Annotated in this window: 51 protein-coding genes and 1 rRNA gene (1 of these 52 running past the window's edge); 16 read left to right on the top strand and 36 right to left on the bottom strand. The window is 44.2% G+C overall.

Features of this window, described 5'->3' with window-relative positions; all coding sequences use genetic code 11:
- From VX730_00260 to VX730_00250, 3 genes are all read right to left on the bottom strand, one after another.
- Nucleotides 1–695, bottom strand: the 5' portion of a protein-coding gene (locus VX730_00260) for a TolC family protein (GenBank protein MEC9290816.1). 574 nt of this gene lie to the left of the window's left edge; only the first 695 of its 1,269 coding nucleotides appear in the window; its start codon is at nt 693–695; its stop codon lies off the left edge, out of view.
- 87 nt (nt 696–782) lie between these two features.
- Nucleotides 783–1,043 (bottom strand): hypothetical protein, encoded by a 261-nt coding sequence (locus VX730_00255; GenBank protein MEC9290815.1) that lies wholly within the window; start codon nt 1,041–1,043, stop codon nt 783–785.
- 233 nt (nt 1,044–1,276) lie between these two features.
- Nucleotides 1,277–1,810, bottom strand: a complete 534-nt coding sequence (locus VX730_00250) for a DUF924 family protein (GenBank protein MEC9290814.1) — start codon at nt 1,808–1,810, stop codon at nt 1,277–1,279.
- Between the two features lie 130 nt (nt 1,811–1,940).
- Between VX730_00250 and VX730_00245 the strand changes: the two genes are divergently transcribed.
- Entirely contained in the window at nt 1,941–2,603 is a 663-nt protein-coding gene (locus tag VX730_00245) for a hypothetical protein (GenBank protein ID MEC9290813.1), read from the top strand.
- A gap of 43 nt (nt 2,604–2,646) precedes the next feature.
- Here the strand turns inward: VX730_00245 and VX730_00240 are convergent, their stop codons facing one another.
- A complete protein-coding gene (locus VX730_00240; protein ID MEC9290812.1) occupies nt 2,647–3,663 on the bottom strand; it encodes a dipeptide epimerase in 1,017 nt (338 codons plus the stop codon).
- A gap of 98 nt (nt 3,664–3,761) precedes the next feature.
- Nucleotides 3,762–5,245: ribosomal RNA gene (locus tag VX730_00235) — 16S ribosomal RNA — on the bottom strand.
- A 441-nt stretch (nt 5,246–5,686) separates the two neighbouring features.
- Between VX730_00235 and VX730_00230 the strand changes: the two genes are divergently transcribed.
- Entirely contained in the window at nt 5,687–6,883 is a 1,197-nt protein-coding gene (locus tag VX730_00230; GenBank protein MEC9290811.1) for a peptidoglycan DD-metalloendopeptidase family protein, read from the top strand.
- Here the strand turns inward: VX730_00230 and VX730_00225 are convergent.
- The 3 genes from VX730_00225 to clpB form a co-directional block, all read right to left on the bottom strand.
- Nucleotides 6,861–7,676: an alpha/beta fold hydrolase gene (locus VX730_00225; GenBank protein ID MEC9290810.1), complete on the bottom strand. Its 816-nt coding sequence runs from the start codon at nt 7,674–7,676 to the stop codon at nt 6,861–6,863. The two genes, VX730_00230 and VX730_00225, sit on opposite strands and share 23 nt — an antisense overlap.
- A gap of 16 nt (nt 7,677–7,692) precedes the next feature.
- Nucleotides 7,693–8,508 (bottom strand): AAA family ATPase, encoded by an 816-nt coding sequence (locus VX730_00220; GenBank protein ID MEC9290809.1) that lies wholly within the window; start codon nt 8,506–8,508, stop codon nt 7,693–7,695.
- 98 nt (nt 8,509–8,606) lie between these two features.
- Entirely contained in the window at nt 8,607–11,207 is a 2,601-nt protein-coding gene (gene clpB, locus VX730_00215; protein ID MEC9290808.1) for an ATP-dependent chaperone ClpB, read from the bottom strand.
- A 151-nt stretch (nt 11,208–11,358) separates the two neighbouring features.
- Here clpB and VX730_00210 point away from each other — a divergent pair, with 151 nt between their 5' ends.
- A complete protein-coding gene (locus VX730_00210) occupies nt 11,359–12,138 on the top strand; it encodes an enoyl-ACP reductase (GenBank protein MEC9290807.1) in 780 nt (259 codons plus the stop codon).
- Here VX730_00210 and VX730_00205 read toward each other — a convergent pair.
- Genes VX730_00205 through VX730_00160 form a run of 10 tightly spaced genes read right to left on the bottom strand, consistent with a single transcriptional unit; the run spans nt 12,135 to nt 22,096 of the window.
- Entirely contained in the window at nt 12,135–13,391 is a 1,257-nt protein-coding gene (locus VX730_00205) for a hypothetical protein (protein ID MEC9290806.1), read from the bottom strand. The genes VX730_00210 and VX730_00205 overlap by 4 nt on opposite strands.
- Before the next feature lie 46 nt (nt 13,392–13,437).
- A complete protein-coding gene (locus tag VX730_00200; protein MEC9290805.1) occupies nt 13,438–14,409 on the bottom strand; it encodes a mitochondrial fission ELM1 family protein in 972 nt (323 codons plus the stop codon).
- Nucleotides 14,409–15,128, bottom strand: a complete 720-nt coding sequence (locus VX730_00195) for a TlyA family RNA methyltransferase (GenBank protein MEC9290804.1) — start codon at nt 15,126–15,128, stop codon at nt 14,409–14,411. Before VX730_00195 ends, VX730_00200 begins: the two co-directional genes overlap by 1 nt.
- Before the next feature lie 23 nt (nt 15,129–15,151).
- Nucleotides 15,152–16,081, bottom strand: a complete 930-nt coding sequence (locus VX730_00190) for a farnesyl diphosphate synthase (protein MEC9290803.1) — start codon at nt 16,079–16,081, stop codon at nt 15,152–15,154.
- On the bottom strand, nt 16,081–16,317 hold the full coding sequence (gene xseB, locus VX730_00185; GenBank protein MEC9290802.1) for an exodeoxyribonuclease VII small subunit: 237 nt from the start codon (nt 16,315–16,317) through the stop codon (nt 16,081–16,083). Before xseB ends, VX730_00190 begins: the two co-directional genes overlap by 1 nt.
- Before the next feature lie 3 nt (nt 16,318–16,320).
- A complete protein-coding gene (gene asnB / locus VX730_00180) occupies nt 16,321–18,093 on the bottom strand; it encodes an asparagine synthase (glutamine-hydrolyzing) (GenBank protein MEC9290801.1) in 1,773 nt (590 codons plus the stop codon).
- Complete coding sequence (locus VX730_00175) at nt 18,081–19,112, bottom strand: glycosyltransferase (GenBank protein MEC9290800.1); 1,032 nt, start codon at nt 19,110–19,112, stop codon at nt 18,081–18,083. The genes asnB and VX730_00175 overlap by 13 nt, the downstream gene beginning before the upstream one ends.
- Nucleotides 19,113–19,122: 10 nt before the next feature.
- Entirely contained in the window at nt 19,123–19,899 is a 777-nt protein-coding gene (locus tag VX730_00170) for a glycosyltransferase family 2 protein (protein MEC9290799.1), read from the bottom strand.
- Entirely contained in the window at nt 19,900–21,141 is a 1,242-nt protein-coding gene (locus VX730_00165) for an O-antigen ligase family protein (GenBank protein ID MEC9290798.1), read from the bottom strand.
- Nucleotides 21,134–22,096: a glycosyltransferase family 9 protein gene (locus VX730_00160; protein MEC9290797.1), complete on the bottom strand. Its 963-nt coding sequence runs from the start codon at nt 22,094–22,096 to the stop codon at nt 21,134–21,136. Before VX730_00160 ends, VX730_00165 begins: the two co-directional genes overlap by 8 nt.
- A gap of 66 nt (nt 22,097–22,162) precedes the next feature.
- On the opposite strand from VX730_00160, the gene VX730_00155 reads away from it, so the two are divergent.
- Both VX730_00155 and VX730_00150 read left to right on the top strand, forming a co-directional pair.
- Nucleotides 22,163–22,999 (top strand): hypothetical protein, encoded by an 837-nt coding sequence (locus VX730_00155; protein ID MEC9290796.1) that lies wholly within the window; start codon nt 22,163–22,165, stop codon nt 22,997–22,999.
- Between the two features lie 81 nt (nt 23,000–23,080).
- The gene (locus tag VX730_00150; GenBank protein MEC9290795.1) at nt 23,081–23,329 is read left to right on the top strand and encodes a hypothetical protein; all 249 of its coding nucleotides are present in this window, start codon (nt 23,081–23,083) and stop codon (nt 23,327–23,329) included.
- A 162-nt stretch (nt 23,330–23,491) separates the two neighbouring features.
- On the opposite strand, the gene glyS is transcribed toward VX730_00150, so the two are convergent.
- The 10 genes from glyS to rpmH form a co-directional block, all read right to left on the bottom strand.
- Nucleotides 23,492–25,582 (bottom strand): glycine--tRNA ligase subunit beta, encoded by a 2,091-nt coding sequence (glyS, locus tag VX730_00145; GenBank protein ID MEC9290794.1) that lies wholly within the window; start codon nt 25,580–25,582, stop codon nt 23,492–23,494.
- 2 nt (nt 25,583–25,584) lie between these two features.
- Nucleotides 25,585–26,493, bottom strand: coding sequence for a glycine--tRNA ligase subunit alpha (locus VX730_00140; protein ID MEC9290793.1), 909 nt, complete (start codon nt 26,491–26,493; stop codon nt 25,585–25,587).
- Nucleotides 26,490–26,795 carry a hypothetical protein gene (locus VX730_00135; protein ID MEC9290792.1) on the bottom strand — a complete coding sequence of 102 codons (306 nt, stop codon included), beginning with the start codon at nt 26,793–26,795 and terminating at the stop codon, nt 26,490–26,492. Before VX730_00135 ends, VX730_00140 begins: the two co-directional genes overlap by 4 nt.
- The gene (locus tag VX730_00130) at nt 26,792–27,325 is read right to left on the bottom strand and encodes a TlpA disulfide reductase family protein (protein MEC9290791.1); all 534 of its coding nucleotides are present in this window, start codon (nt 27,323–27,325) and stop codon (nt 26,792–26,794) included. The genes VX730_00135 and VX730_00130 overlap by 4 nt, the downstream gene beginning before the upstream one ends.
- Nucleotides 27,326–27,916 (bottom strand): TetR family transcriptional regulator, encoded by a 591-nt coding sequence (locus VX730_00125; protein ID MEC9290790.1) that lies wholly within the window; start codon nt 27,914–27,916, stop codon nt 27,326–27,328.
- A gap of 217 nt (nt 27,917–28,133) precedes the next feature.
- Nucleotides 28,134–28,796 (bottom strand): HAD family hydrolase, encoded by a 663-nt coding sequence (locus VX730_00120; GenBank protein MEC9290789.1) that lies wholly within the window; start codon nt 28,794–28,796, stop codon nt 28,134–28,136.
- Between the two features lie 137 nt (nt 28,797–28,933).
- On the bottom strand, nt 28,934–30,637 hold the full coding sequence (gene yidC / locus VX730_00115) for a membrane protein insertase YidC (GenBank protein MEC9290788.1): 1,704 nt from the start codon (nt 30,635–30,637) through the stop codon (nt 28,934–28,936).
- A gap of 8 nt (nt 30,638–30,645) precedes the next feature.
- Nucleotides 30,646–30,879 (bottom strand): membrane protein insertion efficiency factor YidD, encoded by a 234-nt coding sequence (gene yidD / locus VX730_00110; protein MEC9290787.1) that lies wholly within the window; start codon nt 30,877–30,879, stop codon nt 30,646–30,648.
- 40 nt (nt 30,880–30,919) lie between these two features.
- The gene (rnpA, locus tag VX730_00105) at nt 30,920–31,279 is read right to left on the bottom strand and encodes a ribonuclease P protein component (GenBank protein ID MEC9290786.1); all 360 of its coding nucleotides are present in this window, start codon (nt 31,277–31,279) and stop codon (nt 30,920–30,922) included.
- A gap of 65 nt (nt 31,280–31,344) precedes the next feature.
- Nucleotides 31,345–31,479, bottom strand: coding sequence for a 50S ribosomal protein L34 (gene rpmH / locus VX730_00100; protein MEC9290785.1), 135 nt, complete (start codon nt 31,477–31,479; stop codon nt 31,345–31,347).
- A gap of 195 nt (nt 31,480–31,674) precedes the next feature.
- On the opposite strand from rpmH, the gene VX730_00095 reads away from it, so the two are divergent.
- Genes VX730_00095 through VX730_00080 form a run of 4 tightly spaced genes read left to right on the top strand, consistent with a single transcriptional unit; the run spans nt 31,675 to nt 35,523 of the window.
- Nucleotides 31,675–32,352: a VTT domain-containing protein gene (locus tag VX730_00095; GenBank protein MEC9290784.1), complete on the top strand. Its 678-nt coding sequence runs from the start codon at nt 31,675–31,677 to the stop codon at nt 32,350–32,352.
- Nucleotides 32,345–33,706 (top strand): FAD-dependent oxidoreductase, encoded by a 1,362-nt coding sequence (locus VX730_00090; protein MEC9290783.1) that lies wholly within the window; start codon nt 32,345–32,347, stop codon nt 33,704–33,706. Before VX730_00095 ends, VX730_00090 begins: the two co-directional genes overlap by 8 nt.
- Nucleotides 33,707–33,739: 33 nt before the next feature.
- Nucleotides 33,740–34,480 (top strand): DUF547 domain-containing protein, encoded by a 741-nt coding sequence (locus VX730_00085; protein ID MEC9290782.1) that lies wholly within the window; start codon nt 33,740–33,742, stop codon nt 34,478–34,480.
- Between the two features lie 5 nt (nt 34,481–34,485).
- Nucleotides 34,486–35,523 (top strand): queuosine salvage family protein, encoded by a 1,038-nt coding sequence (locus tag VX730_00080; protein ID MEC9290781.1) that lies wholly within the window; start codon nt 34,486–34,488, stop codon nt 35,521–35,523.
- A gap of 39 nt (nt 35,524–35,562) precedes the next feature.
- Here the strand turns inward: VX730_00080 and VX730_00075 are convergent, their stop codons facing one another.
- The 6 genes from VX730_00075 to VX730_00050 form a co-directional block, all read right to left on the bottom strand.
- Complete coding sequence (locus VX730_00075; protein ID MEC9290780.1) at nt 35,563–39,276, bottom strand: FecR domain-containing protein; 3,714 nt, start codon at nt 39,274–39,276, stop codon at nt 35,563–35,565.
- A 193-nt stretch (nt 39,277–39,469) separates the two neighbouring features.
- On the bottom strand, nt 39,470–41,893 hold the full coding sequence (locus tag VX730_00070; protein MEC9290779.1) for an acyl-CoA dehydrogenase: 2,424 nt from the start codon (nt 41,891–41,893) through the stop codon (nt 39,470–39,472).
- Nucleotides 41,894–41,953: 60 nt separating this feature from the next.
- Entirely contained in the window at nt 41,954–44,287 is a 2,334-nt protein-coding gene (locus VX730_00065) for a 3-hydroxyacyl-CoA dehydrogenase NAD-binding domain-containing protein (GenBank protein MEC9290778.1), read from the bottom strand.
- Nucleotides 44,288–44,289: 2 nt separating this feature from the next.
- Entirely contained in the window at nt 44,290–45,432 is a 1,143-nt protein-coding gene (locus VX730_00060; protein ID MEC9290777.1) for a thiolase family protein, read from the bottom strand.
- Nucleotides 45,429–47,153: a long-chain fatty acid--CoA ligase gene (locus tag VX730_00055; GenBank protein ID MEC9290776.1), complete on the bottom strand. Its 1,725-nt coding sequence runs from the start codon at nt 47,151–47,153 to the stop codon at nt 45,429–45,431. The genes VX730_00060 and VX730_00055 overlap by 4 nt, the downstream gene beginning before the upstream one ends.
- A 1-nt stretch (nt 47,154) precedes the next feature.
- Complete coding sequence (locus VX730_00050; protein MEC9290775.1) at nt 47,155–49,485, bottom strand: alpha/beta fold hydrolase; 2,331 nt, start codon at nt 49,483–49,485, stop codon at nt 47,155–47,157.
- A gap of 189 nt (nt 49,486–49,674) precedes the next feature.
- Here VX730_00050 and VX730_00045 point away from each other — a divergent pair, with 189 nt between their 5' ends.
- The 6 genes from VX730_00045 (at nt 49,675) to VX730_00020 (ending at nt 55,542) form a co-directional block, all read left to right on the top strand.
- Nucleotides 49,675–50,787: a glycosyltransferase family 4 protein gene (locus VX730_00045; GenBank protein ID MEC9290774.1), complete on the top strand. Its 1,113-nt coding sequence runs from the start codon at nt 49,675–49,677 to the stop codon at nt 50,785–50,787.
- 4 nt (nt 50,788–50,791) lie between these two features.
- Nucleotides 50,792–52,060 (top strand): oligosaccharide flippase family protein, encoded by a 1,269-nt coding sequence (locus tag VX730_00040; protein ID MEC9290773.1) that lies wholly within the window; start codon nt 50,792–50,794, stop codon nt 52,058–52,060.
- 73 nt (nt 52,061–52,133) lie between these two features.
- Nucleotides 52,134–52,523, top strand: coding sequence for a hypothetical protein (locus VX730_00035; protein MEC9290772.1), 390 nt, complete (start codon nt 52,134–52,136; stop codon nt 52,521–52,523).
- Between the two features lie 55 nt (nt 52,524–52,578).
- On the top strand, nt 52,579–53,175 hold the full coding sequence (gene leuD / locus VX730_00030) for a 3-isopropylmalate dehydratase small subunit (GenBank protein ID MEC9290771.1): 597 nt from the start codon (nt 52,579–52,581) through the stop codon (nt 53,173–53,175).
- A gap of 54 nt (nt 53,176–53,229) precedes the next feature.
- Entirely contained in the window at nt 53,230–54,357 is a 1,128-nt protein-coding gene (gene leuB / locus VX730_00025) for a 3-isopropylmalate dehydrogenase (protein ID MEC9290770.1), read from the top strand.
- Between the two features lie 39 nt (nt 54,358–54,396).
- A complete protein-coding gene (locus VX730_00020; protein MEC9290769.1) occupies nt 54,397–55,542 on the top strand; it encodes a 2-isopropylmalate synthase in 1,146 nt (381 codons plus the stop codon).
- Here the strand turns inward: VX730_00020 and VX730_00015 are convergent.
- Entirely contained in the window at nt 55,534–55,926 is a 393-nt protein-coding gene (locus tag VX730_00015; protein ID MEC9290768.1) for a MazG nucleotide pyrophosphohydrolase domain-containing protein, read from the bottom strand. The genes VX730_00020 and VX730_00015 overlap by 9 nt on opposite strands.
- Nucleotides 55,927–55,931: 5 nt before the next feature.
- Entirely contained in the window at nt 55,932–56,441 is a 510-nt protein-coding gene (locus VX730_00010) for a hypothetical protein (GenBank protein ID MEC9290767.1), read from the bottom strand.
- Nucleotides 56,442–56,749: 308 nt separating this feature from the next.
- On the opposite strand from VX730_00010, the gene VX730_00005 reads away from it, so the two are divergent.
- A partial coding sequence (locus VX730_00005; GenBank protein ID MEC9290766.1) for a VOC family protein occupies nt 56,750–57,671 on the top strand: 922 nt, incomplete at its 3' end.

Here is a 57,671-nt window from a genome sequence, read left to right as displayed (position 1 = left end):
TGACCCTCATAAAGTGGAAAAGCCTCAGGTGAAGGAACATCATAAAACGCATCTTTATCCAAAGAACCTTCTAAAAACTTTGACTGCCAATAACGAGAAAGCTCTCCACGTTTAATACTTGCTTCACGCTCAGCTTCCTGACGCTTCAGCTGCGCTGTAGCAAAGGCAACTTCTGCTTTCTTTTTTTGAATTTCAGGTACACGTGCTGCTTTTACACGCTTAGTTACATCTTTCAAAACCGCCTCTGCAAGGCTTTCTTGCTCCTTTGATAAAGCAAGCTCTCTCTCAGAAGAAACCGCCTGCATATAAGCGACAGTCACCCTCTGTTCTAGAGCAAGCTTTGAAGCCTCATACTCTTCCTGAGCAGCTTTAAAGTTGGCATGAGCAGAGCGTTTTTTGGCTCCTCTTTTACCACCAATCTCAATACCTTGAGAAATAGCAAAGGTGTACTCCGCACCACTTGTGCCGCTTAGGGCACCTGTGCCCCCAAAGTTTTCAATTTCAAAATCAAACTCAGGGTTTTGAAATGCTGAGACCTCTTCCGCCTCACCCATTATAATTTGAAGTTTAGCTTTTGCAGAAAGGAGCTCTGGCGCATTTTGTTCTGCAAGCTTAAACGCCTGTGACAGAGTAATAGATTTTATATCCTCTGCCTGTGCTGTAGCTATACCTAACGATAGGCATAAGCCCAGCATATATAAATTTTTAAACATAATTTTCCCTTAAATAACTTAACAATGCATAGGTAGAAGCCTTCAAAAAACGACCTCTAATATGTGGTGTTAAGCAATTTTAGGAGGAGGAGTATCTAAAAGACGTGCAACACCGCCTGCACGATCTGCATATATGAGCTTATCTAGAGATTTATCAATTTTAGGATCAAACTTGAACTGACCAAGAGCAGAAACAAGGTGTACATGACAATGATGGCAACCATGTGCAACCGCCTCACAGTCACCGCCATCTTCATGCTGGTGCGCATCACTCACGGTCTTTTCAACATGTGAGTGTTCACCTGCAAACTCAGCAACCTCTTCCGCCATAGCAAAAGCTCCTTGTAAAACAAAGAGTGTCGCGATAAGTATGGCAAAACATTTATTCATATGTATTCAGGTACAACCTTACTTCAATTTATATATTTAGTGTGACCTTTTCCTATATTGAAGTCAACTGAGAACTTATGAGCAATTTCACAAGCGACAAAAATAACAATACATCTCACGATATGAGGGTTATGTTTACAGCTTTATCACAGAATTTAAAAAATAGATGACACTTAAAAGGATGACCCAGGCTGTTTTAAAAACTCAACTTCTTCAGGTGTACTTTGGCGGCCTAGAATGTCATTTCTATGTGGGAAGCGGCCAAACTTTTCAACAATATCCTTATGAGCTATAGCAAATTTTAAATTTAACTCAAGGCCAGCCTCTCTAAAGAGCTGAATGCCTTGATTTTGCATATCCAAGTCTTCACTATGCATAAATGGCATGTAGAGATACGTCTTATGCTCATTCAGCATAGTTTTATCCCAGCCTTTCTGAATCACCTCTAAAGCAATATTCAAAGCATGTGTATCTGTATCAAAAGCTTTTGGTGTATCCCTAAACATATTACGTGGGAATTGATCAAACAGAATCACCAGAGCAAGCGCTCCCTCCGCCGACTCTTTCCAACTCTCTAGCTCGCCTGCTACACCTTGTTCATACACAGAAAGGAACTTCTCTGTAATTTCATCATCAAACGCTTTATTTTTTACAAAATGGAGCGGCTTCACTCGCTCTGAATACCAAAACTCTAAAATATCTTTCACAACATAACCCCTCCACATTCATGGATATTCTGACACACTTCATTCCTCTTAAACTATTCTTTTTTCATATTATTCAGGAAAAACATTAATGTCTGTTATCATAAGGTATTGGTAAAAAAAGGGGAATGCTATGAATAGTTGGCTTAAAATTTTAGGGTGTGCAGCACTTTCAGCAGCACTTATGCTTAATCATGCTGCTAATACACAAACAGCAAGAACAGGCGAAGGCCTGTCTAGGCAAATGACATCCATTAAAAATCAAATGGAATCTTTTAGAAATCATGTAGACGGTGAAATATCAACCATTACGGGACAGTTAAACAGTGTAACAAGCACTGTAAATAGCCTACAAAGTACCGTAAATGAAATGTCTACAGATGTTAACCGTGTTAAGAGATGTGCAAACCTCAATAAAATTTATGCCCCCAACCACGATAACGCTGATAATAATGGATGTCGTCCAGACAATAGAATTCAGTGTAAAAATGTAGGATGGAGCAATAAAAATGGTAAAAAAGGTCTAGAACTACCTAGCCAAGGTGGAGAACGATACATGATACACGCAGACTCTGCATCTGTAACCCAAAGATGCAGAGAAAGAGGCTATGATTATGGGTTCACAAAAAAAGTATTTACTCACAAAGAGTGGTGTCGTTACTCTAATGCGAATGTAAAAGCTTATACAGGATCATCAAACCGCACGGGCGCACATACAGATGTATCAGCGTGGCGCGATGTGAGCTGTGGTAACCCTGTGTCAGAAGCCAAGTGCTGTAAACAAATTAATGATTAAATAAAGTCTCTAAAGAAGCCCTCACTAAAGAGGGCTTCTTTATTTAAAGAGGTTCGCCCCAAAGGCTTCCTGAATTCATATATCCATTAGCATACGATACGCCCCCTGCTCTATCTTCTTTAAGCCACCAAGGGCCATCTAAATCAATATACTCGACAAATTGAGACAGTAAGAATGCAGGCTGAATAGAAAGCGAGCTACTTACCATGCAGCCAACCATGGTTTGAAGCGGTTGTTTTCTGGTCTTATTAATATCCTGAATAGTTTGAAGCATGTCCATACCATGCGTTAGGCCACCAGATTTATCTAGTTTAATATTCATGACGTCATAGATATCCTGTTTCGCAATAATATCCTCAGCTGTATGAATACTTTCATCCCCACAGAGAAGCACACCTTTTGTATCCAGACCCTTAAGGTCAGAGTCTTGTTTAGACGGTAAAGGCTGCTCAATCATATGAACACTACCTTCAGGAAGCTTCGAAAGAAAATCTTTAAAGGTTTCAATATTAAACCCTTCATTTGCATCCACAACAAGCTTTGCATCTGGGCGAACTGTATGAATGGCCTGAATGCGCTCACTATCAATACTGTCACCGCCCAGTTTAATCTTAATCACTTGTCCTTTAGGGATTTTAAGGCTCTCTTTAGCCATTGTTTTAGGTGTATCGAGCCCAACTGTTTGCATAGTTGGTAAAGCAGGTGCAGTGCCACCCTCATTTAAAAAAATATCCCAAACAGATGTTTTCTTCTGTTTGGCTTCTAAATCCCAGAGAGCACTATCAACAGCAAAGCGTGCCGCGCCTGCAGGAAGAAGATTCATAAGCTCTCGACGGCTCACTCCTGCCTCAATGCTGCCAGAAACGTTCTCTATTTGCTTTGTAACAGATTCAGGGGTTTCATCATATCTTGCATAAGGTCGACACTCTCCCCAGCCTTTCAGGCCTGATTCATCTTCAATTTCAACAACAATCACCTCTACCGCACTCACACGAGAGCGAGAAATTCCAAATGGAGTATGGAGTGGGAGGCTTTCTTTTCTGATATTTAGCTTATTCATGACAACAAGCATACAGAGATACAAATGAAAAAGCCACCCAAAGGGTGGCTTTTGAATAGACAAGAACAAATTTGTGAGACCCAGTCAGTAATCCTTAGAAAGGAGGTGATCCAGGCGCACCTTCCGGTACGCCTACCTTGTTATGACTTCGTCCCAGTCGCGAGTTCTTCCGTGGATGGCTGCCCCCCGAAGGTTAGCTCACCAGCTTCAGGAAAACCCCACTCCCATGACGTGACAGGCGGTGTGTACAAGACCCGGGAACGTATTCACCGTGGCATGCTGATCCACGATTACTAGTGATTCCAACTTCATGGAGTCGAGTTGCAGACTCCAATCCGAACTGAGAATTGTTTTAGGGATTTGCTCCACGTCGCCGTATTGCGTCCCTCTGTACAATCCATTGTAGCACGTCTGTAGCCCTAGCCGTAAGGGCCATGATGACTTGACGTCATCCTCACCTTCCTCCTGGTTATCCCAGGCAGTTCCCTTAGAGTGCCCAACTTAATGATGGCAACTAAGGGTGAGGGTTGCGCTCGTTGCCGGACTTAACCGAACATCTCACGACACGAGCTGACGACAGCCATGCAACACCTGTGTTGTATCCAGCCGAACTGACCGCTATACTTCTATAGCGTACGATACACATGTCAAGGCTAGGTAAGGTTCTTCGCGTTGCTTCGAATTAAACAACATGCTCCACCACTTGTGCGGGTCCCCGTCAATTCCTTTGAGTTTTAACCTTGCGGCCGTACTCCCCAGGCGGAGTGCTTAACGCGTTAGCTTACACCACCGAGATCTGAGATCCCGACAGTTAGCACTCATCGTTTACGGCGTGGACTACCAGGGTATCTAATCCTGTTTGCTCCCCACGCTTTCGACTCTCAGCGTCAGTATATGGCCAGTAAGTCGCCTTCGCCTCTGGTGTTCCTTCCAATATCTACGAATTTCACCTCTACACTGGAAATTCCACTTACCTCTCCATAACTCTAGTGATGCAGTTCCAAATGCAATTCCCAGGTTAAGCCCGGGGATTTCACATCTGGCTTGCAAGACCGCCTACAGTCGCTTTACGCCCAGTAAATCCGAATAACGTTCGCCCCCTCCGTATTACCGCGGCTGCTGGCACGGAGTTAGCCGGGACTTTTTCTTTAGGTACCGTCATTATCTTCCCTAATAAAAGAGCTTTACAGTCCGAAAACCGTCATCACTCACGCGGCATCGCTGCGTCAGGCTTTCGCCCATTGCGCAAGATTCCCTACTGCTGCCTCCCGTAGGAGTCTGGGCCGTGTCTCAGTCCCAGTGTGGCTGATCATCCTCTCAAACCAGCTACTGATCGTCGCCTTGGTAAGCTTTTACCTTACCAACTAGCTAATCAGACATGGGCTCATCGAAAAGCGCAAAAGCTTTCCCAATGTGGATTATGCGGTATTAGCTACTGTTTCCAATAGTTGTTCCCCACTTCTCGGTAGATTCCCATGTATTACTCACCCGTCCGCCACTCGATCCGAAGATCGCGTTCGACTTGCATGTATTAGGCGTGCCGCCAACGTTCATTCTGAGCCAGGATCAAACTCTCATATTGATGTCTAGCGCTTGCTAGATATATGAGCCGACCGACTGAACGATCTTCGCATATAGTAATGCGTGATCTGGCACCGTCAATGATTTACTCAAAAGTTAGATTTTTACATCTAACGGGTATATCAATTTGCTGTGCCCAGTCGATCCATAACGTAATTGTTAAGAGATACCGTCCAGGCCTCACAAATTGTTCTTGTCATATTCAATTTTCAATTAGCTTTGCTGTTGTTGGCTTTCGTTTCCGTTTGCCCCGTCAGCGATGTGGAATATAGCCATACCCCCCTCACATGTCAACACCCAATTTTCAAAAAAATGCACTTTTTTCGTTTTTTTTTGTTTTTTAAAAAACTGTGTCCTTTTGAATACAGAGATAACCTAGCAAAACCAATAGGTTCTGTAGTTTGGTTTGACAGACAAAAAAATGAAGCGCAATGATAAAAAAATGAGAACTTTGTACAAAACATCTATTTTTGGTCTTTTCCTTCTGCAAAATGCGGCATGGGCGAGTGCCGATTTACCCGAAATTATCATCGAACAGAACTTTCATTTAGGATCTGGTGACACCCTTGCGGAAGCTTTGCAGGAAAAAACACCTCTTAAAGGAAGTACTCTTTATGGTGCGATGCATGCCCTTAATAAAGAGTACCGTCTCAGCAAGCTAAAAAGCGGCCAAGAGTTTAAAGTCTCTTACACCCTTCCAGAAGACACCCCTATAATAAGGAATATATCTTTTGAGACACCAGACCATCATAGTGTCTCTGTAAACATGACAGATGACGGTGTAAAGATTGCCAAAGAGAAGATTGAGCTCTTCGAAAGTAAGTCTATTGCCATTGGTAAGATTGAGAGCTCTCTCTATCAGAGTGCTGTAGATGCAGGATTGCCTGATGCGCTCATCCCTGCTTTTGTAAACCTGTTCTCTTGGGATGTAGACTTCACACGTGAGATTCGTAAAGGCGATACCTTTAAGATTACTTATATGCAGAAGATAGACGCGGACGGTAAAATTCGTGACAACGGACCAATCCTCGCAGCGGCGATGACAGCCCGCGGTAAACCACTTGATGCCTTTCGCTTCCATACAGGTAAGAAGTACGACTACTTTAATAGTAAAGGTGAAGGACTTCGTAAATCCCTCCTTAGAACACCTTTAGATGTCGTACGCGTAACATCGCACTATAACCTTAAGCGTAAGCACCCTGTGCTTGGCTATACGCGCGCGCACAGAGGTACAGACTTTGGTGGCCCTGTAGGTACACCTATTAAGGCCAGTGGTGATGGTGTGGTAGAACGCGCGAACTGGTATGGTAGCTTTGGTAACTATGTTCGCATTAACCATGGCAATGGCTATAAGACAGCTTACGCTCACCTGAAAGGCTTTGCCCGAGGCATTAGAGCCGGCAAACGCGTAAAACAAGGACAGACGATTGCTTACCTTGGGAACACTGGTCGCTCAACAGGCCCTCACCTTCACTATGAAGTGCATAAGAATGGCAAACAAGTAAACCCGCTAAAAGTTGTCCTACCTAAGAGCAAGCTTCCAAGGAAGAAAATGGCAAGCTTTAAAGGCACCGTTTCTGAAATGGTTGCCCTATGGGATAAAGAAGAGAAGAAGACTATTCAACTCGCTTCTCAGTAAAGTGCCTTATAGAGGACTCTAAATACCCCTTAAATCCTTCTTGAAGAAAGACGTCACTGTGCCCACCGGGCACAGTGACTGTTAGGGGTTCAACCACAAGCGCTTTCATCAACCTATCAGAATGCGCCTTGGGCACCACAATATCCTGCTCTGCAATAAGAATAGAAACAGGCTCTGTCACCTTCTTTATAAAGTCGATAGATTTAAAACTATGCTTTACAAGTAAATGTACTGGTAACCATGGATATTTGGCCTGCCCGAGTGCAGCCATACTATCAAACGGCGTAATCAACATCGCGCCAGCAGCCTCTCTATGAGCGACAACATAAGACGCCACGCTACTCCCTAGGCTTTGGCCATAAATGACAATCTCTTTATGAGGGAATGCTTCCTTCACTTGATCAAAGGTCACAAGAGCATCAGCGAGAACCGCCTTCTCACTTGGAAGGCCTTCACTATTGGCATATCCCCTATAGTTTACACCCACCACATCATGACTTGGTAGCAAGCGGTGAACATTACCCGCAACAACGAGCGCATCTTGAGAGTTTCCTGAAAATACGAGAATGAGAGCACTTTGAGAGTTACTCCCTTTTATATAGGCACCATCTAAAGTAATAGAATCTTCAACTTTCACCTTAAAAGGCTCAGCACCCGGCATATCTGAAACCTCACGTACAGGCGTATCATACCCACGCGCAAAGATAATCCAATCTTGGTTAAAGTATGTGTAGCTTGCTGCAAGCAGGTAGGCCCCTGCCAGAATCAACAAGCCACTATATAAAACAGACATTGTTATAGCCCTTTACTTAAGCACGGGCACGATCATCAAGCTCAGGTGTTTCCACCAGCTCCATACCTAGCTCTTGTTCAGCTTTAGCCAGAGCCTGTGCATAAACATCTTGCGGACGACCACGGCCATCAATCGTGACCCAAGCACGCTCATTATCACAAGGGAGTACAAGGTCTTCCTTTTCAGGATACCCCTTTTCACGTGCAATACGGTTCTTATCCTCAAGGATATCATCATTTCTGTTTTCAATCTGATCAAAAACATGCGGCGTCATATCACTCGCATCAGGGCCACCTTGCATGCGTTCATGCACACGATCAGCTGCCACATCACGAGGTACATCTAAGAACACACCAACAAATTTTGCACCACAGCTTTCTGCGAGCTCTTCAAACTCTTTACGGATCATATAACTTGTTGAGGTTGCGTCAACAACCACGCTCTTACCTGCATAAAGAACCTGAGACACTTCATCTTCCATATTTTCTCTATGCTCTACTGTATAATCAATCGCCCCTTCTGGGATATTGCCGTCTTCATCCCTTTTAGGAGGTAAATAGTATTTAGGATCTAAGCGTTCATGAACATCACACTCAAATAGAGCCTTACGGCGGGCATCACTGGACAGGTTGACAGCCCCCATGTCACTGGCCATTTTTTTGGCAACGGTACTTTTACCACTGCCAGAGCGACCACCAATCACAATAAGAACAGGCTGCTCTTCTTCTGGGTACACCTTAAGTTCATCCATAATTTCACGGATTGATGCGCCCTCATAAGCCATCTCATTAATATCATCAATTGATGCCGGTATATGTGTTGAATCTAGCATGTATGTCCTCCCGTACATTTCCCTACCTAAAATTATGAAGAGAAGCACAAATAAAAACAGGCCCTGTAGCAGACAGGGCCCATAACATTTTGATTTATTTATACAGCTTGTTGTACCGGCTGCTGCACAGAGAGTTTAAGAGTATTCTTATCAGCTGAAACCAGCACAGCTTGCCCCTCCATGATTTCACCTTTTAGAATCAATTCAGCCAGCTTATTCTGCAACTCTTTCTGAATGACACGCTTTAGCGGCCTTGCCCCATAAGCAGGGTCATACCCCTCTTCTGCAAGAAAAGCCTTTGCCTTATCATCAAGCTCAAGCGTTATTTCACGTTCAGCAAGCATACCTTTAAGGTGTTTCAGTTGCACCTCAACAATCCCAGACATCACGCCTTTATCGAGTCTATTAAAGAGAATCATGTCATCCAAACGGTTGAGGAACTCTGGCTTAAAGGCGCTGCGAACAACATTCATCACATCATCTCTTGCCTCTTCAGCATTTTGACCATCCTTAAGAGCCACCAAATGCTCAGCCCCAAGGTTAGACGTCAGAATAATCACCGTATTCCTAAAATCAACTGTACGGCCTTGACCATCTGTTAAACGGCCATCGTCCAGTACCTGTAGCAGAACATTGAAGACATCAGGATGCGCCTTTTCAACCTCATCAAACAGGATAACGCTATATGGCCTGCGGCGCACAGCTTCTGTAAGCGCACCACCCTGATCATAGCCCACATACCCTGGAGGCGCTCCAATCAGGCGGCTCACAGCATGTTTCTCCATGTATTCGCTCATATCAATACGCACCATAGCACTGTCATCATCAAATAAGTATTCAGCAAGCGCCTTGCAAAGCTCTGTCTTACCCACACCTGTCGGGCCTAAGAATAAAAATGATCCAACAGGACGGTTCGGATCTTGTAGCCCTGCTCTCGCACGGCGTACCGCTTCACTTACAGCGCTTACAGCTGCAGTTTGCCCAATCACTCGCCCACCAAGCAACTCTTCCATTTGTAGAAGGCGCTCTTTTTGACCTTCAAGAAGCTTATCAACGGGAACTCCTGTCCATGCGCTCACTACTTTGGCAATATCATCAGAGGTCACTTCCTCACGAATCAAACCACTTTGACGGCCTTCAGCCTCAGCCTCTGTCACTTGAGTGAGTTGCTTTTCAAGCTCTGGAATACGCCCGTACTGAAGTTCAGCAACTTTCTCCAAGTTATTCTCACGCATCGCAACTTCAAAGGCACTACGGGCTTCATCCAACTCTTCCTTAATACGCTTAGACCCTTCAATAAGGCGTTTCGCCTCTTGCCACTGCTTTGAGAGTACATCAGATTCAGCCTGTAGCTCATCCATTTCCTCTTTCAGAGCTTTCAAACGCTTCTTAGAAGCCTCATCCTTCTCTTTCTCAAGCGCAGTTTGCTCAACCTTAAGCATTGTAAGTCTACGGTCTACTTCATCCAAAGCCTTAGGCTTAGAGTCAATCTCCATACGAATCTGTGCTGCCGCCTCATCCATAAGGTCGATTGCTTTATCTGGCAGAAAGCGCCCTGAAATATAACGGTCAGAAAGCTTTGCCGCACTCACGAGCGCACCATCAGCAATACGTACACCGTGGTGAACTTCATACTTTTCTTTAATCCCACGCAAAATAGAAATGGTCTCATCAGCTGTTGGCTCTTCAACCAACACGCTCTGAAAACGACGCGCTAGCGCAGGATCTTTCTCAATGTATTTACGGTATTCATCTAAAGTTGTTGCACCAACACAGTGGAGCTCACCACGAGCAAGAGCAGGCTTTAAGAGGTTGGAGGCATCCATTGCCCCTTCTCCACCAGCACCAGCGCCAACAAGCGTATGTAGCTCATCAATAAAGAGAACAATGTCACCACCTGCGTCTTCTACATCTTTCAGAAGCGCTTTTAAGCGTTCTTCAAATTCACCACGGAATTTTGCACCAGCCACAAGAGCGCCAAGATCAAGCGAGAGTACGCGCTTACCTTTTAAGTTCTCTGGCACATCTGAGTGCACAATGCGTTGAGCTAAGCCTTCTGCAATGGCAGTTTTACCGACACCAGCCTCACCAATCAGCACTGGGTTGTTTTTGGTACGACGAGATAGCACCTGAATCACACGGCGAACCTCGTCCTCACGGCCAATAATTGGGTCCTGCTTCCCTTCACGAACACGCTCAGTCAAATCACGGGTATACTTAGACAAGGCATTTTGTGCATCTTCCGCATGCTTACTTTCTGCTGCCTTCCCTCCACGTTCATGCTTAATTGCTTCTTCAAGGTTAGAAACCTTCAGACCTGCCTTTTTCATCACAGCCTGCGCATCACATTTTTCTTTTACCATTGTAAGAAGAAGAATATCCGCAGCAACAAAGGCATCTTGCCATTTTTCACTTTCTAGTTCAGCCTTTGCCATCACTTTAGCAAGGTCACTATCCATCATCAGTTGAGCCCCCTCAACCTCCGCATAGCCACCAAGGGCTTTACTTGCTGCTACAACCAGCTCATCAGCAGAAACACCTGCCTTTTCAATTAAGCGCTTCGCATAGCCTTCTTCATCTGCTAAAAAGGCCATTAAGGCATGCACAGTGGTAATACGCTGGTGATTCTTTTGCAGCGCAAGTGTTTGCGCATCCCCAACAAGGCGCACAACTTTTTCTGTTAAGCGATCAATATTCATCATTTTCCCTCTTATCATTTTATATAGGTATATCTGCCCTACATGTAGATTATGGGAATTTAGCACTCTAATGTCAAGAGTGCTAAAATGAGTTTTATGGATTTATCATATATATTATGGTAAAAAGCCTGCACAACATAAGGAGAAAACTATGCTACTTAAAGGAAAACGCGGCCTCATTATGGGCGTAGCCAACGAAAGATCACTTGCTTGGGGTATTGCTAAGCAAGCTCACGAACAAGGCGCAGAACTTGCTTTCACATTTGCAGGTGAAGCTCTTGAGCGTCGTGTAAAGCCACTGGCAGACTCAGTTGGTAGCAGCGTTGTTCTTCCTTGTGATGTTACTTCAGACGCTGATATTGCACGTACATTTGCAGACCTTGAAAAAGAATGGGGCAAACTAGACTTTGTGGTTCATGCCATTGCCTTTAGTGATAAGAACGAACTTCAAGGCCGTTACACAGATACATCTCGTGAGAACTTCAAAAACACAATGGATATTTCATGCTACAGCCTCGTTGCTGTAACAAAGGCTGCTGAACCACTTCTTAAAGATGGCGGCAGCGTGCTTACACTCTCTTACTACGGTGCTGAAAAGGTTATTGCCAACTACAACGTTATGGGTGTGGCTAAAGCTGCTCTTGAAGCAAGCGTACGTTACCTAGCAGCAGACCTTGGCCAAAACGGTATTCGTGTTAACGCACTGAGCGCTGGCCCAATCAAAACACTGGCATCAAGCGGTGTTGGCGGCCTCAAAGGCATTATGGGTGCTTATGAAGAGATGGCTCCACTCCGCCGTAACGTAGACCAAGAAGATGTTGGTAAAAACGGCGTTTACTTGATTAGTGACCTATCAAGCGGTGTAACAGGGGAAACTCTATACGTAGATAGCGGCGTGAACATTATGGGTTACCAACCTAAAGCCAGCTAATCTCTCTCATATTCAGAGCACGCGTCAGGACAATGTTCCGCAAACATGGCGCGTGCTTCTCTATGCATACGAAGTGATCGATATGCGATATCCTTTTCTACATGGTTTTCAGCTTGGCTGAGGTAATAGTTATAGGTCTTCCTATAAGCAGAAGCTTTATATTCCCCATCTAAATCTGGACGATATTTTTCATCAAATGGAGGCATTTTCGTTTCCATAAACTCTCGCCATGCTTCTTTTTGCTGATGTGCACATGTATGCCCTTTTGCAATATGGCGGGCATACTCAGCAACTTCAGTTGTGCCACACATTTCAAGCTGAGGCTGAATTTCTAGTAATACGTCATCAACCATTTCAGAAAATTCAGTCTCTTGGCCTTTCCACCTCAGAGGCTTCTCATACCCGTTTTTACCGAGCTGTTGAATAGAACGAGCAACATCCCCTTGCCACATACGAGGCGTCTCTTCCATATCGCCTTGCTGTGCCTTCATCACCAATGCCTGATAAATTGCAGCCGTTGCTGCCACTGCACGTGGGTCAGATGTGCTATCACAGATCATCAGCTCTAAGGTTTCAGGTCGAGGAACCTCTAACCCATAAGAATTTTTAACGGTATTTGTTCTAAAAGCAGGCGTTTCTTCTAGGCCGTGCTTATCTTTTGTCCACTTAGAACGTTCAACCATACGCATAGAATAATCTTGTGCCTGCGCATCTCCAAATGGGCTAGACATTGTTAAACCTGCAAGCATAGGCACATAAGGCAATAATTTGCGCGCGATATCTTTTCTGGCAGCTTCTTCCATTTCAGCATGCAAATGCAAACCAGAACTATAACTTTCAGCATCTGATTCCAATTGTCCATCAGGCGGGAGCCCAGAGAACATCATCCTTTGGTTCACATCATTTAACTTAATTTTTCCATCGACAGGGTTATCTTGCATACGGCTGGCATATTGAGCCCTATAAAAGGTTGTTGTCATATGCTGCAAATCTTCAACGCGCTCACTCAAGCTCATCACAGTATCAATGACATCCGCAGAAGGTTCTGACTTAACCTCAAAACGGTTATATGTACCAGCCTCCGGATCATACAGTTCAAAATCAAACTCATCTTGACGATCTTTTTGGCTGATATAGTTAACCAGCCCAGCAGAGATATGTTGTCGTGTTTGAAATTCACCGCAATGGGTTACGCAGCCTTCTAGCTCAAGGCCAATTTTAGGAATATTTGTCGTCGCATGTATATCTGACATGCGGAAGATATAAGAACGACATATGGGGATATCAAGCTTTTAAAGCTTAAATATGACGTTGAATCAGCTTACTTTTAATAAATGATGCGACAGAGATAGCATCACTATGCGGCATAAAGCTGGTTTCTTTATGCTTTTCAGCCAAATCAACCACACGACCAGACGTCAAAAATCCATCATAAAAGCGCTTTAACTTAGGAATACTTTGCGCCTGCTCCAAGTCAAACGCATAAACAGGAGCTGACGTCGCGCAAGATTCACTCAACATACTCACACTCTCGGCTGTCACTACAATGTTATCTGCAAGAGCCAGCATACCGAAATAAGGGTTTTCGCCTTCTCCATCATAAAAGTAACTATCGAGTTTCTCAAAGTGCGCCTTTAGCAGCTCATTTTCAGTGTAACCTGTACGACGAGATGTTGTTACCAAGTAGCGCACGTCTTCACCAAAACGCTCTGAAAGTTGAGCTTTCAGCTTTTCAACACTACTCTTGTTAAAGGTAAATTTCTTGCTATTTCCACCAATAATGACTGAAATAAGCATTTTCCCTTCAGGGTTCAGCGTTTTCTGCCATTTTTCCTTTTCAGAAGTTAGCTTTTCTGTAGAAATACGATGCGGTGCGCCCATTGTTGAAACCACATTACGCGCAGCTTTTGGACGGTCATGCTCAGGAATTGCCAGCACCATAAAGCCACCCTGCCCGCCTTTAGGCTTCATCATATGCACAAGCATTGTATCTTGACGCTTCATTTTGACCCATTTTGCAGCTGTAGAAACATGATAGCCAGTACTTACAATCATATCTGGGTATGGGCCAACTGGGAGCTTTTTAAAATACCAAGACGGATAAAGCCACTGTAGAAGTTTGCCAAAAGGACGCTTTTCAAGACGAATCACTTGCGGGGTAATACCCAAAGCCTCACATACACCTAAACTTTGATTTTCATGACCAGGCTTGCCATCAGACAGAACCCAAACATTGATACCCTTCAAATAAGCATCAACATCAAATTCCATTAAGCTTTCTCCGCATGGAGCAGAAACTCTTTATTGCCATCACCGCCGCGTACTGGGCTGTCCATGAGATCTTTAACTGTGTAGCCTTCATCTTCAAACATGCTTTTCACACTCTGGATGGCTTCTTCATAAAGAGATTCATCCTTAACAAGGCCACTTTTATTAATCGCTTGTGGAGAAAGCTCAAACTGAGGCTTCACAAGGCAAACAATCTCTTTAACCGTCGTAATTTCTTCAAAGACAAAAGGCAGAACTTTTGTGCATGAAATAAAGCTTAAATCAGAAACTAAAACAGTTGGCTTAGGGTCAAACTGACCAGGCATAAGGTCCCGACCGTCTGTTCTAGACATATCTACAACCTGTGGAAGAGCTTTTACTTCTGAAGCAAGCTGATCTGTTCCTACGTCTACAGCATACACCTTCTCAGCGCCAGCTTCACATAGCACCTGAGTAAACCCGCCTGTAGATGCACCGATATCAATGGCAACCTTACCTTCTACAGAAATATTCCACGTATCCAGCGCCTTTTTAAGCTTTAGCGCCGCACGAGACACATAAGGGTGATCCTCTTCTACAGTCACTTCATAAGGGTCCGTGTTAATAGAAGGCTTTTTGGCAACCTTACCATTCAGCTTCACAAGGCCGCTTTTCACCATTTCCTGTGCACGAGCTCGGCTACGTGCATAACCATTTTCATAAAGGTATACATCTAAACGCATAATTTTCTCTCCTTAGTGGCCACTTAGTGGCCGCGCGCCACAACAAACTGCGCAAGAATACGAAGAATGTCTGCTTTAGGGCCGTAATGCGTCAGGTTCTGAATCGCCTGCTCACACAACATACGCGCTTGGTTTTGCGCCCCTTCTACACCCAGAAGGCTTGCAAACGTTGCTTTGCCGCGTTCAACATCTTTACGGACTTTCTTGCCAACTTTATCTTCGCTGCCAATTTCATCTAAAATGTCATCAACCATTTGGAATGCAAGACCAATGTTACGGGCATAGTTCGTGAGGTGCATGCGGTCAGAAGCCTTGGCACGATCTTCGTTCAAAATCAAACCACACTCACAACACGCACTAAATAGAGCGCCCGTCTTCTTACGCTGTAAGCGTGCAAGCGCGCCCTGGTCAAGCTCTTCCATGTCTTCAGCCAGCATATCAATCATTTGGCCACCCACCATACCTTGCGCACCAGAAGCTTTTGCAAGTGTATTGACAAGGCTTGAGCGAATACGCCCCTGCGGGTGCGTCTTCTCATCTGACATAATATCAAACGCGAGTGTTTGCAAAGCATCGCCGGCAAGCACTGCTGTCATTTCATCAAATTGCTTATGGTTTGTTGGTTTGCCGCGACGTAGATCATCGTCATCCATGCAAGGCAGATCATCATGAACCAATGAGTAAGTGTGCAGAGACTCAATAGCTGCTGCCACACGAATCGCATGGTCACGATCGCCACCAAAAATATCATTTGTTGCCATGACCAAAACAGGACGCAAACGCTTACCGCCAGAAAATACGCTATAGCGCATGGCTTCAAACAAACGGCTTTCTTCATCTTCCGATGGCGCAGGAATCACCTTATCTAGTACACCTTCCACATCAATAGATGTTTCCGTCACGTACTCCTCAAGGACTTTCAAATCCTGTTCTGTAATCAATTCAACAGTCATTAACCGTTAAGCTCCGTTTTTTCTGTTGTGAGCACACCGCCCTTTTCAACAATCTTTTCAATCTTCAGCTCAGCTTCATCCAAAAGCTTTTTGCAGTGGTTATGTAGCTTCATGCCTTCTTCAAATGACTTCATTGCCTCTTCAAGAGGAAGATCACCTGCTTCTAGCTTCTGAAGAATACCTTCAAGGTTTTTCATGCCATCTTCAAAGCTCATATCTTTTTTCTCAGCGCTCATATCTTAGCCCTCTTTCTTTAACATTTCTGGATAGCCTTTGTTTGCAATATGCACATCATACCACAAACACAGAGAAAGCAAACGAAACACCACAAGCGCCTGCTTTTGGCTAAGCTTGCCAGCACTCAACCATTTTTCAAGCTCACTGCGTTCGATGTAGTTCTCAAGCCATTCACTTGATTTAAAATATTGTGAAAGATTCTCTGTACGGTTAGAAAGCCAATGTGCAATCGGTACACTGAAGCCACGCTTTTTACCAAAGAGAGACTCTTTAAACGTGAGATATCCCCCTTTAGAGAATTTACCCGCCACGACGTGTGAAAGCCATGTTTTCACAAGAAGTTTACCGACTTTCCCTTTCATCTTTAAATGGCGTGCGAGTGAAAAGCCAAAGTTAGAGACCTGCTTATCTACAAAAGGCACACGACCTTCAAGGCCATAAGCCATTAAAGAACGGTCAAGCTTGAGGAGAAGATCATGTGGAAGCCAGCCTGTAATATCTTGCCATTGTTTCTTTTGCAGAGAGTCTAGCTCCATTGGTGCATCAGATTTTTGAAGCTGAATTTCATTTTTAAAGAGCGCAGGAAAACGCTGGCTATCATTCTTCTGTTTTTTGAACAGTCCCTTCCAGAAAGGCTTTCTATAGCGGCTGTATCCAGCAAAGAACTCATCTCCGCCTTCACCGCTTAGCACCACAGTCACATGCTGCGAGGCAAATTCAGAAAGCTTAAGGACTGGAAGAATGGCGTAATCAGAGCACCAGTCATCCATATGTTGCACCATAACTGGCAGATACTTCCAAAAATCTTCTTCTGAAAAGCTGATGTTTTGATGGTTGGCACCGAGGGCATCTGCCACCTCTTCTGCAAGGCCTGTTTCATCAGGCACGTCGTTACTATCAAAACCAACAGAAAAACTATTTACCTGCTTTTCATGTTCAGCCATGGCTGTTGTCACAGCAGAAGAATCTACGCCACCAGAAAGATACACACCAAACGGTACATCTGACTGCATATGCTTTTCCACACTCTCCATGAAAATATTATCAAACGCGTCTAAGGCTTCGTCCATCGTTGCATCATAAGGCGCAGTGCTCAGCGCAGGAATAATTGAAGACTCAATCACTTTGCCGTCTTTTAGTGTCAACACTTCACCAGGGCTTAAGCGCTGAATGCCTTTAAAGAGAGTCTCTTTACCACCTGTCCAATTTTGAACGAGCGCTTCTGAAAGCTTCTCATCATTCAGCTGACGCTTCACCCACCCTGAAGCCAGAAATACATTCGGCTCTGAAGCGAAACCTACACCAAGACCTGTTTCAGCAATATAAAGTGGCTTAATACCAAAGGCGTCGCGTGCAAGGGTCAAAGTTTTCTCTTGAGTATCGTAGATAGCGAGGGCGTACATACCGCGCAGCTTATGGAAAACTTCTGCGCCAAGCTCTGCAAATAGGTGTACAACAGGTTCACAGTCTGATCCTGTCTTACAAGCAATGTCTTTTTGGGAAAGCTCTTTTTGCAAGTCTTTATAATTATAAATCTCACCGTTACCAATCAGCACATAGCGACCGCATTGACTCCATAAAGGCTGGTCACCATGTTCTACATCCAAAATAGAAAGGCGTGTATGAATAAGCAGCGCCCCCTCTTCTGTATGTACCCCATGACCATCTGGCCCACGGTGATGCATCGTTTGTACAGCGCCTTGTGTCAGGCCCTCTAAGTGGCTTTCAGAAAGGCGTGCACCGCTTTTAAAAAGATATCCTGCTATTCCGCACATATACGCTCGTAAAACTCCAAGTACTTCTTCATAATCACATCTTCCCCAAAGTTCTCTTTCAGGAAAGCACTCCCCTCTTTAACCATGCCCTTTGCAGCCTTATCATTACCCAACATTGTTTGTAATTGAGAGACACAACCATCCACATCATCAATATCAAATAACAATCCTGTTTTCTCATGTTGAATCAAGCTCTCAGGCCCTTTAGAGCGCGCCGCTACCACAGGTTTTTCGTGCGCCCAAGCTTCCAGTACAATATTGCCGAGAGGTTCATAACGAGACGGCGCAAGCCAGATGTCGCTCGCAGCCACAAATGGTGTAATGTTATCTTGCCAGCCCATAAAGTGAATACGACCATCAACATTAAGTTCAGAAGCCAACCTTTTAAGATTATCTTGTAGGCCACCAGAGCCAACCAAAATCATATGCGTATTTTCAGGAAGTTTTGAAAGTGCACGAATGGCCACATCAAATGCTTTGACTTCATGCAAACGGCCTGCGCAAAAAATGACCTTGTCACCTGTTTTCAAATTTAGAGAAGCACGAACTTCATCACGTTTTTTCTGCCAGCCCTCTTCTGGCATCACAGGGAAGTTAGAAAGATAATGTATCTTCTCTTCAGGCCAACCTTCTGTCTTCATGTAAGCACAAATATCTTCTGTGTTCCCAATCAAATGGTCACAGTTTCTGTAATATTTAAGATTATAATAACCACCCATACGACCAGCGACAGGTGCGCTCATTTTTGGAAGCTTTTGACCTGCACGATTCATCCACACCTGTGAAAAATCAGGTTTAAATTCATCTGATAATGAGTTGATTTTACTTCTAGTTTTAAAATCAAAGATCGTTCCAAAAGGAAGTTCGTGCAGAATCAAATTTGACGCATTCAGCTGTTTTGAAACCCAACTTTTTTCACGCACAACACAGTGCACATCCATATGCTTAGAAAGTGCATTAACAAAACGCACATAGAAGGCCTCAGCTCCACCAGAGCCTTTCGCGCCAATAATCTGCAAGCAGGATTTTTTATGATTTTTTGCCGGCGTCATCTGTATATTCATACGCTCGTTTAACATGAATCATAAGTGGCATCATTGCCGTAACAACAGCAAGGAAGAATCCCATACGACCTTCTTTATAGCCCTTACGACCCAGGTAGCTTTTATAGAAACGCGTCAGCATTTTTCTGAATGTTTTAAGCGGGTGTGGCGCAGGCTCATGACGATCCCTCATGTCCTTTGCCATCGCTGTACTGTAACGCTGCAAACGATCAATCATGTCATCGATATCATCGTCTACAAGGTGCACGATTGGGTTAAAGAGTTCCATCTCTTGCCCTTTAAGTTCAAGCTTAGGATGCACACGATCCATACCCCAAACTTTAGAGCCTTTACTAAATACCTTTTTAGTACGTGTCGTTCCAAAAGAGCCGGCCCAACCATGCTTAACCAAACGGCCACCAACATAGTTATCAATAGGTGTTTGGAAGTATCCATCAGGTGCATCTTTAAGCGTATGCTGAAGCTCGCGTTTAAGAGGGTCACTCACACGCTCATCCGCATCCAGCTCAACAATCCATTTACCCGCACAAGCATCAATACCAATAGCACGACGCTCACCTTCAATTGGCCAAGAACCTTTTAGGATATGCTTCGTGAACTTTTTACAAATGCCTTCTGTACCATCTGTACAGTTATCAAGCACCACAATAATCTCATCACAAAAATCGAGAGACTTTAAAGCGTCCTCAATCTTTTGCTCTTCATTATGGGCAACAATAAGCCCAGAAATAAAAACGCTCATTTATGCTTTTTTCTTCTTTGTCAGTGTACGCGATGTTCTCCATCCCATGCGGTAGGCAATCAGTGCAGGCACAATTGCAAATACCAACCATGTTGCGTTAAAGATAGACGCACTAAACAGAGCTGCAAGTGAAAACGCCATGAATGAACTCAATCCAGCAAGGGCGTAAAGGTCTGCCTTAGCACCATGCCAGAATTGCTTAAACACAAGCCCCCAAAGTACAAGACCTGCAATAAGGCCAAGCGCACCCGTTTCTAGGAAAAGCTGAATAATAAAGTTATGTGGATGTGCATTTGAGGCAATTCCCTCTGCTGGTACAGGAAGCTTTCTAAATGCATTTACACCAATACCTGTCACAGGGTTTTTATCCATATGTTCAATGGCAAAACTCCAGATTTGATCACGGCCAGAACCCACACCAAATGGCTCATTCCAAAACTGAATACGCTCCATAAGAATGTGATAGCCACGACTGTAACCGTATCCAATCAGGCCAATACCTGCTGTTAGAATACCAAGTCCCCAGTGGCGCTTGTGTAGAACAATACCATGGTAACGAGATGCAAACCCAAGGAACACAACACCAGCAAGGCCAAATGCAAGCCACCCTGCACGGCCACCTGTTAGAAAGACAGCAATACCGCCAAGTAGAACAAGTGGGATAGCAAGGTAACGTGCCATCACTTCACTTTCACGGTACATTTTAAGCATCCAAGCCCACATAAACGGTAATAGGATCGCCAGAATTGGGCTCATAAAGTTCAAACGGTGTGGGCGCCAGAAATCTTTACCATGAAGCGCTGAAGACAGGCGTTCATCCTGAAGCGTCGCATCTAGAATACAGAGAATCATCACAACAAGTGTGCTCATCACAAGTGTACGCATCACCATGCTTGTATAACGAGATGGCATTTCACGTAGCACAACAAACAGGAAGAAGGCCCCTACTGCAACCATTGCCATTTGCCCCGTATGCTCAAGCGAGTAGTTAGGATCAATTGAGAATAAAGAAGAGAGAGTAAAGGCACCAAGTAGAGCAAAAATAACTTTCGCAAGTGTTGATGACATAAACATTGAAACACTGCTACGAATACTCGTATCTTTTGTAGCCATCATGCCAAAAATAAGGGCTAAAATCAGAAGGATAGATGTAATGGCTTTACCAAGTAGCATTGCAGGCATAGCTGCCCCCATACAAATGGCAGAAATACGCCACAAAGTGTTCACTTCATCTCTATGCATAAGTTTTTTCCTTCTTTTTTGCCTGCGTTACTTTTAAACGATCTTGTAAAGCTCGTAAAGCATCATACACCATCTCTGGCTGAATATCAGTCATGATTCTTGGCAATGCTTTAGGTTCTAAATTTAGTGTTTCTGAAGCGCTTTCTGGCGCAATAAGAACTTCTACATGTTCACCATAAGGTGCATACACTGTATCGTCTGTTGGACCAAATAAGCTGACAACAGGTACATTAAAAGCTGCAGCAATATGGCCAAGCCCGCTATCGTTACCAACAAACATGTCAGAACCTGCAATGGCTGCAATCGCACCTTTTAGCGGTGTTTTACCTACAAGATCAATCAGGTTATCTTCTGGAATCGATGCAATAAAATCTTCAATGCTTTCACGCTCATGGGGAGCACCAAGAACAACAAACTTTGTATTTTTATAAGATTTGTCCGAGATTACTTTTTGTACAAATTCAGCCCAATATTTTTGAGGCCACTGCTTACCCATCCAGTTTGCTGTTGGCGCAAGCGTTATATAAAACTTACCTTCTTCTGCTTCAAAAGGCATTTCTGCTGTATCACTGATCCACAGTTTTGGTTCTGGTTTTGAAGAAGCTGGAATCATCGCGGCAAATTGGTCAACGCTATGCCCAGAGCTACGACGAAAGACCATACGTTTCTTTGTACGAACCATAACGCTAATGAGAGAACCTCTTAGATCAATAACCAAATCATATTTACGTTTTCTCAGCTTCCAAGCCAGCGCACCATAGTGCAAATGATGCTTCATTTTAATCAGCGGAATCACATCCCCTTTATTTGGGAAATCATCAAACAAGCCCACAGAAGGCTTACCGCACACAATATCAAACGTTGCGTCAGGGTGCTGTTCAAGAAGTCTTGTAAGAATGGCAGTAGACATAACTACATCACCAATATTACTAAGTGTCACAAATAAAATACGCATCTTTTGCCTTAACTTTCATGCTCTCTAGACATGCCCACAGTTCTAACATAAAATAAGGGATAAATCATGGATAAACAGAGCAGACCAGACAGCGAATACATTTACCTCTTTTCTAGAGGTATTCTGTGCTTGCGTGGCTCTGATGCAGAAACATTCCTCCAAGGCCTTATCACACAAAACATTGAAGGCTTAAAAGAGGGTGAACTCCGCTATGGCGCCCACCTCACTCCTAAAGGACGCATCATTGCCGACTTCTTTTTCTTTAAAACAAAAGAGGGCCTCATGCTGGATGTAAACGCCTCTATTCTCATGAAGCTTGCTACATCTCTACATGGCTACAAAGTTTCTGAAGATGTAGAATTCCATGATATGACAGAAGACTTCACTATTCTCTCTGATCTAGAGGGAGAAGATGGCCTGCAAGACCCTCGCTTACCAAAGATGGGCACACGACTTTACATTCAAGAAAGTAAAGACACGTCAGGCTATAAAGATGAAAAAGAATACACAAAGCAGCGCATCCATAAGTGCATCCCAGAGTTTCCATTTGATGGAACTGAAGGCACGCTTGCCAATGAAATGCGCCTTGAACACTTGAATGGCATCGACTTTGAAAAAGGCTGCTACGTTGGGCAAGAAATTACGGCTCGCACCAAGCACCGTACAGAACCGAAAAGGAAGCTTTTCTACGTGCGCTCTAGTCAGCTCATTAAAAGCAATGCTGATATTGTAAATGAATCTGACCGTATTTCAGGGGAAGTTTTTACAACGCTCGGACAAGAAGGTATTGCCCTCATCAAAGAACAAGAAGTTAAAACAGGCTCAGCTCTCTTTACCAGCACACATGCGATTGAAGCCTTCACCCCTAAATGGGCGCGCCCAAAGAAAAAATCTGACTCTTAATTTCTCATTGCAGAATATATTTTCTACATGCTACTTATACAGAGATAACGTCTCTTTATTTCCTTTTTCAACAGGTGACTTATGATCAACATTTTATCAAAGCCAGTTACAGACATAAAACTGGCTATCGAAGTCTATGAAAATTCGATCTCTCAGCAAGAGGCCGAAGATATTCTAGATGCGCTAGATATCGACTATCAGATTATTCCTCTTGGCAGCGACTATACAATCCTCCTTGAGCAGGAGACCATGGATGCTGCCATCAAAAAACTGCAGGATAATGGCCACCATGTCTTTGAATGGTCCAACGGAAACATGTCTCCAGTATAACTCGAAAAGCCCCGCACTGCGGGGCTTTTTTTTTGATCAAAGGTTAAAAAATGAATCTAAGGTACGCTTTGCAATAAGATTTGAAATTTTAATCATGCGCTGAGTAATAAAGCTTACTTAAGCATAAATTAAAATATTAAAGGTTATGCAAATAGATCATTTTTATCCTGCAACGCGCTTAAAGTCAGCCACACGCCCTAGCAGAGATGTCATAGATGAAAGCAGAAGCAGGCGGTTTTGCTTCACAGCTTCATCATCCACCATCACCATAACGTTGATAAAGAACTTGTCCAAAGGTTCACGCAGATTGCTGAGAGATTTCATTGCATCTTTGTAACTTTCATCTTTTAACTGCTTTTCAACATTCGTATAAATGAGCTCAATTTGATTAAACAAGTCATACTCAGCTGTTTCTTTAAACAGTTCCTGTTTTACATGCTGGTAAATATACTTTTCATTATTAGAAGCCAACACCCATTGATTAAAGCTACTATTACTAAGAATATTGGCTGCACGCTTGTAAGCACCATGTAAAGCCGCGCCATCTTCCCCTTTCAGGAAGCTTTGCAGCGCAGTTGCACGTTCAGCAACATCCACAACATCATCAATGTTCAGGCCAAATACAGCGTCTACACAATCTGCAGAAATATCTTCTGATTTCAACAGCACCTGAAGACGGTTCATGAAGAAAGCAAGTAGCTCTTTCACTGTCTCTTCTTTAGAGACCTTAGGGGCATTATGCAGGTCATACACTTGCTCAAAAATACTCTTCAGTGGTAGACGCAGTTGGTGCTCACGCAGCACGCGAATAATGCTAAGTGCCGCACGGCGCAGTGCAAACGGGTCACCTGAGCCTGTTGGCTTAAGGCCTACCGCGTAAAATCCAACAAGTGTATCTAAGCGGTCAGCAAGGATAAGCCCTTGCGCCACGGCACCAACAGAAGCAAAGTCATCGTAAGCGTACTGGCTTGCAAGGGCTTCAACCACTGATGCATTTTCACCTTGACGTTCTGCAATTTCAGCCCCCACTAAACCTTGAAGCTCAGGGAATTCAAATACTGTCCCTGTCACAAGATCACATTTAGCAAGGCTAATAGCACGTTCAAGGAGGGCACTATCTACACCCACAAGGCGACCACCAAGTAGCCCCGCGATCTTCTGCATGCGAGCAACCTTTTCGCTCAACTGGCCTAGGTCTTTATGGAATGTCATCGCTTCTAGCTTAGAGCTTTGCTCACGTAGAGGCGTTTTCACATCCATATCCCAGTAAAATTTGGCATCATTAAAGCGAGCTGTCAGAACTTTTTCGTAACCTGTTTTTACGTTACCAGTACGGTCTGGAACGTTAGAAACACCGACAAATTTTGGCAGAAGCTTACCGCCTGATTTATCATAAATCGGGAAGTAACGCTGGTGTTCAGCCATTGTAATTTCAAGAAGTTCATTTGGGAGATCCAAGTACAGCTCATCAAACTCACCAAGTACAGCTGTTGGCGCTTCAACAAGGCCTGCCACCTCACTCAGTAGCCCCTTCTCAATCTTTGCACCATCAGAGCTAATCGCACTCACTTGGCTTTTAATTTCATTCAAACGGTCTTCCTGTTCAAGAATTACATGTGCATTATGAATAGAAGACACATAGTCCTCAGCATGGTTCAGCGTCAGTGTTTCAGGCGCAAGGAACATGTGTCCACGTGTTTTACGGCCGGACTTAATGCCGTTCCATTCCATATCCATCACAGAATCTTCCCAAAGGGCCACAATGCCTTCAACTGGACGAATAAACGCCTTTGGTGCATCGCTCCAACGCATAGATTTCGGCCATGAGAATCCATCAATAATGTTACCAATTTCAGATGTCAGTAACTCTTTTACAGATTGAGCTGGCTTTTTCACTGTATAGAACACAAATGTGCCCTTTTCAGTTTCACGCTTTTCAACGTCAGCAGCGCTCACACCTTCTCCGCATCCACGCAAAAAACCTTCAAGCGCTTTTGTTGGGTTACCATCCGCATCAAAAGCAGCTTCGGCACGCGGGCCACGGCGCTCATCTTCTGAAGCGGCTGTACGCTCTGGCACGTTGTAAGCCATAACTGCAAGGCGTGCGCACGTTACGTAAGACTCAATACGCACATCTTTTAGTCCTAGACCATCAAAGAAAGCGCCTAGCGATTTTGCAAACTGCTCTTTCGCGCCTGTTTGTACGCGAGATGGCATATCTTCAACAAGAAGTTCAATCAGTACATTCGCCATAATTACGCTACCTTACTTTGAGAATTGTTTTTAAGCAGTGGGAACCCAAGCTCTTCACGACGCTTCAAATACCCTTCTGCACAGGCCTTAGACATGTTACGTACACGTAGAATATAGCCGGCGCGCTCTGTCGCGCTAATTACGCCACGTGCATCAAGAACGTTGAAGATATGAGAAGCCCCAATCGCATGATCGTAAGCAGGAAGTGGAAGGTTCTGCTCCACAAGCTTACTGCACTCAACTTCCATGTCCTTAAAGTGCTGGAACAGCATATCTGTATCAGCATGGTTAAAGTTGTAGTCACTAAACTGTACTTCGTTATCGTGATAGATATCACCGTAGGTTACGCCCTGATCGTTAAATTTCAGGTCATATACGCTTTCAACATCTTGGATGTACATCGCAAGGCGCTCAATACCGTAAGTAATCTCACCCAAAACAGGCTTCACTTCAAAACCACCCACTTGTTGGAAATATGTAAACTGTGACACCTCCATTCCGTCACACCAAACTTCCCAACCAAGGCCCCATGCACCAAGTGTTGGAGATTCCCAGTTATCCTCTACAAAGCGGATATCATGATCCTGCGATGTAATACCAAGCTTCTCAAGAGAGCCTAGGTACAACTGGCGAATGTTCTTTGGAGCTGGCTTCATCGCAACTTGGTACTGGTAGTAGTGCTGAAGACGGTTTGGGTTTTCACCATAACGGCCATCTGTTGGACGGCGTGACGGCTGAACGTAAGCTGCATTCCAAGGCTCAGGACCTAGAGCACGAAGTACCGTTGCAGGGTGAAAAGTCCCTGCCCCCACGTTCATGTCATATGGAGGTTGAAGCACACATCCTTTGTCCGCCCAATAGGTATCAAGCGTCAAAATCATATCCTGAAAACTTAGCGTCTTGCCTGTCATGAGTTATTTTCCTTTTCTGTAAATTCTTCGATGGCTCTTTGTTTGCAGCCACCACAAATAGCTTGTTCCCCAACAGCAGGAACTTGAATTACTGTTACCTTACACACAGGGCAAAGCATTTTGCCTTCTGAAACTTGCAAAGTATCAAACTCTTCTTCGTCTTCATCATCCTCAAAAGGCACAGCCTCTGGAGGAACGTAAAACATGTCATGGCCAGATTTAAACATAATCACAAGAACCTTGAAGATGATAATAATGAGCGCTGCATAAAGCGCTGCATTTAAAGCATCATGTAGCGTCATGAGTTCCCTCCCTCTGGTAGCGTTTTCTTCAAAAGCTCAATTGTTTTAGGATGGTTCCAATCACGCTCACCAGCGTCTACGCGGTAAATTTTACCGTCTGCACCCACAAGATAACTTACAGGAAGTCCTTGTGCTTTCAGGTGCTCACGCGTTCTACGACCCATTGGGTCAAGTCTGACATCAAGCTCTTCTAGCGCATTATTTTTCAAGAAGCTTTGCACCAACTCAGGCTGTTTATCTGTAGAAATGGTAATCACATCAAAGTCATCACGCTTACCAAGAGCGCTTAGCGATGGAAGCTCTTTCACACAAGGCGGGCACCATGTAGCCCACACATTCACAACCGTTGGCTTATCAAAAGTAACGTCTGCACTTTGCATCGACGGAAGCTCTGCGACATCAAACTCAGGGAAGGCTTCCCCAACAAGAGCGTTTGCAGGATGATCGCGCAACTTACTTGATATCTCATCCTCAGATGAACAACCGACAGCAAGCAATGCCGCCGCACATGTAAAAACAAATGTCTTCATTTACGCAGCACTCTGTTGTTGAACATTAAAAACCGCTTGCGCAAAAGCTTGCCAACGCTGTGCTTGATCAACCTGTGCAAAGCCGTAAACTTGTGCAAGTGCTGCACTGGCAATCAAACCAAAGAAGAGTTCTACCGCCTGCTCTGGCTCAAGCTTAGCCGTTTCACCTTTGGCTTGACCGTAACGCAGAATTTGCGCCAGCTGTGCACGCACTTTTGCATGTAAAAGTTTTAATTTCTCAGGTGCGCCAGGGAAACCTGAAGATCCGTGTCCTAAAAAGAGTCGTGCAAGACCAGGGTGACCGTAAAAGAAATCGAGGAATTTATCAAACACAACAGACATACGCTCATCTGTTGCGCTTTCACTTTCTTGCACCGTTGTTAGCGGACTTAGGAAGTTAGATTCCATGTACAAATAAAGCGCGTTAAAGATATCTTCTTTTGAAGAATAATGTCGGTAAATAGCTGCATCAGTAACACCAACCACATCAGCAATTTTGCTGATTGTTACTTTTTCAGAAGGGTTTTCTAGAAGGGTTGCAACAGCTTGCAAGATTTTAAGCTTACCCGGACTCAGATTTGTCAAACTCATGTGTGTATTTTTATCCTTTTTCAAGTGCAGGTCAGCATACGCTAACATAGGTAAAAATACAATGCATTTTTAACCTCTGGCACAGGATTCTTAGCTTAAGGCCACAAGACGTTCAGGGACAATTTTTTACTTTTTTAAAAGCGTTGAGTAAAACTCATTACTTCAGCTTTGTTAAAATGGAAAAAAGAGCCCTGATAAGCAAGAAGCATAGGCAGAGTTATTCCCAAACACTTGAGAGCCAGTCTGCGATAGAGCGTGATGTGTAATCCACATATTCAGGCTGTCCATCCGGTACCGTATGCAAGAGAACTGTGCGCATCCCCATGTCATAAGCAGGCTTTAAGTTCTCGATACGGTCTTCATGAAAAATACTCGCTTTAGGGTCTACGCCATGAATCGCACAAAAACGATCATAAACCAAAGGGTTTGGCTTCACAGCATCATCAATTTTACGCACATAAAACAGCCCATCAAAATGACCGAGCAGACCCAAGCGCTCAAGAACCACATCAATACGGTTAAAGTGAGAATTTGTAAAAATGAATTTACGACCAGGCAAAGCCTCTACGCCAGCTTTTGTGCGCTCACAACGCTCAACAAGATCATGATCTACAGCATCAAAAACACTAATAATTTTCTCATAAGATAGATTCTCTTCAATCATCCACCCATAAAAAGAATTGCCGTCATATGCCTTTGAAAACTCTTCAGACCTCTTCTGAGCTTGCTCAGGAGAATACCCGCGCTCTTTCTCCAAAAAGCCAAACCAAGCCTCCCAAAGCGCATCCTCCATACCGCTTTCAGGAGAGTACAGCGTCCCATCCATATCGAAAACCCAGTTTTCGATATGGCGGAACTCTTTTTTTAACACTTTAGACATACTTTGCTTTCTCATAAATTCGCTTAGGCTTCGCGAAAATCACTTTTCAAAAAGGCGCACAGCTCGCAGTGTATTTTTATATACATAAGAGCGCGCACCACATTTGAAAATGATTTGCAGCAAGTCCTAAGTAGAATTTAGCTTGCTTTCTCAACTTGCTTCATCAGGATGTACTGCTGCAGAATTGAAAGCACGTTGTTCGTTAGCCAATACAGTACAAGTGCAGCAGGGAAGAACAGGAACATCACCGTAAACAGTACTGGTAGCATACGCATCACAGCTTGCTGTGTTGGGTCACCCATGCTTGGGCTTAGCTTTTGCTGAAAGTACATACTTAGACCCATCAGAATTGGCAGGATAAATAGAGGGTCTTGCGCAGAGAGGTCTGTAATCCAACCGTTAATGAATACTGCATGGCGGAACTCAAACGAGATCAAAATTACTTTATAGAAAGCAAAGAAGATTGGAATCTGCACCAGCATTGGCCAACAGCCAGACATAGGGTTTACCTTATGCTTTTTGTACATTTCCATCATGGCCATTGCCATTTGCTCACGGTTATCACCATAACGCTCTTTCATCTTCTCCATTTCAGGCTGAATGAGCTTCATTTTCGCCATAGAGCGGTAGCTTTTGTTTGCAAGTGGCAGAAGCAGGATCTTCAGAACAATTGTAGAAAGGATAATCGCCGCACCCATGTTACCAACATGAGATTGGAACCAAATAATCATTGAATAAAGCGGGCGTGCAATAAAATCAAACCAACCATAGTTCACAGCACCGTCAAGGCCAACGTCTTCTTTCTTGAGTTCAGAAATTTGACGCGGACCAACATACAGACGTGTCGCGCTCTCAAGCGTTGCACCACTTGCAAGAAGTTTTGGCTCACTTTGTACCAGCGCTGTAAAGAAATCTTCTCCACGCTTTGTGTGCTTAAATGTAAACGCATGCTCTCGGCCTTGGTCAGGGATAAGAGCAGCCATAAAGTAACGGCTTGTCATACCAATCCAGCCACTGTCACCATCAGTTGTTGTGTTTTGCTCAAGTACATCGTCATACTCTGGCTCAGCGCGAATACCATCAATCACAGATACTGGGCCCATGTGGTTAAAGAACGTACTACGATCTGGGTTATATTTCAGACCACCCGAACCACCAAGTACACCTGTTTTATGAATTTGTGCATAGTGAGAGAGTGCCACAGCGTTCGGACCTTCGTTCACCACTTTATCTTGAATTGTAAGAACGTAACGAGAAGCGTCCATTGTGTATGTACGGTGGAAAACCTGACCAGTGTTGTTACTCCAAGTAAGCGTGAGTGGTGTTTCAGGAGAAAGACCTTCACCAGACGCTACCCATTTCGCGTTCCCATCCGGTGCTTGAACACTTTCAGAGACCCAGCCCGCATCAAAGAAGTGGCTCTTACCTTTATTGTTACTAAATAGACTTACAATCTCATCGCCCATTGGCTCAGTTGCAAAGTTTTGGAAAGACAACATATCTACGCGACCACCCGTCAGCGCAATAGATCCTTCCATCACATTTGAGCGAATTGGAACACGGCGTGTTGTTTGTACATTTTCAGAAGATTCATTCGCAACCAAGCCCATTGGCTTTTGCTGCATCATCTTAGGTGCAGATGGAAGACCTGCCTCATTCATAGCAGGCTCTTGAGCCATTGCCATTTCAGTTTGCTCACCTTTTACCATACCATGGTCAACGCCTGTCCAGCGCACATACCATTCATATGCAAGAAGCACCATGATACTCATGATGACAGCAACCATCAGGTTTCTTTTGTCGTTACCTTCTTTATTTTCTGGTGGCAGAAAAAAGCTCATTATCTATCCTATCTTTTTGATGTCTTTTGCGAATTCTTCTTACTACAAAAGCAGTTATATTCTTCCGGCACAGGGTCGTACCCCCCATCAGAGAATGGACCACATCTTATAAACCTTTTCACCGTTAGCCAACCCCCTTTTATCGCTCCATGACGATTTATTGCTTCTTTACCATAATGAGAGCAAGACGGATGGAACCTACAACGGCCTCCAAACTGATGAAACATGGGCGCACCGATCATCTGGTACAACCAAATAAATGCGAGAAATAAATATTTCACACTATGCCTTTAGCACCTGAATGGCGCCTTGGAAATCTTTTTGAATTTTTGAAAAATCTCTATCGACCATTGAGTAGCGTGCAATAAACACGATGTCATATCCCTTAGAGAGGCCTGACTCGGCATTCAAACGGATATGCTCCCCAACAAGGGCACGCATACGACGCTTCGCTTTATTGCGCTGAACAGCGCCACCAACCTTTTTACTAGCGGTATACCCTACACGGACTTCTGTATCCTCACGCTCTGCGTATTGCATCACAAAGCTTTTCGTAACTACTTTCTCACCTACAGCAGCAAGGCGCACAAATTCTTTGCGCTTCTTCATTTTAGAAAATGGATGGTTACAGTTTGTTTTCATATATCACCTAAAGGGAACAACAAAAGCGGCACGTGGCCGCTTTCGGAATAATCTAGCTTAATAAATTAAGCTGAAAGAGCTTTACGGCCGCGAGCACGACGTGCGTTAAGGATACGACGACCCCCAACAGTTGCTTTACGTGCACGGAAACCATGACGGCGAGCGCGTTTGATACGGCTTGGCTGATACGTACGTTTCATGGTTGTTCTCCTTGTTTAAACTTGTCTTAGTTTTTACCCCGTTTCACACGGGAATTTCAAAATCAGTTGCCCTTTTACGGAATTTACCCCTATCTTGTCAACTCTTTTTTCTCGCAAGCGCACTTTTTTTGTAACAAAATAGCATTGTACTCCGTATTAAAAGACATAAGAACCAACAGAAAAGTATTCAAGAGTATGAAACGTTATTTTAAAATCATCCTAGGCCTATTTATGCTAAGCGTCTTTGCTATGGGCTCTATCTATGCACCAGAGTACCTGAGTTTTGAAGCCCTCGGAGAGTACAAAGGCCAGATCATGGCATTTTATGATGAGCGCACAGCTCTCTTCATTTCGCTCTTTATACTCGCTTATATTATAAGTACAGCTTTTGCCCTCCCAACAGGCGCACTCCTCACCCTTGCAGGAGGATTTTTTATGGGCACCGTAACGGCAAGCCTCTCTGTTGTGGTGGGTGCAACCATTGGTGCGGTTATTCTATTTATGGCAGCCAGAACCACACTTGGTGCACCACTCCAAGCTAAGGTAGAAAAATATGCACCTAAGTTTAAAGCCAACATGGAAGATAATGCATTTGAGTATCTACTCTTCCTGCGCCTTGTGCCTATCTTCCCATTCTTTGCAGTCAACATTCTGCCAAGCCTATTTAATATTCCACTCAGAACATTCGCCATCAGTACGTTTGTTGGTATCATTCCTGGAACCACTGCTTACTGCTACTTTGGCTCAACACTCAGCAACCTAAGCGAACCTAAAGACGTCCTCTCCACCCAAATGCTCCTTGCTTTTGCATTCCTAGGTGCACTAGCTCTGGTTCCAGCAATCCTTAAAAAGAGAAAGAAGACACATGCATAAATTTGATATCGCTATTATTGGTGGAGGCGCAGCAGGACTCGTAACAGCTTCTGTTGCCGCTCAACTTGGTTACAGCGTGGTGCTCTTTGAAAAAGGTGAAATGGGTGGAGACTGCCTCAACAGTGGTTGCGTGCCAAGTAAGGCGCTTCTTTCTGCATCAGCAAAAGGCCTCTCATTTAAAGAGGCTATGGATCAAGTGAACCATAGCATTGAAACCATTGCTCCGCATGACAGCGTAGAGCGCTTTGAAGGCCTTGGAGTTACAGTCATCCAAGAAGAAGCTCATTTTATTGATCGTCATAGCATTGAAGCTGGTGGTACTATTTATACAGCTAAGCGCTATGTGATTGCAGCAGGCTCAACAGCTGCAATTCCACCGATTGATGGCCTTGGCGATGTCCCTTACCTGACCAACGAAAGCCTATTTAAGATTAAAGAACAGCCTAAGCACCTCATTATTATTGGTGGAGGCCCTATTGGCTGTGAAATGGCAGATGCCTTTCAAGGCCTTGGTACACAAGTTACACTTATTGAAGGCGCGCCAGATATTCTGCCTCGCGACGACGCAGATGCCAGAGCCATTGTACGCGACGCCCTTACACAAAAAGGCGTCAATATTCATACAGGCACTCAAGTTAAAGAAGTTTCAGGTAGCAAAACGACAGTTACAGTCAGCACATCTGATGGTGACATTAAAGGCTCCCATCTTCTCCTTGCAACGGGTAGAGCCCCAAACGTCCATAGCATGAGCTTAGATAAAGCTGGCGTTGCCTATACTGCCCGCGGCATTGACGTGAACGGTAGTAACCAAACCTCAGTGAAGCACATCTACGCACTAGGCGACATTACCGGCAAGCATCCATTTACCCATATGGCTGCTTATGACGCCTCACTCTTTATTAAGCGTGTTCTCTTTGGCGCCTTTACAGCAAAAGAAAACTTAAAAGCCATGCCGTGGGTAACTTATACATCGCCAGAATTGGCACAAGTTGGCCTCACAGAAGAAGAAGCCAAAGCCAAACATCCTGACGCTCAGGTTATTCGCGTAAACTTCTCAGAAATGGATCGTGCCATTACTGAAGGAGATACAACAGGATTTTGCAAAGTCATTATTAATAAAAAATCGCGCATCCTTGGCGCAACCATTGTAGGCTCACATGCAGGAGAGTTCCTCCCGCTATTTTGTTATATGATTCATCATGATAAGAAGTTTGGCACCCTTTCAGGTGTTACATGGGCCTACCCAACACGAGGTGAATTATACGGTAAACTCATTTCAAAGCACTCAAGTCCACTCTTGAAAAAAGGCAGCGTTCGCGTTATAAGTCGTGTTATGTACCGCTTGTTCGGTTAACTCATAAAAGAGACAACAATATCAAGGCTAAATATGATTCGCTTTATTGCTCTTAGTTTTGCGCTATTCTTTTCAAGTCACCTGCACGCTGCTGTTCAGGATACTTTCAAGTTTTATGATGAACTTCTTCAAGACTACGTAAAAGGTGGCAGCAAAGAAGGTATTTCTCTCACTCTTGTAGATTACGATAGCTGGGGCCGTGATGAGCGCCATAAAAAAGCGATGATCCAAATCAAAAAAGCAGACCCTCTCGCCCTTAAGAGTGTTGAGGAAACTCTCGCTTTTTGGATTAACACCTACAACCTCCTTACAATTGATCTGATCATTCAAAAAGATGAATCACAATCGATCCGTAACCTTGGTGGTCTATTTGGTAACCCTTGGGATAACTTTAAGTGGCAAGTGGGGCCAAAGTCTTACACGCTGAATGACATTGAGCACTCTATTCTAAGATCTCTTAATGAGCCGCGCATTCACTTTGCGCTGAACTGTGCCTCTCTATCATGCCCAGACCTTATGCCAGAGGCTTACAGCCCTGAAAAGATTTACACAACACTAGACGCGAGAACAAAAGATTTCCTCACAAATCCAACCAAAGGTATTCAAGTCGAATCACGCTCAGGCGAATCAATTGTGAAACTTTCTCAAATTTTTAAGTGGTATAGAGACGATTTTTCCTCTATAGAGAAGTTCGTAACGCAATACACAGGTTTAAAGAACCTATATATCGAGAGTTACATTAAGTATAACTGGAACCTCAACAAAGGGAGCTAATGGGTATGTCACTTTCTGTTCTTGCATCCACTGCACCACAGATGCCTATTTCCTCTGTTGAACCTCTTCAGCAAAACATTATTACGTCTACAGAAGCGGTGATGCATAGCGCACGTGACGTCAGCATCTGCCCTGATAGCATTGCAAAAATTTCACTGTCTCTTTCAGACAACCTGATCCTACGTCGCCCAACATGGAGCCGTAAAGATTATGAGCGTCACTTCTTTGATGGAACAGAGACAACAGCACAATGGCTGTTCATTCTCACAGCTCTTAACTTCTCATTCTGGGCAGATAAAGAAGAGCCAGCATGGGAAGTTCAGTATAACGGCGAAACAGTCAGCGGCTACTGGGCCCTTGCCTGTGCACTCAAAGAAGCCCAAGAACGTGGCGTTCCACTTACAGATGCCTCTTTCCTTGCCACGATCGATAGAAATAAACTGAAATCGATTCTAGGCGGTGTAGGGCCTATTCCTCTGCTTGATGAACGCGTACATGTTCTGCAAGAGGTCGGTCAAACTCTACAAGACCTATACCTTGGCAAGTTCGCGTACATTATTGAAGACGCCAAAGGCAGTGCTGTAAAGCTTGCCAATACAGTTGCAACTCAATTTTCTACACTTAAAGATGTCGCACAGTATAATGGCCGCGACGTTGTATTCCTTAAACGTGCACAGATTCTAGCTGCAGACCTATGGGGCGCATTCAGAGGTGAAAGCTTTGGTGAGTTCCGTGATATAGATCATCTCACAATTTTTGCCGATTACCGCCTGCCACAGGTTCTAAGAGCAATGGGTGCGTTGGTTTACAGTGACAGCCTTTCTGAAAAGATCGCAAACCTTGAAGAGTTTGATATCTCAAGCCCCGAAGAAATTGAAATCCGCGCAGCAACCATCCAAGCTGTAGAGGCAATCAAATCAGCTGCAGCAGCTCGCGGGGTACATTGTACAGCCCTAGCCCTAGACTGGTGGCTCTGGAATCTCAGCCAAAAGACGGCCTACCGCCCAGAACCACATCACCGCGTTCGTACAATCTTCTATTAAAAAAGGCGGCACCTGCCGCCTTTTTAGTTTCATATTTATTTAGTTTTGAGTACCGAGGTAAATACCTGAAGCCTTAATATCCTGTCCTGAATTTTCTAGGCTATAGTTACCGCCAATATCATCCGCAGCAGGCCCAAAGAAAGCACCATTAATATCACCACTCAATGTCTCTGCTCCACCTGCTCCAATATTATCGATAGAAAGAGCACCAGTAAATGCACCTTGCCCAGCTGACCAAGTTGCAGCACCACCTGAAAGGCTATAGTCTCCAAGTGTAAAGTCAGTCACACTTAGGTTACGGTTATCAAAGTCCACATCTGCACCAAAACTACCGATATGGTGCGTGAGCGTACCATGTGTATCAATTGCACCTGCTGTCATACCATTAAAGCTTACAACACCAGGAGTCGTGCTTACATAAGCATCAAGGTCTGCACCCTGCATCATTTGTTCACCAGCTACGTAGTAAACAGCCTCTGCTCTTGCAAGATCGCCAGCACTAACAAGGCCATCATTTTCTAGAGCACCTGCCCAGATTCCCCAGTGCGCATAATTACAATCCGTACAACGGTGCGCAGGATCTGCTACAAAATCACTCACAAGTACACCTTGGTTGTTATGAGAAATCACCATATCAGCAACCGCCAGATCAGAACCAAGATCATTCGTTGCATCTGCAGCACCCGTAAATAGATTACTTGATGCAATTACCTCGCTCTGATCACCACTTAGGGTAAAGATTCTAAAGGCACCACCATTACCGCCTACATTATAAGTACTATTACCAAGTACAACGCGATCACCGTTAAAGGCGACAGTTTCACCAAGACCGTTACCAGCCCCCCCATCAATTGTGACTGCACCAGCAGCACCAATATTAACAGCTGCTCCTGCACCAAGCGCGTTCATATCAATCAAGTAACCTCTAGATTCTGCTGGTGAACCAATAACGATTTTATCATGCTTAATAGCAATAGATTCACCAAGTCCAGATGTAGAGTTACCATTAATCACTCTATAAGGCTGATACATACTCCCACTCCAACGGAAAATCTGCACCACACCATTTGAGCCACCAGCACTACTGCTACCTACAGCTGCAAAGTCTCCATTTTCACTAATCGCAACAGACGTTATACCTGCCATGTTTGAAATGTTAGGTACAGCCTGTCTGTCTTGCCATACACCTGTTGTTGGGTGCCTAAAGTAAACATTAAATGTTGCAGCTTGGGCTGAACCAACAGCCATATAGTTACCGCTTACATCAACGTCACGTCCAAAGAAGTCACTAGCTGCATTACCAATAATTTTTTGACCAGTAGGAGCCCAAGTGTTGCCGTTCAGTTCATAAACATAAACCGCACCATTATCAGCAAGAGCATCATCTTCGCGCTTAGCACCTACAAAGGCCAAGTCACCATGAATGGCAACATCATAACCAAACTCTCCACCAGCTTCTGAATCAGGAGAAGACACCATACTACCATGCGCTGTCCAAACACCTTGTGCATCACGCTTATAAAATTGAACAAATCCATCTGTACCACCAGATGTATCATCTGGCGCACCTACTAGCATCCAGTCACCACTTACAGCGACAGCATTACCAAATCCATCGCCTGCAATACCGCCCACCATGCCACTACCAGTAGAGGCACTGTTTCCGTAAACTGTAACAACATCAGCTTGAGAGTCACCCACAACAACAACACCAGAGTTCACACCTGAAGTTTGTTGCTCTGCTGCATACGCTGTCAAATGAGCTGCTGTACCAAAGTCAAAATCAGCTCTCACAATTTCTTGTGTTGTTCCATTTGTATTAACATCTTCTTGGCCATCATCAAGGAAGCCTTCAATTTTGGCACTCACATTATTTGTTGCATCTGTTGCTGTATTTACATTCACTTCAATACCACGATCAACACGGCCATTTACAACTGAGTTTGTCAGACGGCGGTACTCAGGAGAGCCATTACCGTCCGCATCTACACTCATAAAGCCACCAATAAATCCACGGTATGTTCTTGTTTGGTTGCGGTCAGCATTGGCTTTTGTTGTAAAGTCTACATCATCAGGACGGCGCGCAAAGCTATCAATACTTTCTCCAGCACCTGCCGAACTTGTCTCTAACAAAATACCAGAAGGAGCAGGACCTGAACCAAAGTAAGCATCAGAACCAGCCGACATGGTTGTTCCTGTAAACACTTCATTATTCATCGCTTCATAGCCTGCAAATGTACCCGCTTGACCATGTGAACCAATATCACCAAATACGGCACCAAATCCATCAATCACAACATTACCGTTACCATCAAGGCTTGTGCTCAAGTTACCACCAATAAAGTTGCGGCTAATATAATCGTTGTAGAGTACGCCATCAAACCTGTCCTGCTCATTCACATTTGAGTTTGAGAAGTTAGGTACAAATCCATATGTTTCAATACCATTTGTTGGAAGCGCTCCACTATAAGGCTCACCTGCAAATACTGCAATATTGTCTGTACCATGAACATCCTCGAGGTTTACAACAAAGAACTCTTCATTCGGGTGCTTAAAGTAACGTATATTAAATTCTGTACCATCAATCACAACTGAAGACTCACTACCAAAGCCATTATCACTAATTGGAAGAAGAGCTGAGAATGTGCGCCCCTGGTCTGTAATTCTTGCAGCAAATGAACCATCAGCTAGGAACTGACCAGAAATTGACCCTTCAACAATATGGCCTGCACCAGATCTACGTACAAACTTACCCATATGCGTTGTGTTAGTAGACAAGTTACCACCAGTCGCATCATCATCTGCCTGGTCTTGGTTAACATCTACCAAACTAATTTGAGTTTCTTCAATTGAAGTTGTTAAAATAGGGTCATTCACCAAAGGATCTGAAACAATAGGTTCCAAAACAGGCTCTTGCAGGTCTGTTTCTGCAATAGGCTCTAGAGGCTTGTCATCATTTTCAGCCACTGGCTCTAAAGGCTTAACTTCACCTTCTACAAGGCGCGGTTTTTGCTGAGATCGCTGTTCTCTACGAACCTCACGGCGCTCTGCTTTACGTTCCTGTTTTTCACTAACTTGTAATGGATTTTCAGAGCCATCATCCTGACCAAAGCCTGCGTTAAAGTTTTCTTGAATAATACGAGAGAACGCAGCATCCACAGGTTTTGGCTGAGGCGCTGGCTGATCTGGGTCCTGCACTTCAATAAATGTACCCATCTGGTCAAGCGCCACAGGGATAGAGCCACCTGGCGTTTGAACATCAAGACAACATTGTGTTAGACCTACACGTGTCCCTGCAATTGGGTCAACCGCAATAATACCACCAGAACCACGCACACCAATTGTTGCAAACGGTGTCTTCACCTTCACTTCTTCGCGGTTATTCTTGGCAATCTTACCTGTTACAAACTTAAATACACCCTTTGTGGCATTCATGATTGATTTACCTTGCTGCGTATCAGCGTTGTAAACATATTCATCAATAAGGAGTTCTGTGTTGGCACTAATTGTAAAAATACTGTTATCGATAAAGATGATTTGGACCTTACCATCTTGACCTGTCACGACTGTTTGATTTTGGAAAATAGGTGATTTAAGAGCAAGATCGACACGTGAGCCGTCCTCATTAATAGCATAAGCCTCACCAGAAATAGCACTCACACTACCAATAGCTTTCTCCGCAGCTTCAGCTGAAATGGCACATATCGTTAATAGCGTAGCTACAAAGATGCTCTTCAAAATTTTATGAATCATTTTAGGTCCCCTTCATCCATAACAGTCATCCAGCCCCTTTAAGGGCTATAGTTTTATGATGCCAAACATTAAAGCGCTTAGATACTTTTCTGACGCAAGACAAACACTTCCTAACTCTTATAGAAAAAGCCACAGTTGCAAGAACAGAACAAAAAAGAGGCGCCCATGCGCCCCTCTTTCTAACTTCATTAGATTATCGTGCTTTGTAAGCTTCAGGGTCATAAGATGCAACCTGCACCACATGATCCATTGCCTTATCAGCATCCTTAATGAGTTTCGCTTCAGCTGCAGTGAGTGCACCAGCTTTCTTCGCTGCTTCAGCCATCACACCCAGAGGTGCTTTTTCAACGCCATGCGTACGACGCGCCTTATTCAGCTTTTTACGCGCAGCAACAGCCTTCTTCACCTTTGCAAGAGCATCCTCTAGCTCACCGAGGCCAGGGTCTGTTTTCTTAGGCGTATAAACAGCTTCAGACAGTCCCATACGTACTTTATCCTTCGCATCAGTCAGCACTTTCATGACAGCATGCATGTCTTTATCCGTTGGACGTTTCTCACGCCATCCAAGCGGTGCAATGGCAATCCCCATTTTAAAGCGAAGGAAGTTACTTGGCAGGTTACGATGCGCCTCTTTAAGCGCCTGCTCAATTTCAAAAATATGAGTTTTCAGAGCAAGTTCTACAACAGGTGCGTATGCCGCCTTATCCTTTTCACCGTGGTAGCGGTGAAGCGCAGACATTGCAAGGCTCATATGGCCAAGTGCGTCTGCAAAACGACCAGATAAACTTTCCTTAAACTTGAACTTACCACCAAGTGTTAGAAGTGTATAATCTGACAATGAAGCAAATGAAAGGCTCAGTCTTGTCAGTTTTCTATAGTAGCGTTTTTCAAGTGCATCACCCGATACAGGAACACCATATCCACCAGTCAGGCCAAGCACGAAAGCTTTAACCGTATTACTCATAAAGTGGTTCAAGTGACCAAAGATCGCTTTATCAAAGGCTTTCAGATCCATATTCTGGATAGATTCTGTTTCAGCCTGCAGGTATGGATGACAACGAATAGCCCCCTGCCCAAAGACAATCATAGAACGAGTCAGGATGTTCGCACCCTCTACAGTAATTCCAATTGGAATTGCCTGATAAGCACGACCAAAGATATTGGCCTTACCTTGGCAAATAGCGCTACCAGCCATGATATCCATACCATCGTTTACGCAGGTACGCATACCTTCCGTTAGGTAGTTCTTAGAGATACCAGACATCACCGATGGCTTCTCGCCCGCATCAACACCACCACACGTGAGAACACGCATTGCATCCATTGAATAGGCAAGTGCAGCACAACGCACCAAACGCTCTTGAATTCCTTCAAAGGCAGCAATTGGTACACCAAACTGTTCACGAACTTGAGAATATGCTGTTGCAGCACGCACCGTAAGCTCTGCTCCACCCACACTGAGTGATGGAAGAGAAATACTACGACCCACAGACAAACATTCCATAAGCATGCGCCAGCCCTGGCCTGCGTAAGCTTTACCACCAATAATGCGGTCTAGCTCAACAAATACGTCTTTACCTTGCACGGTACCATTCGGGAATGGCACGCCCATTGGATCATGACGGTTACCGATTTTAAGACCCTTTGTATCGCGTGGCAGAAGCGCACATGTAATACCAATATCTTCCTCATCACCAAGAATATGCTCAGGGTCATACAGACGGAAAGCAAGACCAACCACAGTGGCAATTGGCGCAAGCGTAATGTAACGCTTATCAAAGGTTAGGTTAATACCAATAACCTCTTTACCTTTGACCTTTTTCTTCACAACCGTACCAAAGCTACGGCCATTGGCAGCATCACTCCCTGCATGTGGCTCTGTTAGGGCAAAACATGGAATTTCTTCACCAACAGCAAGGCGCGGTAAGTAATAATCTTTCTGCTCTTTTGTTCCGTAATGCAGGAGAAGTTCAGCAGGGCCTAGAGAATTGGGTACCATGACCATCACTGCTGTTGGCAGTGAGCGGCTTGAAATCTTTGTCACAACTTCGCTGTGACCAATCGCACTAAAGCCAAGACCACCGTACTTTTTAGGAATGATCATACCAAGGAATTTTTCCTTCTTAATGTAATCCCAAACCTTTTCAGGGAGCTCGCGATCACAATGCACTTGGTCGTTATCAATCATACCGCAAAGCTTATCCACTTGCTTATTTAGGAAATCCTTTTCAGCTTTTGTGAGCTTTTTCGGTTTAAAGTCTTTTACCTTTTTCCAGTCAGGTTTACCTGAGAAAAACTCACCCTCAAGCCATGTTGTACCCGCTTTAAGAGCTGTATCTTCAGTTTCTGAAATTGTTGGCAGAACTTTTGCCGCAATATTCATGATAAAGCTACTCACAAGAATACGTCTCAGTGGCGTAATACCAAAAATAAGAATTGCTGTCACATACACAGAGAGCAGCGCTGTAAACCAAACCCCTTCTGGGCTGTATAGCGTATGAATTCCATAAAATAGAATCGCACAACCAAATACCCAGGCTGCAAAGCCTTTTCTTAGGTACAAGAGTGCATAGAGTGCAAGAATTGCAACTCCAATATAACAGATCATTGTTGTCATTTTTTATCTCCGTTTTTATGTATGTGCATCTACTTATTTATGAAGTTCTGCACCAGTGTTTTAATTACGTAATGGCTTACCTTTTTTCAGCATATGTAGAATGCGATCACGCGTGCCTTTGGTCTTGCACAGGTTTACAATGGCATCTCGCTCAAGCTTGAGCACTTCAGCCTCTGACACTTCATCTAGCACATCTTTTTTACCGCCAGTTAGAACCTTGGCAAGCTCAGCTGCAACAACTACATCATGTGGTGTTGCCATACCTTTTTTGGCAAAGTCATTCACACCCATTCTCATTGCAACTTGCCCGCTTTCACCTGCAAGCTTAAAGACAGGAGATTCTGGAGCAATATACCCCTCAGCCATTTCAAGAACTTTGGCTTTCCCTTCCGCAAGCAAACGGTCTTTATTCATAACCACTTTATCTTCCGCACGCAGAAATTCCATCTTCTGGCATTCAAAAGCAGAGGTTCCTACTTGTGCGGTAGCAATCGCCATAAAGGATTCCATTGCTGCTGGCATAGGGCCATTCATAGCCTTTTTCTTAGTTCCGTGGCGCTCTAGCATTTCCTTACAGCCACCCCAGCCCGGCACAATACCGACACCAGCTTCAACAAGCCCCATGTAAGTTTCTGCATGCGCAGTAAGCGCGTTACAATGCAGGAGTGTTTCGCAACCACCACCAAGGGCCATACCACTTGGCGCACCCACAACAGGGAAGTTTGCGTACTTCATACGGTTAAATGTATTTTGACCATGAGATAGAATCCAACGAATGAGAGGGAATAAACGTAGCTTACTTGTTACAAGTAGCATTACGATGTTGGCACCCACACTAAAGTTAGAGCCTTCGTTATGGAACACCATACCCTTCAGGTTATTCTTCTCAACATAGTCAATTGACTTGTTAATCATAGACAGGCTAAGCGGGTTCAGTGAGTTCATTTTTGAGTGATACTCAAGGCAAACCACACCATCACCAATATCCCAAAGTGACGCACTCTTGTTTGAGAGAATTGGCCTTCTTTGACGCTTAATATCTTGAAGTAGAAGTACGCCATCTGCGCGCCTCACCACATCATACTTCCCTTTCGGGTTAAGAGCATGAAGTCGTCCAGATTTAATCGTGTAGAACTTTTGGTCTCTAGCATGCTGAATCAGCTTAGGTACCTTACGGCCTTCCATCACAAGCATGTCATGCATCCAGTCTGTGCCAATCTTATCCATAAGCTCAAACGGACCATATTTCCAGTTAAATCCAAGGCGCATTGCTTCATCAACCGCAGCAATGTCATCTGCAATTTCAGGAACCAAGCTTGCGGCGTAAGCGAGCGTATGGCTCATCACATCCCACGCATAGCGCGCTTCCAAACTATCGTGCCCCATCAGGCCTTTCAGGCCGCCCTTCTTGTACATTTTCAGACAAGCTGGTTTAGGACGAACAGCTTTAGAGTACTCTCTTGTTTGCAGGTTCAGGGCTTCTTTTTGCTTCTTGCCACCTTCAGTATTGAGGCGGTAAAACCCACCCTTACCTTTGCGGCCCGTATAGCCGTCTGCAATCATTTCAGAGAGGAACTCAGGCGCATCACCAAGTTCATTGAAAGGATCTTGCTTTTTAAGGGAGCCTTGCATACTACTGAGAATATGCGGCATCAAATCAAGGCCAACCAAATCTAACAGTCCAAATACACCTGTTCTTGGGAAACCAAATGAACGGCCAAGCACAGCATCTGCACTTTCCACATCAATACCATGCTCGATCGCTTTAATGACTGCAGCATGTAACCAAAAAATACCAATACGGTTACCAATAAACCCTGGCGTATCTTTAGCTGGCACGTTGGTTTTACCCATATGTACATCTGTAAACCCTGTCACCTTTTTAAGGAGCTTTTTATCTGTTTCAGCAGATTCAACAATCTCAAGGAGCCTCATGTAACGCGGCGGATTAAAGAAGTGTGTAATTGCAAAACGCTTCTTCTGCGCAGCAGTCAGCTCAGCTGTCAAATCAGCCAAAGGGATCGTTGACGTGTTTGAACTAATGAGCGCCGTACGTTTCGCATTTTTGAACACTGTTCCGTATAAGTTACGCTTAATGTCTAGGTTCTCAATAATCGCTTCAATCACCCAGTCACACTCTTTAAGAAGTGCAAGATCATCTTCCAAGTTGCAAGGCGTAATGCGCTTAGCAAATGACTTATGCATAAGCGGCGCAGGTTTTGTTTTTAGAAGCTTTGCAATTGCAGATTTAGCAACTGTACTGCGGTCTTTCTTCTCACCTTTTGGCACAATGTCAAAAAGCAGAACTTCTACACCAGCATTGGCAGCTTGGGCGGCAATCCCTGCCCCCATTACGCCAGCACCGATGACAGCAATTTTTTTAATTTCAGCCATGCTTATAGCGCCTCCAGTACCGTTGCAATACCTTGCCCGCCACCAATACACTGTGTGGCTAGTCCATACTTTTTCCCTTCACGCTGAAGAAGGCTTGCAAGCTTACCTGTAATACGTGCGCCTGTAGAACCTAGAGGGTGACCAAGTGCAATAGCACCGCCATCAATATTGATTTTATCCATATGCTTTTTAAGCTTGAGGTCATGAATCACTGAAAGTGACTGAGCCGCAAAGGCTTCATTGAGCTCAATAATGTCAATATCATCCATCTTAAGGCCAGCGCGCTTAAGCGCTTTCTTACTTGATTCCACAGGACCAATTCCCATAATTTTTGGATCACAGCCAGAAATCGCAAAAGATTTAATCTCAGCAATTGGCTTCAGCTTATTCTTCTTGGCAAATTCAGCGCTACATACAAGCACAGCACTCGCGCCATCAGTAAGTGGAGACGATGTTGCTGCCGTTACACTGCCTTTTTCATCAAACGCAGGTTTAAGACCAGCAAGGGCTTCCATATCAGTTCCCGGGCGCGGGCAACCGTCTGTATCAACAACGCCGTACTTTGTCTTGATTGGAACAATCTCATCTTTAAAGGCTTTGTTCTTCATCGCCTTCGCAGCTTTATCTGGGCTGAGTACTGCAAACTCATCTTGCTGTTCACGGCTAATTTTGTACTTTTTAGCCAGGTTTTCAGCAGTTTCACCCATACCCATGTAAGCGCCAGGGTTCTTTTTATAAAGCTCGGGGTTTGGCATAGGGTTAAAGCCTGTCATTGGCACACGACTCATAGATTCAACACCGGCACAAATGAAGGCATCGCCCGCACCTGCCATAATGTTACCCGCTGCCATATGAATCGCCTGCATAGATGAACCACAAAAACGGTTCACTGTTGTGCCACCAATTGTAATAGGCAGGCCAGCATGCAGCACGACCAACCGCGCAAGGTTAAAGCCCTGCTCAGCTTCTGGAAAAGCACAACCAAGAATCAGATCTTCAATCTTTTTTGGGTCTACACCGCTCTTTTTAATCAAACCCTGCACAGTTTGTGCAGCCAGATCATCAGCACGCACCGACTTAAGCGCCCCTTTGTAAGCTAGGGTATATGGTGAGCGTACGTATTCAGCAATTACAACAGATGTCATGAGCGGGATATCCTTTTCTTCTTCGCTTGTTTTTCTCGTTTAGTTTTTTGTTTTTCTTCCTGTATAAGTTCACGTTTAAGGAGTTTACCAATCATAGATTTTGGTAGTTCATCCCTAAACTCAACTTCAGCAATTTTTTCATAAGGGTTCAGGTGTGCTTCAGCATATTTTTTCAACTCTTCAGCTGTTACACTTTGCCCCTTCTTCAAAGCCACAAATGCTTTTGGCATTTCACCCTTTTTAGCGTGCGGAATACCAATCACCGCTGCTTCCATAACAGCGCTATGACTATAGAGAACTTCTTCAATGTGGCGTGGGTAAACCTTAAAGCCAGAAACGTTAATCATTTCTTTCAAGCGGTCTGTAATATAAACGTAACCGTCTTCATCAATGTAACCAACATCACCAGTCAGGAGCCAATCACGGTAGAAAACTTCTTTTGTTTCTTTAATGCGCCCCGCATAGCCTTTCATCACTTGCGGACCACGAATGGCAATTTCACCAACGTCACCAGTCTTACATTCTTTGCCTCGATCTTCTAAAGAACGGATAGAAATCTCTGTTCCCGGCAAAGGTAAGCCAATAGAGTTTGCTTTGTTCTTTCCGTTCGACTGGTTACAACATGCCACAGGAGACGTTTCACTGAGGCCGTAACCTTCCACCATGGCTGTACCTGTTTTCTCAACAAACTCATCGCACACTTCAGCAGGAAGCGCCGCGCCACCAGAAATACAAAACTGCATACTTGTTAGGTTGTACTTATTCACTTTTTCATAGTTAATAATGGCGTTATATAGTGCAGGAACCCCCGCAAAAATAGTTGGCTTATGTTTATGAATGCCTTGCAAGGTCTGCTTCAAATCAAATTTTGGATACATGTGCAATGTCCCACTTCGACGCATAGAAAGGTTCATAAGCGCTGTCATCGCAAATACATGAAAGAAAGGAATCACACCCAGAAAAATATCATGGTCTGTCACCTCTCCTGAAGCCTTACGCCAAATATTACACTGCTCAGCATTCGTCACCACGTTTGAGTGCGTTAGCATCGCAGCTTTAGGAAGCCCTGTTGTTCCACCCGTATACTGATAAAGTGCAATATCTTTAGCAGGGTTAATACGGACAGGATCTGGCTCAGTGTCTAGAGATGATACACGATCCCAAGGCAGCACCGTATTTCCATCAGGGAGCTTTGCAAGTTTCTCAGGCTTAAAAATATTAAAGAGTGTCTTTTTGATAAATGGCAGATTATCGGTAAATGGTGCCACAATCATGCTGCACATATCTGAGTTATTGAGCGCAAAGAATACTTTTTCATACACATGCTCAATGTCCGTCGTAATCATAATACGCACGCCACTATCTCGTGAAAGCGTTGCAATTTCAGCTTCCGTGTAAAGCGGGTTAAAATTTACGACGGTTGCGCCTGTCATCAAGACGCCATAATAACTAATCACATAATGGAAGGAGTTTGGTAGACAAATACCAACTTTATCACCCTTCTTGATACCTCGACGCTGAAGACCGCTTGCAAAATTGCACACTTCCTTCCAAAGCTCTTCATAGGTCATTGTTTTCCCAAGAAACTCAAGTGCAATACGCTTAGGATACTTTTCGTAGGAGTGCTTTAGCATCTCATAAATAGGCTGCAAAACAGGTTCAAATTCCCAATCAACACCTTTAGGGTATGACGCTTCCCACGCATGTTTCTTTCTAGCCATATCACTCCTTTTCTTTTTGTTCTGAGAGCATTGAGATTACATCAGCAACCTTACCCCATACCCCATCATTATTATGAGTGAGGATCGTATGGCGATCCGCCATAATAGGGTGCAGCTCTTTGTTTTCTGAGGGAGACATTTTAATTAATTTTTCAGCACTTTCGGCCTTTGTTACAGGGTCATCATTAGCTTGGAACACATGAAGAGGCACTGTCACTTTCTGTACAAATTCAGGCGCGTCATGCATCAAACCTCTAAATTCATTAATGGCCTTCACAGGCATACTACGATAGTTAATCTCTTCATTTTCAGGATTGGTTGGATAAAACGGCACAACACCATCTCCACCTGTAAACCAACTTGCAAACGCATTAACCGTATTCACCATTGGCACAATAGCCATATTTTTATCATGCACAGCGAGTGGCGCGCAGACAGGAATGACACCTGCAAGGCCCTCAGGCTGCTCAGCGGCAAATTCAAGAGCTAGTAGTCCCCCTGTTGAGAACCCAACAATCACAATATGATCTACATGGGCTTTTAAAATACGATAGTTACGACGAACCGCTTTCATCCATTCTTCACGGCTGCGCTTCATAAGGTCCCAAGGAGAGGTTCCATGCCCAGGAATTCTCATTCCGAGAACTTCAAAGCCTTTATCATGAAGGTCACGTCCAAAGTCTTTCAGCTCAGCAGGAGATGATAAGAAACCATGAATCAGAAGAATACCTGTTTTGCTTTTACGCTTCGGGTGAACAAGTAAGTACGGCGCACCACTACGCGTTGCACGTTCTCGTTCATTAATTTCTTGATAGCGAGACTTCTTATAGTGCCTACGGTTCCACTGGAAAGCATGGTCCTCATCATCCATAAGGTGCGCTGACCATTGACGTTCATCACCAACAACAAAATCAGCCATAGCCTTCTCTACAGATTTTGTCACTTTTACAAGTGGCATCACTTCATTGTAATACAACTGTACAGGATGCTCTAAGCGTACACTTGAATCTCTAAACTCTTCTGAGAACTTGTCCGTAAAGATGTAATCATCATCTTTATGCTCAACTAGCCCTGCCTTTTCTGCAGTATCAAGGAAGATCTTCAAATCTTCAGCGTCCCCTTCTGCAAGATGACGGTACCTATCTGGCCATACAAGAGAGCGGTGCAGGTGTACACCTACTGCACGCTGCAAACATTTCGCTGAAAGATAAATAATTTTTGCGAGATCTGAACGTCTAAAACCGTTCTCACCTTGGTCATAAAGGTTCTTTAAGATAATAGAAGCTAGGTGCGCCACATTTACAGTGATATTCTCGTAAATATCTTCCATGTAACGGTCACGAATACGATTTGTCTCTTTATCTAAAGCTCCAACAAGAATACGCTCAAACAGGCGCCCACCAGAGTCCTTCAGACCAAATAGTTCATCAAGAGATTCAATTTGTTCAAAGTAACGATGTAAAAGGAATGTTTTCCACAGCCCCCAGCTCATTGATGGTTGGAAAGGTGTCCCCATACGAATATCCATATCGGTATCTTTAAGAAGAAGGTTTCCTTCAATCACCATTTCTTCTTTAACGCTGTCAGGCATGCCGCGGGCAAGCCACCCGGCAGCACTACTTAATAAATTGTCGTCAATGCGAATTGGATAGAATGTAATATTGCTTGGCACAATCAAGGTTGGCTTGCGTGCTTGTTCCATCATCTCAGCGACACTCGCAAGGCCAAGAGATTTACGCCAGTGCTCCACACGACGCTCGTCACCAGCTTCATATACATCAATAATACGACGCTTAAAAATCTCTAGCATAAGGGCAAGCACTGCAGCCCCACGGTGGTGCTTCCTATGTGTTTGGTGGAAGCCTGAGAAAATCCCAAACTCACCTTCATCATCAATCACACGACGATCTTTAATCATTCCCCCTTCTGGGAAAAGAACAACCTTACGCCCACGTAAAATTTCTGCGGCCATAAATGGAAGAAGACCTTCCAAACGGTTTGGTACTGCACCAACCTTAGACATCGCATTACGCAGCCGATCACTTGCTTGAAACAGAGAAACATCTGCCACACTCCTTGTGAGTGCGCCTGTTTCTTGCATAAGAATGTATGGTGGAATCAAAGTTTCAAAACGAGCAAAGTGGTTAAAGAGGAAAATCTGACCATTCTGCATGGTATCTTCCTGTGTGGTATGCACACAAATATTAATGCCCAAACGGCGCTTTAAGCGCGTAATACGATCTACTGCCTTTTCGCAGTAATCAACGTCAAATTCAAAGTGGCTCGCATCCTGAAGCCAAGGCAAGTCAGGAGTTTTTTTATTTTTTGTCATGCGTATTCGCCTTCAACCATTGCCCCTCTTTATAGGGCACCTCTAAAATGTATCATAAAACAATAGCGTAGACGTATCACCTAAACCGACATGTCGGACAAAAATGCATGCTTCAAAGCCTGACATGTTGCATTTGCGTCATGACATCTTGTATGTTGACTAAAGTTAAAAATAAAAAAATGACAAAGTATGACCACGCCCACACCCTCTAAGACATTCATCCTACAACGCACTGTTGCCCACTACCGCGTGGCCCTCTTTAAAGAACTTGCAAAACATGGATGGAAAGTCATTTCCGCTTCTAATTTTCCAGAAGGTACATCAGGGCTTAATACAACGCGCTCTGCGCCTTTCCAAATTTTAACGCCCTTTTTCTTCCCACTGAAGAAAAACCCTTACATCTGCCATGCGCCCTTCTTTAAAGTTTTAAGAGAACATGCACCAGAAACTCTCATCATGGAAGCTGGCTCAACCATGACCAGCACATGGCTCGCAGCTCTATATTGCAGACTGCATAAAAAGCGAAAAACCAAAATCATTTTATGGGGGCACGGTGCTCCTGTAGCTAACAAATCAGGCTGGAGAGGTAAACTTGCCTATCACTTGAAAACATGGCTTATCAACAGTGTTGATGGCTATCTATGCTACACAGAAAAAGACAAAGGTTACTTAGATAAACTGAATCTAAACACACCTGTATTCTCAGCCGGAAACAACACAGACATTTCTGAAGCACAAAAACTACGTAAAGCGCCAGAAAAGAAAAGTATTCGAAACCTCCTTTTTGTTGGCAGACTCACAAAGGATAAAAAAGTCCCTCAACTCATCCACCTTTTCAAAGAGCTTAAAATTCCAAACCTGCACCTCAATATTATTGGTGACGGTAGCGAAATGCCCGCCGTACAGCTTGCTGCTGAACATGTCAAAAATGTACATATTACAGGTGCCATTTACGGGGCTGATGAGCTTGCAGAATATTACAATAACGCAGAACTCTTCATCACCCTTGGTGCCGTTGGACTAGGCGTGAATGAGTCCATTGCTTATGGCCTTCCAGTTCTGTGCTACAAAGAGAGCCTTACAGGCCCACATCACCACCCTGAAATTGCTTACGTTGAAGAAGCCATTACAGGTTGGCAAGTCACACCACACAGTAAAGATGCCATGCTTGAAAAGCTAAGTGAGCTACTTAACGAGCCAACAAAAGCCAACATGTATGAGAGTGTGATAAGCTACGCAGATGCCAATCTCACAATTGAGAAAATGGCTAAAAACATTTTAAACATGGAAGCTCAAATTTAACCGCATGAAACGCATCCTTAAACATAAAGTTGTTCATCAGTTTGCAACCTATGGCGTTCTTAACAGCCTTGGCGCAGCCATTCCGCTTTTGAGTATTCCTATTATTACAGGTTTCTTTACACCTGAAGAATATGGATACTTAGGCTTAGCCCTTGCGATTATTTCTCTCCTGTCACAGGTTTTACAGCTTGGCCTCACACATCTAATTGCCAAAGAGTTTCACAAACATAGCCAACAAGAGCGTTCTATGTCTCACGGCCTCATGGTGAGCCTCATGGCAGCTGCAGGTCTCTTTACATTTGCATCTATGCTGATATTTAAACCACTTTTACCCTGGACACAAAACTTAGAAACCGCGCACCTCAGCATGATGATTCTCTGCGGCACATCTCTTGCGCTTTGGTTCATTTACACAACTGTGCAGCAGTTCCATAACAAAGCCTTTACTGTCGGCTGCATGGGCATTCTGCAAAATGCCCTTATTTACGGCACAGTCATTTGGACCCTTTATACATACAAAGGAGCAAGCTGGGATACATTCCTCATTTGCCAAACAGCCGTACAAACAGTCCTAACGGGCGTAGCTCTTATCTGGCTCTTCAAGCAAAAAGAACTCACATTTAACTTTGATAAAACACAGCTAAAAGCACGCCTTACGCACACACTTGGCTTTTCACTCCCAATGATCCCATTCATGCTCGGCACAACCCTCATGATTACTGCCGACCGCATGCTTATTGAACATTTTGTAGGGGTAAAAGATGTTGGCTTTTATACGCTGTCGTATCAAATCGCATCCGTGCTTCTACTGGTAGGTATCTCACTCAATCATGCTTGGAGACCCTGGTGCATGAAATATCTGAGTGAACATGCGACCAGCTCTTACAAAAAACCAATTAAACTAGTCCTCACTATGGGTGTACTCATGAGCCTTGCTGCCATTGGTTACGGCTCCCTTGCCCCACTTATTTTTAAGCCATGGCTACCAGAAACATACCAGGTGGCCTTTACGCTAGTCCCGATCATGTCGCTTAGCGCAGCGTTGTATTGCACTATTCACTATATTTCACCATTCTATTTGCACCTTGGCCAAACACGCGCCATTGGTAAAACCATCTTTTTCGCTTCGATTATGAACATTGTTTTAAATGTGGTTTTAATTCCAGAATATGGGGCTTGGGGTGCTGCACTCAGCACACTTATTAGTACTGCTTTGAGTATTATTGCCCTTTTTGCAAGGCTTAGGCATTGTCCAAAACCAAAGACTGCTTGACGAGAAGACCTCTCCAGATTACCGTAAGGCCATATTTATCTTCTAGTCCGTTTCACATTTCAGGAGACATCCAATGGATGAATTCGACATGTACACACGGGCGGTGATTTTCAATCTTGTCAATGCATCGTACCCCTTTGGACAGCACTATCTAGGGCTCTACAAAATTGAGAATATGTTCCAAGCCAATCTTGCCCTCCATATGGAGGCAGCTGCTCAGAACAGATACACCACACGCATGTATAGACCCATGCGCTCTGGTCGCCTCACCAGCCCTTATGTCTACTATTACTATGTAGGCTATCACACTGCTGAAATCATTCCCCTTACCGAGTATGACCCTCAAATTAAGCAAGAAGCCATTGAGCATATGTTTAAACTGGGCGACATCAAACTCGGGCAACGCGTGGAAGCACCTCAGGAGTACGGAAAAACACCGATGAGACAGATCATCATGCCGTAATCGATCTAAAAAAGAGTGTTCCCTGCGGACACTCTTTTTTGTTACAATGCTCCCCATGAAGCCTTTTGAATCTGTAAAAAGCCCAGTAGCGGCCCTTATGCTCGATAATATCGACACCGATATTATTATCCCGAAGCAATTCCTCAAAACAATCAAACGCACAGGCCTTGGCAAGCATGCTTTTAATGATATGCGCTACCTTGCTGACGGATCAAATGATCCTGATTTTATTCTAAACCAGGCACCATACACAGGGGCACAGATTCTTCTTTCAGGTAAAAACTTTGGATGCGGCAGCTCGCGTGAGCATGCCCCTTGGGCGATTTTAGACCAAGGCATCAAATGTATCCTTGCAGAAAGCTTTGCTGATATTTTCTTCAACAACAGCAGTAAAAATGGACTTCTTCTTATTCAGCTTCCTGAAGAGACTTTGAAAAATATTCAAGAGAAAACATCTAATGCCTCTACCCTCACGGTCAACCTTGAAGAGCAAAAACTCTCTACAGAAACAGAGAGTTGGAGCTTTGATATTGAACCTGAGCGTAAAGAGCGTCTTCTTCTTGGCCTTGATGATATCAAGATGACAGAAGAACACACAGATGCTATTGCAGCTTATGAAGAAAAACAGAACACCGAAAAGCCTTGGCTTTAAGGGGCAGAATCGATAGACTATCCCCGTCCACCAATAAAATAAGGTAGAACAGACGTGGAAAAACAAGATTACTCTTTGCTCTTTTTAGACGGTGATGGCATTGGCCCTGAGGTTAACGCTGAAGTCAAAAAAGTCATTGGCTGGCTCAATGAAAATACCACTTACACATTCACAACAGACGATGGCCTTATTGGTGGTGCCGCCATTGATGGTGAAGACTCTCCCTACCCGCAATCAACAGCGATTAAAGCCAGAAAAGCTGATGCTATTTTCCTTGGCGCTGTTGGTGGACCAAAGTGGAGCGATGTAGATTTTAAAAAGCGTCCGGAGCAAGGTCTTCTTGATCTCCGCCAAGACCTCAACCTATTTGCAAACCTACGCCCAGCATTTGTATTTGATTGCTTGCAAGAAGCCTCAGCACTTAAAGCAGCTTATGCAAGTGGTGTAGATGTGCTTATTATCCGTGAACTCACTGGTGGCCTGTACTTTGGTGAGCCACGCAGCCTAACGGATAAAAAAGGCGAACGCGAAGGCATTAACACACTACGTTACAACGAAACTGAAATTCGCCGCATCGCTAAATTTGCTTTTGAAACATCTCGTAAAGGGAACCGCCGCATCTGTTCTGTTGATAAAGCCAATGTGCTTGAGAGCATGGTGCTATGGCGCAAAGTAGTCGAAGAAGTTGCAGAAGACTACCCAGATGTAGAACTCACGCATATGTACGTTGATAATGCAGCAATGCAACTGGTTATGGAACCAACACAGTTTGATATTATCCTGACTGAAAACATGTTTGGGGATATCCTTTCAGACCTTTCAGCTTCTCTTACAGGTTCTATTGGTATGCTGCCATCAGCAAGCCTCGGTTCAAGAGATGATTCAGGTTTTGCCAAAGGCCTGTTTGAGCCAGTGCACGGCAGTGCGCCAGATATTGCTGGTAAAAACATGGCTAACCCAATTGCCGCAATCCTCAGCTTTAGTATGTTTCTGAAACATAGCCTCGGTGACATTACAACAGCGCGTCTCATCGTAAGTGCTGTACAGTTTGTACTGGCAAGCGGTGTACGTACGGCAGATGTGATGGAAGAAGGCTGCGTGGAAGTCTCAACATCAGACATGGGTAACCAAATATTACAGGCGCTAGATCAAATCCTCGCCATGCAGAAAAACGCGAGCTAAAATCCAAGCCACTGGGACAATTGAATAGGAGAAATAGAAATGAGCCAAAACGTTATTATTTTTGATACAACCTTACGTGATGGCCTTCAATCTCCCAATATCAACCCTGTCTCTCATGCCGACCGCGTTGCGTTTGGCTTACTGCTAAACGACATGGGTGTAGATGTGATTGAAGCGGGTTTTGCTATCGCTTCAGAACTTGATTTCAACACCATTGCTACACTTGCCCAAAAAGGCCTCGATAGCACTGTGTGTTCCCTTGCTCGCTCAAATGAAAAAGATATCGACAGCGCAGGCCAAGCTCTTAAGGGCGCAAGGCGCGGCCGTATCCACACCTTTATTTCTACAAGCCCTCTGCATATGGAGCACAAGCTACGTATGTCACCAGAGGCCGTTTTAGACGCTGGTGTTGCTGCTGTTAAACATGCTCGTAAATACACCGATGATGTACAGTTCTCTCTTGAGGACTTCACCCGCACAGAGCATGACTTTACCAAACGCGTGATTGAAGCTGTGATTGATGCAGGCGCAACAACAATTAATCTGCCAGATACAGTCGGCTACAGCACGCCACAGGAAATCACCAACCTCACTGAAGTTGCCATGAGTGTTCCTAATGCAGATAAAGCGATTTTCTCTATGCACTGCCATAATGATCTTGGCCTTGCTGTTGCTAACTCACTTTGCGGCCTTAATGCTGGCGCAAGACAGCTTGAGTGTACTATTAACGGCCTTGGCGAACGTGCTGGTAACGCAGCCATGGAAGAACTTGTTATGGCAATGCGCGTCCGTCCGCGTAACTTCCCGTTTGCCAATAACATTAAAACTGAAAAGTTTATGGAAGCCTCAAACTTCATTTCTGATAAAACAGGGCTTCATGTTCAAAAGAATAAAGCCATTGTGGGTCAAAATGCTTTTGCCCATGAGAGTGGTATCCACCAACATGGTATGAGCAAAAACCGTGGGACGTATGAAATTATGACACCTGAGAGTGTCGGCCAACATGAGCACCTTACTCTAGGTGTAACGTCTGGTCGTGAAGGATTGCGTAAAAAAGCAGAAAGCATGGGCTTTAATTTAGATTCAGAGCAACTGGCTCGCTTGTACGACCTCTTCATGACGGAAGCAGAAAACGGCCGTGTCTCTGACAGCGATATCAGCGCAATGATTGAAAATTTAGTTTGAGGCTTTTTCCTGAGCTTTAACAAGCTTCCAGTAATGCATGCGACGGTCTAAACTCAGCTTAGAGAAATCTTCTCCAGCCTCTTTGCAGGCCTGCTCCATGCCTGTGTAACGGCGCACGTATTTATGATTTGCAGATTGCATAATTTCAGACGGGCATGTTTTCAGATAATACCCTAGAATCGCAACACTAAACAGCAGATCACCTGCCTCTTCCACAGCATGTTCTGTATCGCCAGAATGAACAGCTTCTTCAACTTCAGCTAGCTCTTCTTTGATCTTTTCAAACACACCATGAATATCATCCCAGCGAAAACCATTTTCAATGGCTTCCGCTTGGATTTGTCCAGTGTTTTTAAGCGTATCTAGGGTTTTATCAATTTTCATAAAGGTTACTCGTTTCCTTTTTTACCGCCAAAACCAAAACGCTCTCTCCAAGATTTACGCTTTTCTTTTACTTTTTCTTGGTGCTTGCTTTTACGGTCTTTCATATGCTCTTTATGTGCATCACGCTTACCTTGCATATGCTCTTTATGCGCATCACGTTTGTTTTGCATGTGCTCTTTGTGTGCTGCATTTTTAGCTTTCATCATTTCTTTGTGCTTCATGCGCTGCTCTTTAGACATACCTTCCATGTCATCGCGCATATCTTGCATTTTAGCCTTGTGAGCTTCATGCTGGTCTTTCATGCCACTTTTCCACTCTTCGTGCTTAGCTTTGTGGTCTTCGCGCCAGTCGTTGCGTCTTTCAGCGTGGTCTTCTTTCCATGCTTTATGATTGGCCTTCATGTTATCTCTATGCTCTTTACGCATGTTCCCCATGTCTTTACCCATCACATCTTCATCAGCAAAAGCTGGCGTAGATGCAAGTACAGCAACAGTCAAAAGTGCTTTCAGTTTCATTTGATTTATCTTTCTTATTATCCATTAAATCGTGCACCTATTGTGCGAAGAATCTCAAAAAGAAGCAAGCCATTTGCAAGAACTCATAAAATCATATAACGTACAGGTGACAATTAAATCTGATGACCGTTTGGCGATAAACTGCCAACTAACAAACCGAATTCACAATAAGGTTAAGCAACGCGCTTTAGAGTTAATTTTAGTTTTTGCCAAGCGATGAGTAGTAAGATCTACTTGAGAGATGGGAAAAGCTAAAAGAAATTTTAAATAACCCATTGTGAAGAGGTTCGAATAGGAGGAGCACTCTCATGACTCAAAACGTATTTCCTAACCCGTTTGGTCTCTCTGGCTTTGACTTCGTTGAATTTTCCAGCCCTGAACCTGCCGCTATGGCAGATATGTTCGCACGCATGGGGTTCGCAAAAGTCGCGACACATAAAACAGCCAATGTTGATATGTACCGCCAGGGTGACATCACCTTCTTCATTAACATGACACCAAATAGCGCTGCCGTGAACCATGCCGCAAAATGCGGTCCTTGTGCGACGGCTATGGGCTTCCGTGTGAACACTGATGAAGACCCTTTGGCACTTGCCATTTCGCGTGGTGCAAAAGAGTTTACAGGTCAGAAGACATTGAACCTCCCTGCCATTGAAGGCATTGGCGGCACAGCTGTTTACTTGGTTTCAAACTGGAAAAACGACGCCAGCGACCATTATGCTGACTTCGACTGGATCACAGCCGACCGCAACCCAAAAGGTATTGGTCTAACGTATTTGGACCACATTACCAACAATGTGCTCAAAGGCCGTATGAATCACTGGGCTGACTTCTACGAAAGCATCTTTGGCTTCCGTGAAATTCGCTACTTTGACATCAAAGGCGAATACACAGGCCTGAACAGCCGCGCTATGAGCGCACCTTGCCCTCGCATGGCGATTCCAATCAACGAGGACAAAGGCACAGGTGAAAAAGCTGGTCAGATTGACCGCTACCTGCAAGAGATGCAGCAAACTGAAGGCATGCAACACTTTGCATTTGGTTGCGATGACATCTACAGCGTGGTGGACAGCCTGCGTGCTGGCGGCGTTGATATGATGCCTCCGCCTCCAAGCACATATTACGACATGCTTGGTGAGCGCCTTGGTGACCATGGTGAAGAAGCTGAAGAGCTTCGCAAACGTGGCATTTTGCTGGACGGCAACAAAGAGCAGCAGCTCCTTCTGCAAA

Source organism: Pseudomonadota bacterium (assembly GCA_036141575.1).
Taxonomy (GTDB): Bacteria; Pseudomonadota; Alphaproteobacteria; order UBA2136; family JAPKEQ01; genus JAPKEQ01.
This window is presented reverse-complemented; position numbering and strand designations above follow the sequence as displayed.

Bases quoted from the DNA above. Each gene is read 5' to 3' on its own strand.
- VX730_00090 (MEC9290783.1), top strand. From the start codon at position 32,345: ATGCATAAATTTGATATCGCTATTATTGGTGGAGGCGCAGCAGGACTC.
- VX730_00060 (MEC9290777.1), bottom strand. From the start codon at position 45,432: ATGACATCTGTTGTAATTGCTGAATACGTACGCTCACCATATACCCTA.
- clpB (MEC9290808.1), bottom strand. From the start codon at position 11,207: ATGAATATTGATCGCTTAACAGAAAAAGTTGTGCGCCTTGTTGGGGAT.
- VX730_00245 (MEC9290813.1), top strand. From the start codon at position 1,941: ATGAATAGTTGGCTTAAAATTTTAGGGTGTGCAGCACTTTCAGCAGCA.
- VX730_00150 (MEC9290795.1), top strand. From the start codon at position 23,081: ATGATCAACATTTTATCAAAGCCAGTTACAGACATAAAACTGGCTATC.
- VX730_00195 (MEC9290804.1), bottom strand. From the start codon at position 15,128: ATGCGTTTAGATGTATACCTTTATGAAAATGGTTATGCACGTAGCCGA.
- leuD (MEC9290771.1), top strand. From the start codon at position 52,579: ATGAAGCCTTTTGAATCTGTAAAAAGCCCAGTAGCGGCCCTTATGCTC.
- asnB (MEC9290801.1), bottom strand. From the start codon at position 18,093: ATGTGCGGAATAGCAGGATATCTTTTTAAAAGCGGTGCACGCCTTTCT.
- VX730_00095 (MEC9290784.1), top strand. From the start codon at position 31,675: ATGAAACGTTATTTTAAAATCATCCTAGGCCTATTTATGCTAAGCGTC.
- VX730_00065 (MEC9290778.1), bottom strand. From the start codon at position 44,287: ATGGCTGAAATTAAAAAAATTGCTGTCATCGGTGCTGGCGTAATGGGG.
- VX730_00170 (MEC9290799.1), bottom strand. From the start codon at position 19,899: ATGAGCGTTTTTATTTCTGGGCTTATTGTTGCCCATAATGAAGAGCAA.
- VX730_00140 (MEC9290793.1), bottom strand. From the start codon at position 26,493: ATGACAGGCAAGACGCTAAGTTTTCAGGATATGATTTTGACGCTTGAT.
- VX730_00135 (MEC9290792.1), bottom strand. From the start codon at position 26,795: ATGACGCTACATGATGCTTTAAATGCAGCGCTTTATGCAGCGCTCATT.
- rnpA (MEC9290786.1), bottom strand. From the start codon at position 31,279: ATGAAAACAAACTGTAACCATCCATTTTCTAAAATGAAGAAGCGCAAA.
- VX730_00075 (MEC9290780.1), bottom strand. From the start codon at position 39,276: ATGATTCATAAAATTTTGAAGAGCATCTTTGTAGCTACGCTATTAACG.
- glyS (MEC9290794.1), bottom strand. From the start codon at position 25,582: ATGGCGAATGTACTGATTGAACTTCTTGTTGAAGATATGCCATCTCGC.
- yidD (MEC9290787.1), bottom strand. From the start codon at position 30,879: ATGATCGGTGCGCCCATGTTTCATCAGTTTGGAGGCCGTTGTAGGTTC.
- VX730_00190 (MEC9290803.1), bottom strand. From the start codon at position 16,081: ATGACTGTTGAATTGATTACAGAACAGGATTTGAAAGTCCTTGAGGAG.
- VX730_00050 (MEC9290775.1), bottom strand. From the start codon at position 49,485: ATGACAAAAAATAAAAAAACTCCTGACTTGCCTTGGCTTCAGGATGCG.
- VX730_00230 (MEC9290811.1), top strand. From the start codon at position 5,687: ATGAGAACTTTGTACAAAACATCTATTTTTGGTCTTTTCCTTCTGCAA.
- VX730_00080 (MEC9290781.1), top strand. From the start codon at position 34,486: ATGTCACTTTCTGTTCTTGCATCCACTGCACCACAGATGCCTATTTCC.
- yidC (MEC9290788.1), bottom strand. From the start codon at position 30,637: ATGAGCTTTTTTCTGCCACCAGAAAATAAAGAAGGTAACGACAAAAGA.
- VX730_00255 (MEC9290815.1), bottom strand. From the start codon at position 1,043: ATGGCGGAAGAGGTTGCTGAGTTTGCAGGTGAACACTCACATGTTGAA.
- VX730_00045 (MEC9290774.1), top strand. From the start codon at position 49,675: ATGACCACGCCCACACCCTCTAAGACATTCATCCTACAACGCACTGTT.
- rpmH (MEC9290785.1), bottom strand. From the start codon at position 31,479: ATGAAACGTACGTATCAGCCAAGCCGTATCAAACGCGCTCGCCGTCAT.
- VX730_00210 (MEC9290807.1), top strand. From the start codon at position 11,359: ATGCTACTTAAAGGAAAACGCGGCCTCATTATGGGCGTAGCCAACGAA.
- VX730_00055 (MEC9290776.1), bottom strand. From the start codon at position 47,153: ATGGCTAGAAAGAAACATGCGTGGGAAGCGTCATACCCTAAAGGTGTT.
- VX730_00205 (MEC9290806.1), bottom strand. From the start codon at position 13,391: ATGTCAGATATACATGCGACGACAAATATTCCTAAAATTGGCCTTGAG.
- VX730_00240 (MEC9290812.1), bottom strand. From the start codon at position 3,663: ATGAATAAGCTAAATATCAGAAAAGAAAGCCTCCCACTCCATACTCCA.
- VX730_00040 (MEC9290773.1), top strand. From the start codon at position 50,792: ATGAAACGCATCCTTAAACATAAAGTTGTTCATCAGTTTGCAACCTAT.
- VX730_00200 (MEC9290805.1), bottom strand. From the start codon at position 14,409: ATGGAATTTGATGTTGATGCTTATTTGAAGGGTATCAATGTTTGGGTT.
- xseB (MEC9290802.1), bottom strand. From the start codon at position 16,317: ATGAGCGCTGAGAAAAAAGATATGAGCTTTGAAGATGGCATGAAAAAC.
- VX730_00020 (MEC9290769.1), top strand. From the start codon at position 54,397: ATGAGCCAAAACGTTATTATTTTTGATACAACCTTACGTGATGGCCTT.
- VX730_00010 (MEC9290767.1), bottom strand. From the start codon at position 56,441: ATGAAACTGAAAGCACTTTTGACTGTTGCTGTACTTGCATCTACGCCA.
- VX730_00070 (MEC9290779.1), bottom strand. From the start codon at position 41,893: ATGACAACAATGATCTGTTATATTGGAGTTGCAATTCTTGCACTCTAT.
- VX730_00085 (MEC9290782.1), top strand. From the start codon at position 33,740: ATGATTCGCTTTATTGCTCTTAGTTTTGCGCTATTCTTTTCAAGTCAC.
- VX730_00130 (MEC9290791.1), bottom strand. From the start codon at position 27,325: ATGAAGACATTTGTTTTTACATGTGCGGCGGCATTGCTTGCTGTCGGT.
- VX730_00120 (MEC9290789.1), bottom strand. From the start codon at position 28,796: ATGTCTAAAGTGTTAAAAAAAGAGTTCCGCCATATCGAAAACTGGGTT.
- VX730_00165 (MEC9290798.1), bottom strand. From the start codon at position 21,141: ATGCATAGAGATGAAGTGAACACTTTGTGGCGTATTTCTGCCATTTGT.
- VX730_00035 (MEC9290772.1), top strand. From the start codon at position 52,134: ATGGATGAATTCGACATGTACACACGGGCGGTGATTTTCAATCTTGTC.
- VX730_00125 (MEC9290790.1), bottom strand. From the start codon at position 27,916: ATGAGTTTGACAAATCTGAGTCCGGGTAAGCTTAAAATCTTGCAAGCT.
- VX730_00160 (MEC9290797.1), bottom strand. From the start codon at position 22,096: ATGCGTATTTTATTTGTGACACTTAGTAATATTGGTGATGTAGTTATG.
- VX730_00220 (MEC9290809.1), bottom strand. From the start codon at position 8,508: ATGCTAGATTCAACACATATACCGGCATCAATTGATGATATTAATGAG.
- VX730_00225 (MEC9290810.1), bottom strand. From the start codon at position 7,676: ATGTCTGTTTTATATAGTGGCTTGTTGATTCTGGCAGGGGCCTACCTG.
- VX730_00015 (MEC9290768.1), bottom strand. From the start codon at position 55,926: ATGAAAATTGATAAAACCCTAGATACGCTTAAAAACACTGGACAAATC.
- VX730_00155 (MEC9290796.1), top strand. From the start codon at position 22,163: ATGGATAAACAGAGCAGACCAGACAGCGAATACATTTACCTCTTTTCT.